Genomic DNA, 43,878 nt, shown 5'->3' on the forward strand with positions numbered 1-43,878 from the left:
TCATGAACCAGCGCAAGAAGGCCGTCGACTCGGCGATCAAGTCCGATCTGCGCACCGTGGCGAACGAGATGGAAACGTACTACACCGACGCTCAGGCGTACGTGGGTGTCACGACCACCGGCTCCGTAGCCACACTCACCGGCGCTTCACCCGCCGTTACCGTGCAGCTCTCGACTGGCAACAGCGTGACGGGAACGGTCTCGGGCGAGGCGTACTGCCTCGTTGGGTCCGCGGCTTCCGGCAAGGCGACGCAGGCTTGGGTCTACAAGAGTGCTGCGGGCGGTCTCCAGCCGAAGTCCGTGACCACCTGCGTCTGATTCGCGCTCGTCCATCTCCCTTCGATCTGAGACAGAGGTCATCATGATTGCTCGCATCCACAAGTCCATGAACGAGAAGGACAAGGGCTTCACGCTCATCGAGCTCCTCGTCGTCATCATCATCATCGGTATCCTCGCCGCGATCGCGATCCCGGTGTTCATGAACCAGCGCAAGAAGGCCGTCGACTCGGCGATCAAGTCCGATCTGCGCACCGTGGCGAACGAGATGGAAACGGCCTATACAGATGCTCAGGCATACCCGGCCGTTACCGGTGCCTCCGGCACCACGACCCTCACGCCAGCAACGGGAACTGCCACTACGGTCAAGATCAGCACCGGAAATACAGTCACCGGCACCGTGAGCGGCGAGAGCTACTGCCTCGTGGGCTCAGCGGACGGCGGCAAGGCGACCCAGGCTTGGGTCTACAAGAGCGGCTCCGGCGGACTCCAGGCCAAGGGCGTCGTCGACTGCACGTGACATCAGCTCGTGAGTAGCGTCTGTGGGGGGTGGGTGCGGAGCACCTTCCCCCCACAGGCAGTTTCTTCAGACCTATGTTGAGGAGCCACCGGTGAGTCCAGCTTCACGGGGCGTCGACGTCACCCCAGGTGGCGCGAGCGCCCGAGCGCACGATGACGGCTTCTCCCTCATCGAGGTCGTCGTCGCCCTCTTCCTCATCGGCATCGTTGCCGCCGGGGCTCTTCTCTTCTTCGTGCGCGGAGCGCAGAACACCTCCCACCTCCAGCGCACGCAGGCCGCATCGACGGTCGCGACGCAAGGCATGGAGCTCGCGCGGTCCATAGACCCGCGGCCTGCCTCCGCCGCAGCCACGAGCGGCCTCCTCATCGGACGGTCGAAGGCTGACGTCGATGCCATCTGGGCGGCAGCTGACCCTCAGGACACGGCACAGACCAATGCCGCCTGGGATCTTGTGACCCCGCAGGCAGGCCACACGAACGACGCACTCAAGCAGGTCCGTCAGACAACGGTGTCCGGAATGGACTTCGACGTCGTGACGCTCGTGGGCACCTGCTACCGACCCGCGGCGGCGAGTGCCGGCAACCAGTCCTGCACAGCGACGAACCTCGGTGGTGGCGTGCTCATGTACCGCACCACTGTCGTCGTGACGTGGGACGCCGGTACGTCGGACCAGTGCGACTCAGGCACGTGCACGTACCGGCTCAGCGCGCTCATCGACCCGACTGCCGACGCGAGCTGGAACCTCTCCACGAAGCCCGTCGCGTACGACGATGCGGCTACCTACACCGCAGGCGGTGCCATCTCGATGATCGAGGTTCTCGCCAACGACGTCATCACGACCGTGACGAGCAACCCGACGACGATCCTCACCGCGCCTCCGTACGGAGCCGCCGCGGTGATCACGAGCGGCACCAAGATGGGCGCGATCAACTACACCCCGCCCACGAACTACTCAGGCCCGGTCGAGTTCACGTACAAGCTGCGTGACGCCCAGGGACGCAACTCCAACGAGGCGATCGTCAGCCTCATGATCCTGCCGAGGGCGACCAACGACACGGCCACCGTCGCGAAGGGCGCGGCGGTGACGATCCCGGTGGCCGCAAACGACATCGGAACTGGAATCGTCCCGAAGATCACGGCACCGCCGAACGGCTCCTACGGCACGGCGACCGTCATCGGTAGCGACATCCGTTTCGTTGCGAGCGCCTCCGCCCCGACGGGCACCGCGACCTTCACGTACATCGTGACGGACGCCGTTGCGCAGGAGAGCACAGAGGCGACCGTCTCGGTGTCCGTGACCGCACCGGTGCTCCCGGCAGCAGACGTCGTGGTCGACGTCCCCGCCACTCTGAGTCCAGGAGCGACGCGTCTGAAGATCCAGGAGGCAGCCGGCGTTCCGACCACCTACAAGGTCCACGTCATGTCGGGGGCGAACGTGAGTCAGGCGCCCGGGACGACTGCGGGTATCGGGCAGCTCGCGGGCAGCGGCACGACCTCGGTGACCTACCGGCCCGTGGCCAACACTGTCGGGTTCTACACGCTGACGTTCCAGATCGAGGACGCCGCAGGTGGTCGCTCAGCGACGAAGACCGCGACGATCCGAGTCACCCCGGTTGCGAACCCCTATGAGCTCAGTTCCCAAATCTCGTCGAACTCTGCTCAGACGATCAACGTTGTCAGTGGCAACGTCCCGAGCGCGAGCGCTTCGGGGGTCACCTATGCAGTGACTGGTGTACCGGTCTGCTCACTGGGGTGGGGAGCGTCGGTCTCTCAGAACGCTGCAGTGGCCGTCGGGTCCGACACGACCGCCGGTGCTTTCCAGTTCACGAAGCCTCGGTGGTCCGGCGGAGACAGAAACGCTGAGTGCACCTTCTCCTACACGGTCACGATGACGTTCGGTGCGCAGACCTTCGCGACACCCGCGGCCACCGTCACTGTCCCGGTGCGACGATGATGCGCCTTCGACGTACTCGCCGGGACCAGGAGCGCGACGATACGGGCATGACTCTCGTCGAGCTCATCGTCGCGATGGGGATCTTCACGGTCGTCATCGCCGTGTTCATGGCCGGGATCGTGGTCATGACGAAGAACACGGCACGAGCACAAGCCGTTGCGGACGCCGGCGACGAGGTGCGGCGAGTCTTCCAGCGTCTTGACAGAGAGGTCCGCTACGCCTCGGCGATCAACCGGCCGGGCACCGGCTCGAGCGGCGCATACTACGTGGAGTACCTCGTGAGCGCGGTCGAGGCCGGCAAGCAGCCGATGTGCACGCAGTGGCGCTACGTCCCAGCCACGGGGACGATCGAGCGCCGGACCTGGGCGAACGTCACGTCAGGTGCGTCCCCGTCCGCGTGGTCCACCCTCGCCAACCGGGTTCGCAACGACCTGGCGACACAGAAGCCCTTCGAGTTCACGCCAGCCGGTTCGATCAATGCGAGCCAACAGCTGCGAGTCTTCCTCGACGTGGGGCCCGGTGCCGGTGGTCCCGACGCCCGGAAGGGCGCGCAGCTCGACTCCCAGTTCGTGGCACGGAACACAGACACCTCGACAACGACGAATGCCGATATCGACAACAATGGCGCGAGCGATACGCCCGTGTGCCAGCAATCAGGAACGGGACGCCCGTGAGAGCACTCCGGTTGGACGAGACGAAGCGCACCGACGACGAGGAGGGCATGGCCCTCATGACGGCAGTCCTGCTCATCATGGTCCTCGGGGCGCTCAGCGTCCTCATGCTCGGGGTGGTCGTCGCCCAGGTGCAGCCGACGATGTTCGCGGCGAAGAACAGCCGGACCATCGTGGCTGCTGAAGCCGGGATCGACGCGGCGCTCAGCCAGATGCGTTCAGCGACGTCGGTCGACGCCATCAGCCACCAGGTCCTCGGCGACCCGCGCAAGCTGCCGTGCACCGTACAGGGCGCGGTGAACGGCGTGTCGAGCGACTACTCGTACAAGGTCCAGGTCACCTATTTCGACGAGGACCCCAAGGGCCAGAGCGCCGCATGGCGCGCCGCTAACGTGATCCCGTGTGGAGCGACGGGCCTCACGATCGCTCCGGGCTTCGCCGTCATCTCTTCGGAAGGGCTCGACTCAGGAGTTCCCGGCCTCGCGAGCACGGCGGGAGACCGCGCGCTCGAGACCATCTACACGTTCCAGGTCATCAACAACAACATCGAGGGTGGAGCGATCTACTCGTACGGTGTCGGCGCATGCCTCCAGGCTGACGGCCAGGCGGCCGGCTCGACGATCACCTACGTCTCCGCGGAGCAGTGCCGCACCGACGACCCCCGACGTCTGTGGAGCTGGAAGGACGACTACGGGATCCACCTCGCGGTGACCGATCTCGCCGGAGCAACTCCGCTCTGCATCACGGGTCGCCCTTCCAGCGGCTCGGTCAACGCCACTCTCCAGCCGTGCACCGGTGCGAGCAACCAGCTCTTCTCCTGGCACGGTGGCGCACAGTTCAAGGTCCAGAACGCTGGGAACACGAACTATTCGAGCTTCTGCCTCGGCACGGGCGCGTCGACCAACGCCGACCCTCTCGGGCGCAAGCTCATGGTCGGCGCGTGCGGGAGCAACGCAGCGTGGTCCTCATTCGACCCGGACGCCAGGGTCGGCGCTGCCAAGGCGTCCGCGGCGACGAACCAGATCGTCAACTTCCTCGAGTTCGGACGCTGCTTCGATGTCACTGATGAGCAGGTCGGCAAGGAGTTCATGATCGTCTATCCGTGCAAGCAAGACCCGAGCTCAGGGGGTGGCAACCTCGCCTGGAACCACATGTGGTTCTACAACGAACCGATGGACAAGAAGGGCTCTCGCGGTCCCCAGAACATCTACGTCCTGCAGAACAAGAACAGCTCGCAGAAGTACTGCCTGAAGACCTCTCGGACCGCGAGCACCGCAGCCACCCCTGCCTACGTCACCTTGAGCAGCAGCTGTTCGGGGACGGACTTCGCGTGGACACGCAACGCGGACACGGGGACCTACGCCACGAGCTGGACGCTCGTCGACAGCTACGGCCGTTGCGCCTCGATCGGTCCGAAGTGGGGCAACTGGTCTACGATCATCGTCGCGGAGTGCACGGGCGAACCCGCTCAGAAGTGGAACGCGCCGCCCACCGCCCAGACTGCATCACTCGACGACTATCGAGAGCTGGTCAACTAGCCGTGCGAGAGAGCGACCCGACGCTGTGGTGGGCCGCCCTCGGTGCAGTCGCGTTGCTCGGGCTTCTCGTCGGCTCCTTCCTCAATGTCGTGATCTGGCGCGTCCCTCGCGGTGAATCGGTCGTCCGTCCACCCAGCGCATGCCCGGGGTGCGGGCAGGCGATCTCAGCACGGGACAACATCCCGGTCTTGTCCTGGGTGCTGCTCCGAGGTCGCTGCCGCGGCTGCGCGGAACCGATCTCGCTGCGGTACCCGCTCGTCGAGGCAGGTACCGCCGCGCTCTTCGTTGGTGTGGCGCTTCGGTTCGACCTCACCGGGTCCCTGCCGGCGTTCCTCTACCTAGCAGCGATCTGCGTCGCCCTCCTCCTCATCGACATCGATGTCCGTCGCCTCCCGGACGCCATCGTCCTGCCCGCCTACGTCGTGCTTCCTGTGCTGCTGATGCTCGCAGCGTGGGTCGGCGAGGACTGGGGCTCGCTCCTCCGCGCGGGTATCGGGGGAGCAGGGCTCTACGCCTTCTACTTCGTCGCGATGGCCATGTATCCCGGCGGGATGGGATTCGGCGACGTCAAGCTCGCCGGAGTTCTCGGCATGGCGCTCGGTTGGGTCGGCTGGGGGGCGCTCGTCGTCGGCGCGTTCGGTGCATTCCTGCTCGGTGGTGTGTTCTCCATCGTTCTCCTCGTCCTGCGTCGGGCTGACCGGAAGAGCGGTATTCCTTTCGGCCCCTGGATGATCGTCGGTACCGCACTGGGTATCGGCTGCGGCGAGGCGCTCTGGTCGGCCTACCTCGGCCTCATGTGAGCTTCGCCAGATAATCCACCCTCGGCAACGTTAAAGGGATGGCGCGCGGTGCCGATAAACCACCGAACGAGCATTCCGCCGAGAGGGGACCAGTGTGGCCAAGCATCGACCTGTAGGGCTCGACATCGGCACGACAGCCGTCCGAGCCGCCGAGATCGACTTCGGTTCCGGCAAGTCCGGCGGCACGCTGGTCGCCTATGACGAGGTTCTCCTCCCGTTGGGCGCGATCCGTGACGGTGAGGTCGCCGATCAGGGCGCGGTCTCGTCCGCTCTCAAGGAGCTGTGGGCGAAGGGGAAGTTCCGGACGAAGGACGTCATCCTCGGTATCGGCAACCAGCGCGTGGCCGTGCGTGAGCTCTCCCTCCCCTGGATGCCGATGCCCCAGCTTCGAGCCTCCTTGCCTTACCAGGTGCAGGACATGCTGCCGATGTCGACCGACGACGCGCTCCTCGACTTCTACCCGACGGACGAGTACGACGGAGACGCGGGCCGCACACTCGACGGCCTGCTCGTGGCCGCCGCCCGCGACACCGTCGCGGCCAACGTCCTCGCGGTCGAGGCGGCCGGGCTCCACCCGGTCATGGTCGATCTCAACGCGTTCGCGCTCCTGCGCGGCATGACACGTGGGCCGCTCGGCCGACAGACTGCCGCGCTCGTCGACATCGGTGCGCGGATCACGAACGTCGTCATCGTCGCGAACGGAGTCCCTCGGTTCGTGCGTGCCCTCCCGTCGGGTGGACAGGATGCGACCGATGCTGTCGCTCGCGCACTCGGGATCTCGAACTCGGACGCCGAGACGCTCAAACGCGAGCTCGGAGTCGGCATGACGTCCAAGCCTGAGCACGCTGACGGTGCGGAGGCACTCGCGCACGTGTCCCAGAACCTCGTCGAAGCAGTACGCAACACCTTCTCGTTCTTCACCGGTTCGCAGGGCGGGACGCCGATCGACGTCGTTGCTCTCACAGGTGGCGGCGCGCACCTGCCCGGACTCGGTCAGTTCCTCGCCAGCGCCAGCCGCCTGAGCGTGACGCTCGGCGACCCCGTCGGTGGCCTGCAGGTCGCCAAGGGCATCGGTGGCCGTGACCGCTTCGTCGGCCACGAGTCCCGCATGGCGCTTCCCATCGGACTCGCACATGGAGTTGCAGCATGACATCGGTACTCGCGAAGGCCTCGCCCAAGCCGCGGAGCAGTGGCGGGAACCTGGGCGCTCCCGAGCGACCCCAGGTCGACCTTCTGCCCCCGGAGGTCCGGGCAGGACGCGGCCTCCAGCGCATCAAGCGCTGGCTCGCCCTGTCGCTCGTTCTGGCAGTGGTCGTCGCCGGGCTCGGCTACGGCTGGGCGCACCTGACGGACCAGGCCGCGAACGATCACCTCGCGCAGGCGCAGGACGATGCAGCGGGTCTCGCGCGGGAGAAGGCCAAGTACGCCGAGGTCCCGGTCGTCCTCTCTGCTATCGAGGACGTCACACTCGCACGCACATTCGGACTGTCCACGGAGGTCGCCTGGACGCCATACGTCAGTGCGATCGCCGCTGTCCTCCCTGCCGGGGTGAGCATCGACTCGTTCGCCGTCACCCAGGGCTCACCGCTCTCTCCAGCTCTCATGGCCGGTGACCCCCTGAGCGACGCTGGCCTCGGATCCATCGTCTTCTCGGCCCGGTCGTTGACGATCCCGGACGCATCGGCGTGGCTCGCAGCGCTGGACTCGATCCCCGGGTTCATGGACCCTACGCTTCAGAGCGCCTCGATCACCGACGAGGAGGGGACCGTGTACTACTCGGTCACCTCGACGATCCAGATCGACGTCTCGGCGCTCACCCACCGATTCCTGGAAGGGGAATGACATGGGATCGACCAAAGCAAGCACCTGGATCGCCGGCACCGCCGTCCTCGCGATCCTCATCCTCGTCGCGGCCTGGTTCCTCCTCATCTCGCCTGTGCGTGCGACCGCCCTTGAGACCTCCGAGACCGCGGAGTCCCAGGACGAACGCAACGCGCTAGAGCAGGTTCGGATCGACGGTCTGGCGAAGCAGTTCGCCGAGCTCGACTCCTACAAGGCGACCCTCGCCTCGTTGCGGCAGCAGATTCCGGTCACGCCGAACCACGGCGAGTTCCAGAGCGAGCTGGCGACCATTGCCGCCGCGCACAGCGTGACGATCGCGTCCCTCACGGTCAACGCGTCGAGCGAGATCGTCGTGGCCGGTGCCGAACCGGCAGCAGCACCGGCCGGGACCGAGGCTGCTGAGGGCGAGGATGCCGCGGCTCCGGCCGCACCGAGCAACCTCTTCACCGGCTTCTACCAGATTCCCGCGGACATCGAGGTCGTAGGCACGTACCAGAACGTGCTCGCGTTCGTGTCGGACCTCCAGACGGTCAATACCCGACTCTTCCTCGTCACTGGTCTCTCCGGAACCGGCCTGAAGGAGGGCGAGGGCTCCGGTGGGTTGCCGCCGACAGCGGCCGGCGACCTCAACCTCGTCATCAACGGGCAGATGTACGTGGTGCTTGACCCGAACGCCGCGCCGTCGACCGACGATCCTGCTGCCGAGACGCCGCTGCCGGTGCCCGCTCCGGAGAAGAACCCGTTGATCCTGACCCCGTGACGGAGGTCTCCATGATCGGGTCTTGCTGACAGGCCCCACCTCGACGACGCCGGGCGCCCGCACTGCGGGCACCCGGCATCGTCGTCTGGCGGACATGGGAAGATGACAGCATGCTTCGTTGGTTGACGTCAGGTGAGTCGCACGGCCCCGCTCTCGTGGGGATCATCGAGGGTGTTCCCGCCGGTGTCGAGGTGGTGACCTCGGACATCCAGGCCGCTCTTGCTCGCCGGCGCCTCGGCTATGGCCGTGGTGCGCGGATGAAGTTCGAGCAGGACGAGGTGCGGATCCTCGCGGGCTTGCGCCACGGTGTCAGCCAGGGTGGTCCGATGGCGATCGAGATCGGGAACACGGAGTGGCCCAAGTGGGTGGACGTCATGGCGTCCGACCCGGTCGACCCGGCTCTGCTCAACCGGGCGCGCAACGCCCCCCTCACGCGCCCTCGTCCGGGGCACGCGGACCTCGTCGGTATGCGTAAGTACGCGTTCGACGACGCCCGCCCTGTGCTCGAGCGTGCCTCGGCCCGCGAGACGGCGACGCGTGTCGCTCTCGGCACGGTCGCCGCGAAGTTCCTCGAGCAGGCGCTCGGTGTCCGCCTCGTGTCGCACGTGACGAGCATCGGCCCGGTCTTCGCGCCGGACGACGCCGCTGTGCCGACGCCCGACGACACCGCCTACCTCGACGCGGACCCGGTGCGCTGCTTCGACAAGGCGACCTCCGAGCTCATGGTCGAGGAGATCGACCTGTGCCACAAGGACGCGGACACGCTCGGGGGAGTGGTCGAGGTCCTCGTCTACGGCCTCCCGTCCGGTCTTGGCAGCTACGTGCACGGTGACCGTCGGCTCGACGCCAAGCTCGCTGCGGCGCTCATGGGGATCCAGGCGATCAAGGGCGTCGAGGTCGGCGACGGCTTCCGCACCGCTGCCCGCCGCGGCTCCCAGGCGCACGACGAGATCGAGCGCGACGAGGATGGCCGCATCCGCCGCCTGAGCAACCGTGCGGGCGGTATCGAGGGCGGCATGACGAACGGCGAGGTCGTCCGGGTGCGTGCCGCGATGAAGCCCATCTCGACCGTCCCCAAGGCGCTCGCGACGGTCGACGTCTCCACCGGCGAGGTTGCCAAGGCTCAGCACCAGCGCTCCGACGTGTGCGCGGTCCCGCCGGCCGCCGTCGTCGCCGAGGCGATGGTCGCGCTGACCATCATGGACGTCGTCCTCGAGAAGTTCGGCGGCGACTCTGTCGAGGAGGTTCGCCGCAACGCGCAGGCGTACCTCGAGTCGATCCCCGAGCTGCTGCGGTGAGCGATCGCGCAGCGGCGCCCCAGGGGCCGCGGGTCGTCCTGGTCGGGCCCCCCGGGTCGGGGAAGTCCACGACGGGCCGCGCAGTGGCCGACCGTCTCGGGATCGACTGGCGGGACACCGACGCCGACGTCGAGACGACCGCCGGCAAACCCATCTCCGACATCTTCGTCGACGACGGCGAGCCGCACTTCCGCACGCTCGAGCGCGAGGCGGTCACCACCGCGCTGGCCGTCCACCACGGCGTGCTCGCCCTCGGTGGAGGCGCGGTCCTCGACCCCCTGACCGAGGCCGCGCTGGGTGCCTACACCGCCGCAGGAGGTACCGTCGTCTTCCTCGACGTGACCCTCGCGCACGTCGCCTCGCGCGTCGGCTTCAACCAGTCGCGGCCGCTCCTGCTCGGCAACCCACGGGCGAAGTGGCAGAGCCTCATGGAGGCCCGCCGGCCCGTGTACGAGCGCGTCGCGAGCGTCCGCGTCCAGACGGACGGCAAGACACCGGCACAGGTCGCCCTGGAGATCCTCCACGTCCTCGCACCCGCGACGACGACAGACACGACGAAGGACGACGCATGACCGACACACCCTCCGTCGTGCGGGTCACCGCCGAGCGCACCTACGACGTCGTCATCGGACGCCAGCTCCTCGGAGAGCTCCCCGGCCTCCTCGGCACCGGGGTGCGCAAGGTGCTCATCGTCCACACCGAGGCGCTCGAGGCGTCTGCGACCGCCGTGCGCGAGGACCTCCTCGCCCAGGGCTACGAGGCGCTCCTCGCGGTCATCCCGGACGCCGAGGGCGCGAAGTCGGTCGACGTCGTGGCGTTCTGCTGGCAGATCCTGGGGCAGTCCGACTTCACGCGCAGCGACGCGATCGTCTCGATCGGCGGCGGCGCGACCACCGACGTCGCGGGCTTCGTCGCAGCGACATGGCTGCGCGGCATCAAGGTCGTCCACATCCCGACGACGCTGCTCGCGATGGTCGACGCAGCGGTCGGAGGCAAGACCGGCATCAACACCGCCGAGGGCAAGAACCTCGTCGGGGCCTTCTACAGCCCGAGCGGGGTCCTGTGCGACCTCGTCGCGCTCGAGACCCTCCCGCGCTGGGACTTCGTCGCCGGCCTCGCCGAGATCATCAAGACCGGGTTCATCGCCGACCCCGTCATCCTCGACCTCGTGGAGGCGAACGCGGAGGCCCTCACGGCCTGGCCGACCGCCGACGAGCACCTCTGGGGCGTCGTGCGCGAGCTCGTCGAGCGCAGCGTCGCCGTCAAGGGCCGCGTCGTCAGCGAGGACCTCAAGGAAGCCTCGTTGCGCGAGATCCTCAACTACGGGCACACGCTCGCGCACGCGATCGAGCAGGTCGAGCGCTTCGCGTGGCGCCACGGCGCGGCGGTCTCGGTCGGCATGGTCTTCGCCGCCGAGCTCGCGCGGCTCGCTGGCCGTCTGGACGACGAGGTGGTTGACCGCCACCGGTCGATCCTCGCGTCCGTCGGCCTCCCGCTCACCTACCGCGGAGACCGCTGGGAGCAGCTCCTCGCGGTCATGCGCCGTGACAAGAAGTCCCGCGGCGACCTCCTGCGCTTCGTCGTGCTCGAGGGGGTCGGCAAGCCCGCGCGCCTCGAAGGCCCCGACCCGACGCTCCTCGCGGCGGCGTACGCCGAGATCAGCGCCGAGGCCCCGACCAGCCGCGCCGTCCTCCTGTAGACCACCCGGACGGGACGTGGGTGTCCTGACCCACAACAGCTAGGCTCGCCGCATGACTCGTGTGCTCGTCCTCAACGGACCCAACCTCGGCCGGCTCGGTGTCCGCGAGCCGGACGTCTACGGCGCCCTGTCCTACGCGGATCTCGTCGCGGCCGGTGCCCGGTGGGGGAGCGAGCTCGGCCTCGACGTCGACGTCCGCCAGACGGACGACGAGGCGCAGATGGTCGGTTGGATCCACGAAGCCGTGGACACCCGCAGCGACGTGGTCCTCAACCCGGCCGCGTTCACGCACTACTCCTACGCCCTCCGTGACGCCGTTGCCCAGGTGACGAAGAGCGGGCTCCGCCTCGTCGAGGTGCACATCTCCAACCCGTACGCGCGCGAGGAGTTCCGCCACACCTCCGTCGTCGGGGGAGTAGCCACCGGGACCATCGCAGGTTTCGGCTTCGAGTCGTACCACCTCGCGCTCCGCGCGCTCGTGGCGTGAGGGCTGGCGCTGCACGGACTGAGCGACGGGCTGGACGCACACTCCTGATGCTCGCTACCACAGCGGCCGCCACCCTCGTGTTCACGGCCTGCGGACCCGTCAACGCGGGTGACCCGGCAGCGCTCGAGTACCAGGCCTGGGTCGACGACGTCGAGGGAGTCGAGTCGGCGGACGTCAACGGGATGAGCCCGTGGCCGTTTCAGGGTGAGGTCTATGCGACGGTGAGGCTCGAGGAGCTCCTGGGCGCTCCGGAGGTCGTCGAGATCCTCGAGGAGCTCCGGACCTTCACGTTCGACGAGTCCACGAACGCCACCCTCGAGGTGGACGTCGTCTACGTCGCCGGTGACGCCGAGCTGACGATGGCCGGGTCGTGGGACAGCGATCCCGAGACGTGGGCAGCGCTCGTCACAGACCCTGCGCTGCGCGAGACCGCGACAGTCGTCGTCACCACCCTCGTCGACGACGACGCATCGCTCGTCGCCGTCACCCGCGGCGACGCCGTGGAGGGGGCTGCGATGCTCGATGCCGCGGTCGAGCGGCACCTCGGGGTGACGGTCGCCGACCACCGGGTGCGGGACGCTGCCTCGACGAGCGACCTCGAGGGGGAGCGCACCGGGCCTGCGCGCGAGGTGTACGAGCGGATCGCTGCCGAGTTCTCGATCACGGGCGGGCAGGTTCGGGAAGGGGAGGTCTGGATCGGGCTCCCCGCGCTGGCTCCTGTCGTCAGGGCTGAAGTCGTCTCCCGGATCACGGCGTTGTCGGTGCCCGGCGTCGTGGTCGAGGTGCACGACCCCCGCTAGCCCTGATCGGCTTCCGTCAGGATGATCGACTACGACACACCCGGTAGAAATAGTGTGCCAAGCGCGGTCTGTCGCTTCCACGCCAAAACGCCAGCCCGGACTACATGGATCGATCAACAACAAGCCACAAGCCTTGATCTGTGCACAACAAGGCTCTAGTCTTGATGTATGTTCGTCCTGACGATCGACCAGCAGAAGAGCACCAGCCGCGGTGATCTCGTCCCGCAGCTGCTCGACCGCCTACGCATCCACACACCCCGTCTGCCCGGCTTGGTCCTCCCGTTCGAGCGCACGGTGGGCGACGAGGTCCAGGGCGTCCTCGACGACGCGGCCTCCACCCTCGCCGTCGTGCTCGACGTCGTCCGTGCGGGGGGATGGCGGACGGGTCTCGGCATCGGGGGAGTCCGGCTCCCGTTGCCGGCGCACAGCCGTGAAGCCGCAGGCCCGGCCTTCATCCACGCGCGTGCCGCCGTCGACCGCGCCAAGAGCCGAACGACCGCCGTCCCCGTCGCGGTCGAAGGGCCTGACGCTGCACGAGCGGCCGAGGTCGAGGCCATCCTCCGACTCCTGGGCGCCGTGGTCGAGCGCAGGACCTCGCTCGGCTGGCAGGTGGTGGACCTCCTGCGCCCCGCGCCATCGAGCCCGGGGTCCGGCCCCACGCAGAAGGAGATTGCCCGTACCCTCGGCATCAGCGAACAAGCAGTGAGCCAGCGGGTGCGCTCAACACTCTGGGCCGAGGAACAGGCAGCGTGGCCGCTGGCCGCGCGCCTGCTACGAGAGGCGGACGTGTGAATCCAGGCATGGTCTTCGTGGTGGCGACGGTGGCGCTGCTCCTCAGCGTCGGCGGTGGTTGGTACGTGACACGGGGGGTCCTCACGCTCGCAGCGCGCAGCGTGGCGGCCGAGACACCGACACCCGATCCCGAGACCGCGCCAGGCGTGCCGCCCGAGCCGCCTGTCGGTCCGACGAGCCCACGCGCGGTCGCTGCGCTGCGCGGCGGGACGTGGATCGGCTTCCTCGAGCGCTTCGCCGTCACCGGGCTCGTCCTCGTCGGAGACGGGACGGGTGTGGCCCTCGTCGTCGCCATCAAGGGCCTCGGCCGCTACCCCGAGCTGCGGGAGAACCCCGAAGCGTCCGAGCGGTTCGTCATCGGCACCCTCGCGTCGCTCGTCTGGTCCGCCGGCCTCGGGCTCCTCGGCCGCGCGGCGCTGGGCTGGTGGGCCTGACCCACCAGACCGGGGGAGCGTGGCTGGCGGGTTAGACTGGTCTCCGCTCTCGTACGGCCCCGCTGGTGCGCGCTCGTCGCCCACCCTCGTCGCGACCAGCCGGTGAGCCGACTGAACCTTGCAAACTCGACAGGAAGATCGAACGTGGCTACCACCAACGACATCAAGAACGGCACAGTGCTCCGGATCGATGGTCAGCTCTGGACCGTCACCGAGTTCCAGCACGTCAAGCCCGGCAAGGGTGGCGCGTTCGTCCGCACCAAGATGAAGAACGTCACCTCCGGCAAGATCGTGGACCGCACCTTCAACGCGGGCCTGAAGATCGAGACTGCGACAGTCGACAAGAGCGACATGCAGTACCTGTACAAGGACGGCACGGACTACGTCTTCATGGACTCGTCCACGTACGACCAGATCAACATCCCCGAGGTCACCGTCGGGGACGCCGCGAACTTCCTGCTCGAGAACCAGAACGTCGTCGTCGCGACGAACGACGGCACGGTGCTCTACATCGAGCTTCCCGCGTCGGTCGTCCTCGAGATCACGTACACGGAGCCCGGCCTGCAGGGTGACCGCTCGACCGGTGGCACCAAGCCCGCCACCCTCGAGACCGGCCACGAGATCCAGGTCCCGCTCTTCCTCGAGCAGGGGACGAAGGTCAAGGTCGACACCCGCGACTCGAGCTACCTCGGCCGAGTGAACGACTGACGTGGGAGCTCGCACCAAGGCGCGCAAGCGCGCCCTCGACGTCCTCTTCGAGGCAGAACAGCGTCACATCGACGCCGAGACGCTCCTCGCAGACCGGATCGTCGAGCCGGGGACCGAGTCCTCGCTGCCGCAGTACGCCGTCGAGATCGTCGAGGGCGTCCTCGACAACATCAACCGCATCGACGAGCTGCTCGAGACCTACTCCCACGGGTGGACGCTCGAGCGGATGCCTGCTGTGGACCGCGCCCTGCTGAGGATCGGCACGTGGGAGATCCTCTTCAACGACGAGGTCCCCGACGCGGTCGCGATCGACGAGGCCGTCGAGCTCTCACGGTCGTTGTCGACGGACGACTCACCGTCGTTCGTCAACGGCATGCTCGGCCGGATCGTCGAGCTGAAGCCGACCATCCTCGCCTGAGCGCACGATCGCACAGTGGTCCGCGAGTATGACGAAGGGCCAGACCGACTCGGTCTGGCCCTTCGTCATACCCGCGACGGCCTGGCGGCGAAGGCGCTCAGCGCACCGGTAGGTGCGCGGCCGGCCGGCCGAGCATGTTGCCCTGCGCCTGCGTCACACCCAGCTCGACGAGCGCGTGCAGCTCGTCGACGCGCTCGACGCCTTCGGCGACGATCTCGAGGCCGTGCGCGGTCGCCAGCGTGACGATCGCCTGGAGCACGGCGCGTCCGGCGACGCTCCCGATGTCGCGGACGAACGACTGGTCGATCTTGAGGATGTCGATCGGCAGCGACGCGAGTCGGGCGAGCGAGTTGTACCCGGTACCGAAGTCGTCGAGAGCGATCTTGGCACCCCGCTCCCGGAGCTGGGCGAGGATGCTCGCGGTCTGCAGCGAGTCGTGGAGGAGGGCGCTCTCGGTGATCTCGATCGTCAGGCGCTCCCAGGGCCGCTCGCCCCAGGCGTCCGTGAGGTCGACGAGGAACGACGGCTCCGCGAGCTGGCGTGCGCTGATGTTCACGGCGACGGGCAGCTCGAACCGCTCGGTCGCGTCGAACGCCTGGCGGAACGTCATGTTGCCGATGTTGACGATGAGGCCGGAGTCCTCGGCATAGTCGATCCAGTCGGCCGGCGCCCGCAGCTTCCCGTCGTGCTCCCAGCGGGCGAGAGCCTCGAGCCCCAGCACGTGGAGCGTCGTCGTGTCGACGATGGGCTGGAAGTGCACGCAGAAGTGCTCCTGGTCGACGGCGACGTCGATCTCGCGGCGCAGTCGTGCCTCGGCGGCGACTCGGGACTCGAGCTTGTGGTCGAAGAACACGACCCCCGACTTCTTGCGCTTCGCCTCGAGCATCGCCGTGTCGGCGCAGCGCAGCAGGGCGTCGGGCTCGATCGGCGTCCCGGGGTCCCAGCTGGTCACGCCGACGCTGATCCGAGGGATGGATCGGGTGGTCGTCGCGGCCTGGAACTCGTCCCTGATGCGTTGCGCGAGGGCGACGAGGGTCTCCTCGGAGATCGCCCGCTCGACCACGACGACGAACTCGTCGCCTCCGATGCGCGCGACGAAGACGTCGCTGCCGACGGTCTTGCGCAGGTGGGAGGCGGCTAGCACGAGCAGGTGGTCTCCCCACGCGTGACCGTACTGGTCGTTCGCACGCTTGAAGCCGTCGAGGTCGGCGTAGAAGAGTCCCACCCGTGTGCGCTCGACGTTGGCGCGCTCGAGCGCGTTGATGAGGTGGTCCTCGAGGGCGTTGCGGTTCGGCAGCCCGGTGAGACCGTCGGTGAAGGCAGCGCGGCTGAGCCGGTCTGCGAGGGCGTGGCGTTCGGCCGCGGAGGAGACGATGTTCGCGAGGGCGAGGAGGAACTTGCGCTCGGTGGGGTCGGCGATGCTCCGTGCCGGGGCGAGCTCTGTGACGAAGCGACCGCGAGAGAGGGTGCGGATGCTGCCGCGCACCGTCGGGTCGTCGAGGATCGTGCGGGCCTCGTCCTCGGCTCGGCGCAGGAGCGCGTGGGGGTCCTTGACGTACCACGCGAGGTTGCTGATGCGTGCCTGCGCGTCGCGCATCGTGCCCTGGAGCTCGACGTTGAGCTGACCGTGGCGGATGCGGCGCAGCGCGAGCGTCTCGAGGGAGACGATGAGCGGGATGAGCCACGCGCTGGTCAGCGCGGAGCGGACGGCCGGGTCGGGGAGGACGAACGAGAGGACGAGGAGGGTGACCGCGAGGGCGCCGGCCGCGAGGAGGGCGTTGCGGGTCCTCTTGCGTGGGCTGTTGAGGATCGTCAGGACGAGGTAGACGCCGACGATCGCTGCGGGGACGAGCAGCGTCGCGGTGTTGAGGGCGACCTGGTAGGCGTCGGTGCGTGGTTCGCTGCGGGGCGTGACGATGCCGGCGGCGAGGAGCACGATGTGGCCGAGGAAGAAGGCGCTGGCCGTGACGAGGTACCAGCGGTACGGTCGCCCGTCGGCGAAGGACTGCGCCACGGGGAGCGCGAGCAGGAGTGCTGCTGCGAGCGCGGTGGTGGCGACGACGGTGAGGATGTGGTGGATCGTGCCGGCGGGGGTCGCGGCTGCGAGCGCGTCGGTGAGGAAGACGATGGTGAGGGCGATGGACCACAGGAGGGTCCATCGTGCTCGTGGTCGTTGTTCGTCGGTGCGCCAGACGGTATGGAGGACGCAAAGGCCGGCTACGAGACCGGCGGCGACGCATTGCGCCATGACGGTCCATATCGCTGTGGAGGCGTACATGAGTCCTTTATCGGCAGTCGGTGGGTGATCTTGAGTGGTGGGGTGGGCGATGGTCGTACGGGTAGTAACTTACGGGTGCGTAGGTTAGTGTTCGAGGGTGATCTCGACCGATGAGCAGCGACCGTGGTTGGCTTCCTATGCGCCGGATGTCGCGGCTGACGTGGTGGTGCCGGACGAACCGTTGACGGCTGCGCTGGAGCGTGCTGCGGTGGCGCACCCGGAGCGTGTGGCGTTGGACTTCATGGGTCGGACGACGACGTATGCGGAGCTGGCCGAGGAGGTGCGGCGGGCGGCGTCTGCGTTGGTGGGGCTGGGTGTTGTCCCGGGGGACCGGGTGGCTGTGGCGCTCCCGAACTGTGCGGCGCACGTGGTGGTGTTCTATGCCGTCCTGCGGATCGGCGCTGTGGTCGTGGAGCACAACCCGTTGTACACCGAGTCTGAGCTGGCGCACCAGCTGGCGGACTCGGGGGCTGTCGTGGCGGTGTGCTGGGAGCAGACGGCTGGTGCGGTGGCGAGGGTGCAGGACCGGACGGCGGTGCGGGCTGTCGTGGCGGTGGACCTGACGCGTGACCTGCCGCGTCTGAAGCGTCTGGCGCTGGGTCTGCCGATCCCGAAGGCGAGGTCGTTGCGGTCGGCGATGCGGGCGTCGGTGCCTGCGGGGGTGCTGCGGTGGGAGTCGTTGGTGGGGGCTGCGTCGGTGCTGTCGGTGGATCATCCGTCGCCGTCGGGGGAGGACCTGGCGCTGCTGCAGTACACGGGTGGGACGACCGGGACGCCGAAGGGTGCGATGCTCTCGCACCGCAACCTCGTGGCGAACGCGGTGCAGGGGGCTGAGTGGACGGGGGCCGCGCGTGCGGCGGCGGCGGGTGAACCGGGGGAGGTCGTGTACGGGGTGCTCCCGTTCTTCCACGCGTTCGGTCTGACGCTGTGCTTGTCCTATACGGTGCGGATCGCGGCGACCCTGGTGCTGTTCCCGAAGTTCGACGTGGAGTCGGTTCTCGCGGCGCAGAGGCGGCGGCCGGGGACGTTCTTGCCTGCGGTGCCGCCGATGCTCGACCGTCTGGCGGCGGCGGCGAAGGAGTCCGGTGCGGACCTGTCGTCGTTCCGGTATGCGATCTGTGGTGCGATGCCGTTGTCTGCGCGGACGGCGGCGGCGTGGGAAGAGGTGACGGGTGGTCTCGCGATCGAGGGGTACGGCATGACGGAGACGTCGCCGGTCGCGCTGGGCAACCCGGTGTCGGACGCTCGTCGTCCGGGGAGCCTGGGGGTCCCGTTCCCGTCGACGTGGATCCGGGTGACGGATCAGGACGACCCGTCGACGGTGGTCGCGGCTGGTGGTCGCGGTGAGCTGCAGGTGAGCGGTCCACAGGTGTTCTCCGGGTACTGGCAGCGTCCGGAGGAGAGCGCGGAGTGCCTGCTCGAGGCGGACGGTCGGACGTGGGTGCGCACGGGTGACGTCGTGGTCGTGGACGAGGACGGTTATGCCACGGTGGTGGACCGTATCAAGGAGATGATCATCACGGGAGGCTTCAAGGTCTTCCCGTCGCAGGTGGAGGAGTGGTTGCGCCAGATGCCGGGTGTCGAGGACGTCGCGGTCGTCGGTGTTCCGAGCGGTGACATGGGGGAGAAGGTCGTGGCGGCGGTCGTCCTCGCGGAGGGGACGCGCACGCTCGACCTCGAGGCGGTGCGGTCCTGGTGCGAGCAGCACCTGGCGCGCTATGCGCTGCCGCGTCAGCTCGTGGTGCTCGAGGATCTTCCGCGGTCGCAGATAGGCAAGGTCTTGCGTCGCGTGGTCCGGGACCAGATCCTCGCGACCGCCTGACGCGGCGGCGGGGCGTCCACGACGCGGTCACCCGACGGTCTCCTGGGGAGCGACACGGTACGATCGCTGCATCCTGCAAGACATCCTTTAAGAGCCGTCCTGAGAGGCGGAGAAGGAGGTCGCCAGATGACTTCTGGCCCCGGCACGCCTTCGCACGACCACAGCTTGTCCGACACCTCCAGCGTGTCCCTTCCCCCCGAGTCGACCGAGGTCCTCGGGGCGACGGAGATCTCCCGGGCGCTGACACGCATCGCGCACGAGATCCTCGAGCGCAACAAGGGCGGGTCCGACGTGATCCTCCTGGGGATACCCACCCGCGGCGTCCCGCTCGCGCAGCGCCTCGCTCACCGGCTCGCCGACGTCGAGCCTGGCCTCGACGTGGGTGCGCTCGTCGGGACGCTCGACGTGACGATGCACCGAGACGACCTGCACCGCCAGCCGCCGCGGGCGATCGGGAGCACCGACCTGCCTGACGGTGGGATCGACGACAAGGTCGTCGTCCTCGTGGACGACGTCCTGTTCTCCGGACGCACCATCCGCGCGGCCCTCGACGCGTTGAGCGACATCGGCCGCCCCCGCGCCGTCCAGCTCGCCGCGCTCGTGGACCGCGGTCACCGAGAGCTGCCGATCCGCCCTGACTACGTCGGCAAGAACCTTCCCACGTCGCTCAGCGAGCGGGTGAGTGTCCGCCTCGCGGAGATCGACGGCGAGGATGCCGTCCTCATCGGCCAGCACCCTGCACCGACCGACCGCGAGCGCGCGGAGGGGGACCGGTGAAGCACCTCCTGACGACGAAGGACCTGTCACGCGAGGACGCGATCCGCATCCTCGACACGGCGGCGCAGATGGCTGCGACGCAGTCGCGGGAGATCAAGAAGCTGCCGACCCTGAGGGGCCGGACGGTCGTGAACCTCTTCTTCGAGGACTCCACGCGGACGCGCATCTCGTTCGAGACTGCGGCCAAGCGGTTGTCGGCGGACGTCATCAACTTCTCGGCGAAGGGGTCGAGCGTCTCGAAGGGGGAGTCGCTCAAGGACACGGCGCTCACGCTGCAGGCGATGGGGGCGGACGCGGTCGTCATCCGCCATCAGGCGTCGGGTGCGCCGCACACGCTGGCGAACGCAGGCTGGGTCGAGGCCGCGGTGATCAACGCGGGGGACGGGATGCACCAGCACCCTACGCAGGCGCTGCTCGACGCGTACACGATGCGTCGGCACCTCATGCCGCGTGTGGGGCGCGAGCCGGGTGGGCCGGGGCCGAGCGCGGGCACGGGGCTCGACCTGGCGGGCCTGCGGGTGGCTGTGGTCGGTGACGTCCTGCACTCCCGGGTCGCGCGCTCCAACGTCCAGCTCCTGCACACCCTCGGTGCGCACGTGACGCTCGTCGCGCCGCCCACGCTCGTGCCGGTCGGTGTCGAGGCGTGGCCGTGCGACGTGTCCTTCCATCTCGACGAGGTGCTCGCCGACGTCCAGCCGGACGCCGTGATGATGCTCCGGGTGCAGCGTGAGCGCATGAGCTCGTCGGGTGGCGGGTTCTTCCCCAGCCCGCTCGAGTACACGCGCAACTACGGCCTCGACGCCGAGCGGCTGCGGCTGCTCCCCGAGCACGCGATCGTCATGCACCCGGGCCCGATGAACCGCGGGCTCGAGATCTCGGCCGAGGCCGCCGACTCGCCCCGTGCGGTCATCGTGGAGCAGGTGGCCAACGGGGTCGCCGTCCGGATGGCCGTGCTCTACCTCCTGCTCGCAGGGGACGTCTCCCAGAACAGCTCCCACGAGAGGGCAGAACGATGACCCACGCCAGCGCACCGGTCCCGGCGCACGCACCGACGACCTACCTCCTGCGCGACGTCGCGCCCCTCGGCGGCGATCGCGTCGACCTGCTCCTCGCGGACGGGATCATCGCCGAGATCGTGCCGTCCGGGACGGCTGTCCCCGCCGACGGCACGGTCGTCGTCGAGGCAGGGCACCTCGTCGCCCTCCCCGGGCTCGTGGACCTCCACACGCACCTGCGCGAGCCCGGTCGCGAGGACGCGGAGACCATCCGGTCCGGCACCCGTGCCGCCGCCGTCGGTGGCTTCACCGCCGTGCACGCGATGGCGAACACCACCCCGGTGCAGGACACCGCGGGTGTCGTCGAGCAGGTCTGGCGCCTGGGCACCGACGCCGGGTGGACGGACGTCCACCCGGTCGGCGCCGTGAGCGTCGGACTCGAGGGCACCCACCTCGCCGAGCTCGGCGCCATGGCCCACTCGGCTGCGCAGGTGCGTGTCTTCTCGGACGACGGCAAGTGCGTCGCCGACCCCATCCTCATGCGCCGCGCGCTCGAGTACGTCAAGGCGTTCGACGGCGTCATCGCCCAGCACTCCCAGGAGCCCCGCCTCACCGAGGGCGCCCAGATGAACGAGGGGGTCGTCTCCGCAGAGATCGGCCTCGCCGGGTGGCCCGCGGTCGCCGAGGAGGCGATCATCGCCCGCGACGTCCTCCTCGCCGAGCACGTCGGCTCCCGGCTCCACGTGTGCCACCTGTCGACCGCCGGGTCGGTCGCCCTCATCCGGTGGGCGAAGTCGCGCGGCATCCGCGTCACCGCCGAGGTGACCCCCCACCACCTCGGCCTCACCGACGAGCTCGCGCGCGACTACGACCCGCTGTTCAAGGTCAACCCGCCGTTGCGCACCGCCGCCGACGTCGAAGCCGTCCGAGAGGGCCTCGCCGACGGCACCATCGACATCGTCGCGACCGACCACGCCCCGCACACCCGCGAGGACAAGGACTGCGAGTGGGCCGCCGCCGCGTTCGGCATGACGGGCCTCGAGACGGCGCTGAGCGTCGTGCAGCAGACGATGGTCGACACCGGCCGCATGACCTGGGCAGACGTCGCCCGGGTCCTGTCGACGGCCCCCGCACAGATCGGCCGCATCACCGACGGCCCCCGCCCACAGGGACGACCCCTCGCGGTCGGAGAGCCGGCGAACGTCGTCCTCGTCGACCCGGCCGTGCGCCGCGTCGTGCGCCCCGCCGAACAAGCGACCGCGAGCGCGAACTCGCCCTTCGGCGGGTACGAGCTGCCGGGTCAGGTCATGGCGACGTTCCTGCGTGGCCGTGCCACCGTCCTCGACGGTGCACCGGTCGAGCCGGCCTCGGCGGGCGGTGCCCGATGAACATGCCCTTCCCCGTGGCCGTCGGCCTGTGGATCGTGCTCGGTCTGGCGATCCTCCTCGTCATGTGGCGTGGGTGGCGCAGCGCGCGCGCCCGCGGAGCGAGCGTCGTGGGCACCCTGCCGCAGGCGCCCGCCGAGCTCGGTGGGGCACGGACGGAACCGATCGTCGGGACGTACGTCTCGAGCACGACGGCGGGGGACTGGCTCGGCCGGGTCGCCGCACGCGACCTCGGTGTGCGCTCCGCCGCGACGGTCCAGGTCTTCGACGCCGGTGTGCGCATCGAGCGGCGCGGCGCCACGGACGTGTTCGTCCCCGCAGCCTCCCTCCGTGGTGTGCGCCGGACGCCCGGCATGGCCGGGAAGTACGTCGGCGGTGAGGGCATCGTCGTCATCGAGTGGTCCGCGACCGCGCCCGACGGCAGCCCGGCCCCCCTCGACACCGGCATCCGCACCCAGCACAAGGCCGACCGTGCCCTCCTCGTCGCGGCCGTCGACGCCGTGGCCGCGAGCGCGGCCGGTGCATCCACCCTGCACGGTGCCTCCGATTCCCCTGACTCGCAGAACGACCCGAAGGAGCCCCAGTGAGCACGCAGCTGCACGCGACCAAGCCGTCCGGAGAGGTCGTCTCCGACGCGGCCCTCCTCGTCCTCGAGGACGGGCGCACGTTCCCGGGTCGTGCCTACGGTGCAACCGGGACCACCACGGGCGAGATCGTCTTCAACACCGGCATGACCGGGTACCAGGAGACGCTCACCGACCCGTCGTACCACCGGCAGATCGTCGTCATGACGGCCCCGCACATCGGGAACACCGGTGTGAACCTCGCGGACCCCGAGTCGGCGAAGATCTGGGTGACGGGCTTCGTCGTGCGCGACCCTGCCCGTCGGCCGTCGAACTGGCGCTCCGAGGGGTCGCTCCAGGACGAGCTCGTGCACCAGGGCGTCGTCGGGATCTCCGACATCGACACGCGTGCCCTGACGCGTCACCTGCGCGACCGCGGTGTCATGCGTGGGTCCATCGTCTCCGGTGACGACCTGCTCGTGAACGGGTACCCGCGGTCGATCGAGGACCTCGTGGCGCAGGTGCGCTCAGCGCCCTCGATGGCCGGCGCGGACCTCGCGGGCGAGGTGAGCACCGACGCCGCGTACGTGATCGAGCCGCTCGGTGACTTCGCCGGGCAGGCGCCGCTCAAGACCGTCGTCGCCGTGGACCTCGGCATCAAGTCGATGACCCCGCAGCGCCTCGCCGAGCGAGGGATCCGCGTGCACGTCGTGCCGTCGTCCTCGACGATCGAGAACATCCTCGCGCTGGCGCCCGACGGTGTGTTCTTCTCCAACGGCCCCGGCGACCCGGGCGCCGCGACGCACGAGGTCGAGCTCCTGCGCGCGGTCCTCGACCGCGGGGTGCCGTACTTCGGCATCTGCTTCGGCAACCAGATCCTCGGGCGTGCGCTCGGCTTCGGCACGTACAAGCTCGCGTTCGGCCACCGCGGCATCAACCAGCCGGTCATGGACGTCGCGACCCGGCGGGTCGAGATCACGTCGCACAACCACGGCTTCGCGGTCGACGCGCCCATCGGTGCCGAGACCCTCGCCCCGCACGACCCCGAGCGGTACGGGCGCGTCGTCGTGTCCCACATCGGGCTCAACGACGACGTCGTCGAGGGGCTCGAGTGCCTCGACATCCCGGCGTTCTCCGTCCAGTACCACCCAGAGGCTGCCGCCGGCCCGCACGACGCCGCGTACCTCTTCGACCGTTTCCTCGACCTCATGACCTCGGGCGCACGCACGGCATCGGGCCTCTCGGCCGCGACCCCCGCCGGCGCGTCGTCCGCAAAGGAGAACTGACGTGCCTCGCAGACAAGACATCACCTCCGTCCTCGTCATCGGGTCCGGCCCGATCGTCATCGGCCAGGCGTGCGAGTTCGACTACTCGGGCACCCAGGCGTGCCGCGTGCTCAAGGAGGAGGGCCTGCGGGTCATCCTCGTGAACTCCAACCCGGCGACGATCATGACGGACCCCGAGTTCGCCGACGCGACCTACATCGAGCCGATCACGACCGAGGTGCTCACGACGATCATCGCGAAGGAGCGTCCCGACGCCGTCCTCGCGACCCTCGGCGGGCAGACCGCCCTCAACGCCGCGATCGCCCTCGACGAGGCCGGTGTCTTCGAGGAGTACGACGTCGAGCTCATCGGGGCGAACATCGCCTCGATCCAGAAGGGCGAGGACCGCCAGCAGTTCAAGGACGTCGTCGAGAAGTGCGGCGGCGAGTCCGCCCGCTCGGTCATCGTCCATCACGTCGACGACGCCCTCGCCGCCGCCGACGACCTCGGCTACCCGATGGTCGTGCGCCCCTCCTTCACGATGGGCGGCCTCGGCTCCGGCATCGCGTACGACGAGGCCGACCTGCGCCGCATCGTCGGCCAGGGCCTGCACTACTCGCCGACCACCGAGGTGCTCCTCGAGGAGTCCATCCTCGGCTGGAAGGAGTACGAGCTCGAGCTCATGCGCGACAAGCACGACAACGTCGTCGTCGTGTGCTCGATCGAGAACGTCGACCCCGTCGGCGTCCACACCGGCGACTCGGTGACCGTCGCGCCCGCGCTGACGCTCACGGACCGCGAGTACCAGAACCTGCGCGACATCGGCATCGCCGTCATCCGCGAGGTCGGCGTCGACACGGGTGGCTGCAACATCCAGTACGCCGTGCACCCGGACACCGGCCGCGTCATCGTCATCGAGATGAACCCCCGCGTCTCGCGCTCCTCGGCGCTGGCGTCGAAGGCGACCGGCTTCCCGATCGCGAAGATCGCCGCGAAGCTTGCCGTGGGCTACACGCTCGACGAGATCTCCAACGACATCACCGGTTCCACGCCGGCGTCGTTCGAACCCTCGCTCGACTACGTCGTCGTCAAGGTGCCCCGTTTCGCGTTCGAGAAGTTCCCGGCGGCCGACGACACCTTGACGACCACGATGAAGTCCGTGGGCGAGGCCATGTCCATGGGTCGCAACTTCACCGAGGCCCTCGGTAAGGCGTTGCGTTCCCTGGACAAGACCGGTGCCGAGTTCCACTGGGACGGCGAACCGGTCGCGGGGGACGCGCTCGACGCCCTCCTCGTCGAGATCGCCCGTCCTACCGAGCGTCGCCTCGTCCAGACCCAGCAGGCCCTGCGTGCAGGGGCGACCCTCGAGCAGGTGTTCGAGGCCACGAAGATCGACCCGTGGTATCTCGACCAGATCCAGCTCATCAACGAGATCGCCGCCGAGGTCGCAGGCGCCGACGCGCTCACGCACGACGTGCTCCAGCGCGCCAAGCGCCACGGGCTCTCCGACGTCCAGATCGCCAAGCTCCGCGGCATCACCGGCGCCCACGGCGCCGGCGAGGCGACCGTCCGCGAGGTCCGCAAGGCCCTCGGCGTGCGCCCTGTCTTCAAGACGGTCGACACGTGTGCCGCGGAGTTCGAGGCCGAGACCCCGTACCACTACTCCACCTACGACTCCGAGACCGAGGTGCGCCCCCGCGAGCGCGAGGCCGTCCTCATCCTCGGTTCCGGGCCCAACCGCATCGGGCAGGGCATCGAGTTCGACTACTCGTGCGTGCACGCGGCCCTCGCACTCAAGGGCGACTACGAGACCGTCATGGTCAACTGCAACCCCGAGACCGTCTCGACCGACTACGACACCGCCGACCGCCTGTACTTCGAGCCGTTGACCTTCGAGGACGTCCTCGAGGTCTACGAGGCCGAGCTCGCCGCCGGGCCGATCAAGGGCATCATCGTCCAGCTCGGCGGGCAGACCCCGCTGAGCCTCGCCCAGCGCCTCGCCGACGCGGGCCTGCCGATCCTCGGCACCTCGCCCGAGGCGATCAACGCCGCGGAGGACCGGGCCGAGTTCGGTCGCGTCCTGGCCGAGGCGAACCTCCCGGCGCCGGCCTTCGGCACGGCGACCACCCTGCTCGCCGCCACGGAGATCGCTGCAGGCATCGGCTACCCGGTCCTCGTGCGCCCGTCCTACGTGCTGGGCGGGCGCGGCATGGAGATCGTCTACAGCGAGGAGCAGCTCACCGGCTACGTCGAGCGTGCGCTCGGCGAGGTCGCCCTCGCCGGCGGGCACCTCGCCCCGATCCTCATCGACCGCTTCCTCGACGACGCGATGGAGATCGACGTCGACGCGCTCTACGACGGGACCGAGATGTTCCTCGGGGGAGTCATGGAGCACATCGAGGAGGCCGGCATCCACTCCGGCGACTCCGCGTGCGTCCTGCCCCCCGTGTCGCTGAGCGAGGGTGAGATCGAGCGCATCCGCCGCTCCACCGAGGCGATCGCCAAGGGCGTCGGTGTCCGCGGCCTGCTCAACGTGCAGTTCGCCCTCGTCTCGGACATCCTCTACGTGCTCGAGGCCAACCCGCGCGCGTCGCGCACCGTGCCGTTCGTGTCCAAGGCGACCGGCGTCCCGCTCGCCAAGGCGGCGGCGCTCGTCATGGTCGGGCACACCATCGCCGACCTGCGGTCCTCCGGCGTCCTCCCGACGGAGGGCGACGGAGGATCGATCGACCTCGATGCCCCCATCGCGGTCAAGGAGGCCGTGCTGCCGTTCAAGCGGTTCCGCACCGCCGACGGCGTCGCCGTCGACACGGTTCTCGGTCCGGAGATGCGCTCGACCGGCGAGGTCATGGGCTTCGACGTCGACTTCCCGACGGCCTTCGCCAAGTCCCAGGCTGCCGCCTTCGGCGGGCTGCCCACCTCGGGCTCGGTGTTCGTCTCGGTCGCCGACCGGGACAAGCGCCAGATCGTCTTCCCGGTCAAGCGTCTCGCGGAGCTCGGCTTCGAGATCCTCGCCACGGCCGGGACCGCGAACGTGCTGCGCCGCAACGGGATCGCCTCGACCATCGTCCGCAAGTACTCCTCCGGGCGCGGTGCGGACGGCGAGCCGACCATCGTCGACCTCATCACCGACGGCCAGGTCGACATGGTCGTCAACACGCCCTCCGGCCAGGGTGCGCGCGCCGACGGCTACGAGATCCGGGCAGCGACCACGGCAGCGGACAAGCCGATCGTCACGACCGTCGCCCAGCTCGCTGCAGCCGTCCAGGGCATCGAGGCCGTCCTCGCCGGGCCCTTCGACGTGCGCAGCCTCCAGGAGTACGTCCGGGCAGGTGAAGGCCAGTGACGGTCCAGGCTGACGCTCCGGCCGAGACCGTCCCCGCGCCCTTCGGGGCGCGGCTCGCGCGCGCCATGCTCGCGCACGGCCCGCTCTGCGTCGGCATCGACCCGCACCCCGGCCTGCTCGCGGCCTGGGGGCTGTCCGACGACGCCGGGGGCGTGCGGGACTTCTCCCTGACGGTCATCGACGCGCTCGGCGGTCAGGTCGCAGCGCTCAAGCCGCAGTCCGCCCTGTTCGAGCGGCACGGATCGGCGGGCATCGCTGTCCTCGAGGAGGTGATCGCGGTCGCCCGCTCCGCCCGGACATTGACTGTCGTCGATGCCAAGAGGGGGGACATCGGGTCGACGATGACCGCCTACGCCGAGGCCTACCTGCGCGACGGCTCGCCGCTCGCCGGCGACGCGCTCACCGTGTCGCCGTACCTCGGCTTCGGCTCGCTCGCTCCCGCGGTCGACATGGCCCTCGCCAACGGTCGCGGGCTCTTCGTCCTGTGCCTCACGTCCAACCCCGAGGGTGCGCAGCTCCAGCACGCGCGCGACGGAGAACGGTCCGTCGCCGCTCGCGTCGCACTCGGAGCGGGCGAGGCGAACGCGGCGGCCAGGGAGCAAGGCACCCTGGGCTCGATCGGTCTCGTCGTCGGTGCCACCATCGGAGACGGAGCCCACACCGCGGGCGTCGACCTCACGGCCGTCAACGGACCGCTGCTCGCCCCGGGCGTCGGCGCACAGGGTGCCGGCGGGCCGGAGCTGGCCGCCGTCTTCGGCGACGCCCGCGCCGCCGTCCTCGCCTCGTCGTCCCGCGGGGTGCTCGGCGCCGGACCCGACGCGCGCGCCCTCCTGGCTGCTGCCCGACGGTCCGCGGACGAGGCCGGAGCGGCCCTGCGCGGCTAGAGCGACGACCCGGCACGCCCGCCGAGAGACGGCCAGGAGCGCACCTCCTGACCGTTCCCGTTGCCGACCAGCCGGATCGTGGCTAGTTTCGCAAGTATGTTTCCGCTCGTCCGAAGAAGGTGACCGGAGTGGCCCTACCTGAACTGACCCCCGAGCAGCGCTCAGCAGCGCTGGAGAAAGCGGCGATCGCTCGCCGAGCCCGTGCGGAAGTCAAGAACCGTCTGAAGTACTCTTCAGGTGCACTCTCCGACGTCGTCAAGCAGGGCCAGACCGACGACATCATCGGCAAGCTCAAGGTCGTCTCCCTGCTCGAGTCCCTCCCCGGAGTCGGGAAGGTCAAGGCCCGGGCGATCATGGCGGAGATCGGCATCGCCGAGAGTCGTCGAGTGCGCGGACTGGGCCCGCACCAAGCGGCTGCCCTCATCGAAAGGTTTGGCTGATCATCGCTGTCCCGTCGCAACCGCACCGCCCTGTCGTCCCCGGTCAGCCCTCGCAGGCGGCCCGGCTCACGGTCCTCGCCGGACCGACGGCCGTCGGCAAGGGAACCGTCTCGGCCGACATCCGCACCCGCTACCCGCAGGTGTGGCTGTCGGTGTCGGCCACGACACGTGACCCCCGGCCCGGGGAGATCGACGGGGTGCACTACCACTTCGTCGGTCCCGCGCGGTTCCAGGAGATGATCGAGCGGGGAGAGCTCCTCGAGTGGGCGGTCGTCCACGGGCACAACAGCTACGGGACGCCGCGCGCTGCGGTCGAGGAAAAGCTCGCTGCCGGGGTTCCCGCGCTTCTCGAGATCGATCTGCAAGGGGCACGCCAGGTCCGGGCGACGATGCCCGACGCCCGGTTCGTCTTCCTCGCTCCGCCCAGCTGGGAAGAGCTCGAGCGCCGCCTCGTCGGGCGCGGGACCGAGGGCGCAGAAGAGCGTGAGCGTCGCCTCGCCACGGCGCGGGTCGAGCTCGCAGCAGAGCCGGAGTTCGACCACGTGATCGTCAACGACGACGTCCAGCGGGCGACGGACGAGATCATGTCCGTCATGGGTCTGCGTCCCGCCCCCGCCGCCACAGGGGTCTGAGCGACGACACGAGGCACCTCCGAGGCCTGGCAGAGGGCTCGGACGCAGTAGACTGGTCGACTGATCCCGCAATCCCCGTGCCTGGACATGCCTCGTGCATGGTCACGCACCTGCACGTTCGGAGTTCATCTGTGTCTGGAACCGTTGCCGCACCCGTCGGAATCACCGACCCGCCCATCGACGACCTGCTCACCCGCGCAGACTCCAAGTACGCCCTCGTGGTGTTCTCGGCCAAGCGCGCCCGCCAGATCAACGCCTACTACTCCCAGCTGCACGAGGGCCTGCTCGAGTTCGTCGGCCCCCTCGTCGAGACGCGCCTGCAGGAGAAGCCCCTCTCCATCGCGATGCGCGAGATCAACGCCGGCCTCCTGAACATCGAGGCGACCGACGGCCCCTCGCGCGACATCAACGCGGCCTGACACACAGCCCCACCAGTCCGCGAAGCGCGACGAGAGAGCAGCCCATGCGCATCATCCTCGGCGTGAGCGGCGGCATCGCGGCCTACAAGTCGGTGCTCCTGCTGCGGATGCTCACCGAAGCCGGCCACCGCGTGCGCGTGGTCCCGACGGAGGCCGCGCTGCGCTTCGTCGGCGCCCCGACCTGGGAGGCGCTCTCAGGTGAACCGGTCACGTCCCGCGTCTTCGAGGACGTCGAGCACGTGCCCCACGTCTCCCTCGGACAGGGGGCCGACCTCGTCGTGGTCGCCCCGGCGACCGCCGACCTCCTCGCACGGATGGCAGGAGGCCGGTCGGACGACCTCCTCACAGCCACGCTCCTCACAGCCCGGTGCCCGGTGCTCGTCGCCCCGGCGATGCACACCGAGATGTGGACCCACCCCGCCACGGAGGCGAACGTCCGTCTCCTGCGAGAGCGCGGGGTTCACGTCCTCGATCCCGCGTCGGGGCGCCTGACCGGCAAGGACACCGGTCCCGGACGGCTTCCCGAGCCGGACGAGATCGCCGCTGCAGCGATGGCCCTCGTCGCCCCGGAGGCGAAGGACGCGAGAGTGCGCGAGAGCGACGACCGTGCGCTCGACCTCCTCGGTCGCACGGTCGTCGTCTCGGCCGGCGGGACGCGCGAGCCGATCGACCCGGTGCGCTTCCTCGGCAACCGCAGCACCGGACTGCAGGGATACGCCCTCGCGGAGGCGGCCTGCGCGCGCGGCGCGACGGTCGTCCTGGTCGCAGCGAACACGTCGCTCGCCGACCCCCACGGGGTCGAGGTCGTCCACGTCGAGACGACCGAGCAGCTGCGCTCCGCGGTGCGCAGCGCTGCGGGTGACGCCGACGTGGTCATCATGGCGGCGGCGGTCGCCGACTTCCGGCCGTCGTCGACCGTCGGGCACAAGATCAAGAAGAGCCCCGACGGAGTCGTGGCGCCCATCGAGCTCGTCGCGAACCCTGACATCCTCGCCGAGCTCGCGGCCGAACGGCTCATGCCCGGCCAGGTCGTCGTCGGCTTCGCTGCCGAGACCGGCGACGGTGACGGTGACGTGCTCGAGCACGGCCGTGCCAAGGCCCGCCGCAAGGGGGCCGACCTCCTCGTGGTCAACCAGGTCGGCGACGGCCGTGGCTTCGGAACGCCTGACAACGACGTGACCGTGCTCGGCGCGGACGGGTCCACCCTGGCGGCTGCGGCAGGCTCGAAGGCGCAGGTCGCAGACGTCGTGCTCGACTGCGTCCACACCTTCCTCGCACCGCGCTGACGCGGTTCCACCGGACGATCCGTCGCCCTGACCGCCCGCCGACCACCGGACAGGACGCCGCACGGGACGCCGTATCCTTGCCCCATGACTGATTCCCTGCGCCTCTTCACGTCGGAGTCCGTGACCGAGGGACACCCCGACAAGGTCTGCGACCAGATCTCCGACTCGATCCTCGACGCGCTGCTGGAACAGGATCCCGCGTCCCGCGTCGCGGTCGAGACGCTCGTGACGACAGGGCTCGTCCACGTGGCCGGAGAGGTGTCCACCGAGGCGTACGTCGAGATCCCGGCGATCGTGCGCCAGGTCGTCAAGACGATCGGCTACACATCGTCAGCCATCGGTTTCGACGGCGACTCGTGCGGAGTGTCGGTGTCGATCGGCCAGCAGTCCCCGGACATCGCGCAGGGCGTCGACAAGGCGCTCGAGCAGCGGATCGACTCGGGCGACCTCGACCCTCTCGACATGCAGGGAGCAGGCGACCAGGGCCTCATGTTCGGGTACGCCACCGACGAGACGGCGACGCTGCTGCCGCTGCCGATCTTCGCGGCCCACCGCCTCGCCGAGATGCTCGCACAGGTGCGCAAGGACGGTTCGGTGCCGGGCCTGCGTCCCGACGGCAAGACCCAGGTGACCATCGCCTACGACGGCGACCGTGCTGTCGGGGTCGACACCGTCGTCGTCTCGAGCCAGCACGACCCGGACGTCCGCCAGGACGACCTCGCCGCAGCAGTCGCCGAGCTCGTCGTCGCGCCCGTCCTCGGCGCCCTCGATCTGCCGAGCGCCGACCACCGGCTCATCGTCAACCCGACCGGCACGTTCGTCGTCGGCGGTCCGAAGGGCGACGCCGGCCTGACCGGACGCAAGATCATCGTCGACACCTACGGCGGCATGGCTCGTCACGGCGGCGGGGCGTTCTCCGGCAAGGACCCGTCCAAGGTCGACCGGTCCGCGGCCTACGCGACGCGCTGGGTCGCGAAGAACGTCGTCGCTGCCGGGCTGGCCCGTCGCTGCGAGGTGCAGGTCGCCTACGCGATCGGCAAGGCGCACCCTGTGGGCCTCTACGTCGAGACCTTCGGTACAGAGACCGCGCCTCTGGCGCGTATCACCGCGGCGATCAAAGCCGTGTTCGACCTGCGCCCCGGCGCGATCGTCCGTGACCTCGACCTCCTGCGCCCCATCTATGCCCAGACGGCCGCGTACGGGCACTTCGGACGGGAGCTGCCCGACTTCACGTGGGAGCGCACCGACCGCGTCGCGGACCTGCTCTCCGCCGTCTGATGGACCCTTCGGCGCATCCTGAGCAGCTCACGCTGCCCGGGATGGCGGCGCCGGCGACCGGTGGACGTCCGGCGGCAGCCCGTCGGTCGGAGACGGGCGTCCCGCTCGCGGAGGTCCTGCCGATCGCGCGGGTGTGTGTCGACGTGTCGCCGCCGCACCTCGACCGGCTCTTCGACTACACGGTGCCCGAGGCGATGTCCGCGGACGTGCGCCCCGGTGTCCGGGTCAAGGTCCGGTTCGCCGGCCAGGACGTCGACGGGTACGTCATCGAGCGCGTGGCGAGCACGGACCATGACGGTGCGCTCCTGGCACTGCGTCGTGTCGTCTCGTCGGAGGCGGTCCTCTCGCCCGAGGTGGCCCGGCTCGCGAGGCTGGTCGCCGACTACTACGCGGGGTCGATGACCGACGTGCTTCGCCTCGCGATCCCGCCCCGGCTCGCCCGGGTCGAGACCGAGGACGGTCCGGTGCGCGGTACGACCGGTCCGCCACCCGCGTCCGGGGAGAGCGACGACGGCCGGTCGCCGTGGAGCGACATCCGGGGCGGGGAGGCGCTGCTGTCCCGCCTCGCCGCGGGCGAGTCGCCCCGTGCCGTGTGGACCGCGCTGCCCGGGACCGGTCCGGTCGGTGGTTGGCCGCTCGCTCTGGCCGAGGTGGTCCGTGCTACGGCGCGCAGCGGTCGCGGAGTCGTCGTCGCCCTACCCGACGCCCACGACGTCGATCGTCTCGCGCGCGCTCTGGTGGCACTCGGCCTCGAGGAGCAGACCGGTCAGCCGGCGACGTCGACGGACGACGGACCGGACCGGTTCGTCCGCCTGACCGCCGACATGGGCCCGACCCCCCGGTACCGCAGCTTCCTCGCTGCGCTGCGCGGAGACGTCCGCATCGTCGTCGGCACCCGCGCTGCGGCGTTCGCCCCCGTCGCGGACCTGGGGCTCGTCGTGTGCTGGGACGACATCGACGCGATGCACCAGGAACGCCGCGCGCCCTACCCGCACGTGCGCGAGGTCCTCGCCCTGCGGTCGGAGCAGACCGGGTGCGGCTTCCTCATCGGCTCGGTGAGCCGCTCCATCCACGCGCAGGCCCTCGTCGTCAGCGGCTGGGCGCGCGAGCTCGTCGCGGACCGTGCGACCGTCCGCGCACGGACCCCGCGCGTCCAGGCACTCACGTCCGTCGAGGTTGCACGGGAAGGACCCGGGGGAGCTGCGCGCCTGCCGAACGCAGCCTGGCAGGCCATCACAGCAGGGCTCAAGGACGGACCCGTCCTCGTCCAGGTCCCGCGGGCGGGCTACCTGCCCGTCGTGGCCTGCGTGCGCTGCCGCACAGCCGCGCGATGCACCGTGTGCGTCGGTCCGCTCGCTCTCTCTGGTGCCCACGCAGTACCCCAGTGCTCCTGGTGCGGTGCGCTGGCGGGCGGCTGGCGCTGTCCCGAGTGCTCGGCCACGGGACTGCGCTCGGTCCGCGTCGGCAGCGACCGCACGGCCGAGGAGCTCGGCAAAGCGTTCCCCGGGGTGACGGTCAGGGTGAGCGGGGCGCGATCGGCATCCGGCGTGATCGCCCAGGTGCCTGACACGCCCGCGCTCGTCGTGTGCACCCCCGGGGCGGAGCCGGTCGCACCCTCGGGCTACACGGTGGCCGCCTTGCTCGATGCCGCTGTCTCCACGAGCCACGTCGGTCTCTATACCGATCAGGAGGCCCTCCACCGATGGTTGACGGCGGCAGCGCTGGTCCGACCGTCGGACGCAGGGGGACGGGTCCTGCTCGTCGGCGACGCGGCACCGACGCCCACGAACGCGCTCGTGCGCTGGGACCCGGCCGGGCTCGCGCAGCGTGAGCTCGACGAACGGGTCGAGCTCTCCCTGCCACCGGCGATGCGGATCGCCTCCGTGACCGGTGACCGGCACGCGGTGGCGATGTTCGTGTCTCGTGTCGCCCTCCCCGAGGGCGGGTCGGTCCTCGGGCCGGTCGAGGTGGCGCAGACGGAGCAGGTACCACCTCAACCGGCACGCCGTCCGGCGGGCGGGGCGCCGCAGCGGCCCACCGGGCGAGGGAGCGCAGCGCGGACGGCGGGCACGCTCGAGGCTCCCGTCCGTGCGATCGTCCGCGTCCCGTCCGGACGTGGACGGGATCTCGCCCGCGCCTTGTCCTCAGCGTTGGCGACCGCCAGCGCCAAGCGCGAGACCGGGCTCATCTCGGTCATGCTCGACCCCAAGGAGATGGTGTGACAGCAGGAGACGGTGTGGCAGACGAGATGACCGGACCGGTCGACGCGGTGCTTCTCGACCTCGGGAACGTCCTCGTCGGATGGGACCCGTACGCCGCGTTCGAGGGCGCGCTCACCCGAGCGGAGGTCGACGTCTTCTTCGCCGAGATCGACTTCCTCGAGCGCAACCGACAAGCCGACGCGGGCACGCCGTGGGACGAGCTGCGAGCGCTCGTGGCCGTCTCCCACCCGCATCATGCTGCCTCGCTCGGCCGGTATGTCGAGAGGTTCTCGTCCACGCTCACGGGTCCCGTCCCCGGGACGAGCGAGATCGTCGACGAGCTTCTGGGCCTCGAGGTGCCGGTCTACGGCCTGACCAACTGGTCGGCCGAGTCGTTCCATCTCGCTGCGCCCGCGGCACCGGCGATCGGGCGACTGAGGGGTGTGGTCGTCTCGGGGGAGGTGGGGCTCGCGAAGCCGGACCCGGAGATCTTCGAGCTCGCGGCGCGGCGCTTCGGTCTGGACCCTGTGCGGACCGTGTTCGTCGACGATTCGGCGGCGAACGTCCGGGCGGCTGATGCTCTGGGGTTCCGTACCGTCCACTTCACGGATGCGCAGTCGTTGCGTTGCCGGCTCGTCGACCTGGGCGTCCTTCCTCAGGGGTGAGGACGAAGGCTGATCGGCAGGCTTCTAGACTGGGGCCATGCGTCTGCTCTTCGCCGGGACACCGGCCGTAGCTGTTCCTGCCCTGGAGGCACTGCTCGCCTCGCGCCACGAGGTGGTCGCCGTGCTCACTCGCGCGGACGCCCGTTCCGGGCGTGGACGCAGGCTGGCGCCGTCGCCCGTCCGTGAGCGGGCCGAAGAGGCCGGTATCCCGGTGCTCACCGAGCGGCCGCGCAGCGAGGGTTTCGTGGAGCGGCTCGCGGAGCTGGAGATCGACTGTGCCCCGGTCGTCGCGTACGGCGAGATCCTTCCGGCGGGCGTGCTCGCGATCCCGGCCCACGGCTGGGTGAACCTCCACTTCTCGCTCCTGCCCGCGTGGCGCGGCGCGGCTCCCGTGCAGCGCGCGATCATGGCGGGGGACGAGGTCACGGGCGCGAGCACGTTCCGGATCGAGGAGGGGCTCGACACGGGTCCGGTCTTCGGTGTGGCGACCGAGACGGTCCGTCGGCGCGACACGGCGGGGATGCTCCTGGAGCGGCTCTCGCACTCCGGTGCGGGGCTGCTCGTGGCGTCGCTCGACGCGATCGAGGACGGTCACGCGATCCCCGTCCCGCAGGATGCTCAGGGCGTGAGCGTCGCGCCCAAGCTCACTGTCGAGGATGCGCGTGTCGTGTGGTCGCACCCGGCGCACGTCGTCGACCGGCGGGTGCGCGGATGCACGCCCGCGCCGGGCGCGTGGAGCGAGCTGCCAGACGGGTCGCGGCTGGGGATCGGCCCTGTGGCGCTGCTGGCGGACGACGACCAGGCGGACGTCGTCCTGGAGCCCGGGCAGCTGCTCGTGGCGAAGAAGCGTGTGCTTGTGGGAACAGGATCGCGACCGGTCGCCCTGGGCGACGTCACACCGGCGGGCAAGAAGCCCATGCCGGCCAGCGACTGGGCGCGCGGCGCCCGGCTGGACGAGACAGTGCGCCTCGGCGCGGAAGGTACCTCATGAGCCCCGAGCAGCGTGACCCGAGCGACGCCCGTCGCACCGACCGGACGGGTGCACGCGGCCCGGACCGGCGGGACGCGCAGGGTCGTGAGCGCGGAGCTGCACGGGTGCGCGGGGACGGGCGCCGGGGTGCGCTGAACCCGAGCGAACGGCGCAGCGGCACCGATCCGGCACGCACCGTCGCGTTCGACGTCCTGCGGGAGGTTGCCGACTCGGACGCCTACGCCAACCTCGTCCTCCCGCCGATGCTGCGGTCGCGGGGACTGGCAGGCAGGGATGCCGCGTTCGCCACGGAGCTCACCTACGGCACGCTGCGCATGCGTGGGCGGTACGACGCCGTTCTCGCACTCTGCGTGGACAGGCCGCTGGACCGTATCGACGGCCCTGTGCTCGACGTCCTGCGCCTCGGGGCGCACCAGGTGCTCGGCATGCGTGTCCCTGTTCATGCTGCGGTGAGCGAGACCGTCGGTCTCGCACGTGCTCGCGTCGGGGCCGGCAGCGCCCAGCTCGTCAATGCTGTGCTGCGCAAGGTGGCGCGGACGGAGCTGGAAGAGTGGTTGGAGCTCATCGAGGCGCAGGAGACCGACGAGGTCGCACGGATGTCCGTCGTCGACAGCCACCCGCAGTGGATCACGCGCGCCCTGCGGGACGCTCTCGCCGGAGCGGGGCGCCCGGTCGACGAGCTCGGTTCTCTGCTCGAGGCGGACAACGCCGCTCCGCGAGTCACTCTCGTCGCTCGCCCGGGACTCATCTCCCAGGAGGACCTCGTGGCCCAGTCCGAGTCGCGGGCCGGGCAGTACGCGCCGACAGCGGTCGTCCTGCAGGGGAGCGACCCGGGAGGCGTCCCCGCAGTCCGGGACGGTCTCGCCGGCGTCCAGGACGAAGGGAGCCAGCTCGTCACCCTCGCGTTCGCCGCGGCGCCGATGGAGGGCGCGGACGAGCGGTGGCTGGACATGTGCGCAGGTCCCGGCGGGAAGGCCGCGCTGCTCGCCGCCCTCGCGAGCAGCCGTGGTGCGCGCATCGTCGCCAACGAGATCCAGCCCCACCGCGCCGATCTCGTCGAGCGTTCGCTCGCGGCCGTCCCCGCCCGGAGCGTCGAGCACGTCCAGGTGTGGGACGGTCGCGACATCGGCACGCAAGAGCCCGCGTCGTACGACCGCGTGCTCGTCGATGCGCCCTGCACGGGTCTCGGTGCGCTGCGTCGTCGTCCCGAGTCACGGTGGCGGCGCACACCGGCCGACGTCCCGGTGCTGGCCACGTTGCAGCGCGAGCTCTTGGTCTCCGCGCTCGAGGCGGTGCGTCCAGGTGGGATCGTCGGCTACGTGACGTGCTCACCTCACCTCGCCGAGACGCGCGCCGTCGTCACGGACGTCTTGCGGGCCCTGCCGACCGGGAGCGTCGAGATCGTGGACGCGCGCGCGGTCGTCACGGAGATCGCCGGCACGGACATGCCGCTGGCCGACCGACCCGACGTCCAGCTCTGGCCGCACCTGCACGGGACCGATGCGATGCACCTCACGCTCCTGCGTCGAGCCGTGCAGGGCGAGTCGACCGTGCAGAACTAGGCTGTGGCCATGGGCGCCCTCATCTCACCGAGCATCTTGTCCGCCGACTTCACGAACCTCGAGCGCGACCTCCATCGGATCGCCGGAGCCGACTGGGCGCACGTCGACGTCATGGACAACCACTTCGTGCCCAACCTCACCCTCGGGCTCCCCGTCGTCGAGCGGATCGTCCAGGTGTCACCGATCCCGGTGGACGTGCACCTCATGATCGCCGACCCGGACCGGTGGGCCCCGGGCTTCGCCGAGGCGGGGGCACAGTCGGTCACGTTCCATGCCGAGGCCGCTGCAGCACCGGTCCGTCTTGCTCGCGAGCTGCGGTCCCACGGTGCCCGCGCCGGGCTCGCGCTCAAGCCGGCGACGGGTCTCGACGGGTTCGTCGATCTCCTCGGCGAGATCGACATGCTTCTCGTCATGACGGTCGAGCCGGGGTTCGGGGGCCAGTCCTTCATCGAGGGAACGCTCGCCAAGATCCGTCGCGCACGTCGAGCGATCAGCGACGCGGACCTCGACGTCTGGGTCCAGGTCGACGGCGGCGTCTCGCGCGAGACGATCGAGAGGGCCGCGGACGCCGGCGCCAACGTGTTCGTCGCAGGGTCCGCAGTCTTCGGTGCGGAGGACATCCCGGCCGAGATCGCCGCGCTGCGCGACCTGGCGTCGACCCACGTGCACCCGGTGCGGTCTCGCTGAACGACCGACCCGCGTCGTCGCTGCGCGGGTCGGTCGTCGTGACGGGGGCTCGCGCGGTGTTCGCCCGTCGGGAACACGTCCGGCTGGGACCGCGCGGCGTGGCATAGTTGGTTGCAGAACATTTCACGTGCTCTGGGGTCGGTGCAATTCCGAGCCGGCGGTATAGTCCGCGACCCGCAATCGATGCGGTTGACCTGGTGAGATTCCAGGACCGACGGTCAAAGTCCGGATGGGAAGAGACTCGTGACGCTGCGTGCGGTCACCCGCGCGCAGCGAGGTGTGCGGTGCCCTCGTGGTGCCCGCCGCCGCATACCCCGGAGCGCTGGGCGCGACGGGACGGAGCGGGATGAGCACGGACAGGCTGACGGTCGAGGCGGCGATGCGTCGTGCTCTCGACCTCGCGTCCCGCGGACCCGTCCACGGACCCAACCCGCAGGTGGGCTGTGTGCTCCTCGCTCCGGGGGGGACCGACGAGCGCGTCGTCCTCGCCGAGGGCTGGCACCGAGGTGCCGGGACCGCGCACGCCGAGGCGGACGCACTCGCTCGCGCCGCTGCGCGGGGCGTCGACGTGCGCGGGGCGACTGCCGTCGTCTCGCTGGAGCCGTGCAACCACGTCGGCCGGACCGGCCCGTGCTCCGTCGCCCTCCTCGCGGCCGGGGTCGTCGAGGTCCTCCACGCCGTCGACGACCCCACCCCCGCCGCTGCCGGTGGTGCCGAGCACCTGCGCGCCCGCGGTGTCGTCGTCCGGGGTGGTCTCCTCCAGGAGGAGGGCGAGGAGCTCCTCCGGGTGTGGTTGACGTCGGCCCGGCGCGGGACGCCGTACGTCACCCTCAAGACGGCGACCAGCCTCGACGGCTGCGTCGCCGCGGCGGACGGCTCGAGCCGGTGGATCACCGGCAGCGCGGCACGGGAGCACGCGCACGGGGTGCGCGCCGAGGTCGACGCGGTCGCGGTGGGCACCGGCACGCTCGTCGCCGACGACCCGGCGCTCACGGCCCGCACCCGCGACGGTGCACCGGCCGCGCACCAGCCGCTCCGCGTCGTCGTGGGTGAGCGGGACGTGCCCCCGGGCGCGCGCATCCTCGGGCCCGGGGGAGAGGTCGTCCACGTCCGCAGCCACGACGTCCACGCGGTCCTCGACGAGCTCGGTGCGCGCGGCGTCCGGCACCTGCTCGTCGAAGGCGGCCCCGTGCTGGCTACGGCCTTCCTGCGCGCAGGGGCTGTCGACGAGCTGCACTCGTACGTCGCCCCGGTGCTCGTCGGCAACGGCCGCCGCGCGGTCACCGACCTCGGCGGACGCTCGATCGACGACGCCCTGCGCTTCCGCACGGTCCGCACCCAGCAGCTGGGGGAGGACGTCTTCGTCGTCTCCCGGACGCGTCCCCCTGCAGCGGTCGCCGACCGCGCGAAGGAGTTGTGATGTTCACAGGAATCGTCGAAGAGATCGGTACGGTCACCGACATCGCCTTTCCCGGAGGTGACTCGGAGGACGCCGTGGTCACGATCGCCGGACCGCTCGCGACCTCGGACGTGGCGCTCGGTGACTCGATCTCCGTCAACGGTGTGTGTCTCACGGTGTCCGCCCTGCCACCCGGCGGGACCTTCGTGGCGGACGTCATGCCAGAGTCGCTGCGTCGCACGGCTCTCGGGGCCCTTGTCCCCGGGTCCCGCGTGAACCTCGAGCGCGCTGTGCGTGCCGACACCCGCCTGGGCGGACACATCGTCCAGGGGCACGTCGACGCGGTCGGGACGCTCCGGTCGCGCACGCCCGGTCCCCGCTGGGACGACCTCGAGATCGACGCCCCGCGCGAGATCACGCGGTACATCGTCGAGAAGGGCTCCATCACCGTGAGCGGTGTCTCGCTCACGGTGACGACCGTCCGGGACGACGGCTTCGGCGTCTCGCTCATCCCGACGACCCTCGAGGCGACGATCCTCGGCGACCTGAGCCCGGGCGACGAGGTCAACCTCGAGGTCGACGTCATCGCGAAGTACGTGGAACGACTGCTAGGAGCACGCGCATGAGCGCTGGAGCGAACGACACCACCACCGCACGCCCCACCCCGGGCGACGGCACCGCGGCCGGCGACCGACCCGTCAGGACGACGACCGCGACGATCGAGCAGGCGCTCGACGCGCTCCGCGCCGGTCGTCCCGTCCTCGTCGCGGACTCGCCCGACCGCGAGAACGAGGCCGACGTGATCTTCGCGGCCTCGAACGTGTCGACCGCCTGGGTCGCGTGGACCATCCGCCACTCGTCCGGCTACCTCTGCGCTCCCATGCCCGCGGCGAGGGCCGACGCTCTCGAGCTGCCGCTCATGGTCCCGCACAGCCAGGACCCACGACGGACTGCGTACACCGTCACCGTCGACGCGGCGACCGGCGTCACGACGGGCATCTCTGCATCCGACAGGGCGCGGACGCTCGCCGTCCTCGCCGACCCCGCGTCGGGCGCGGTCGACCTCATCCGGCCGGGCCACGTCCTGCCGCTGCGGGCGGTCGCAGGCGGTGTCCTGCACCGTGCCGGGCACACTGAGGCGGCCGTCGACCTCGTCCGGCTCGCCGGTCTCGGGGACGTCGCAGGGATCGCCGAGCTCGTCAACGACGACGGCACCATGATGCGCATGGACGACTCGTCGGCCCTCGCGGCACGAGAGGGCCTGCTCCTCATCACCATCGGCGACCTCATCGCGTGGCGCAGGCTCCACGACCCGGTCGTGGCCAGCGAGGACGCCGCGCCCGAGTCAGCTCGGGTCCAGGCCACCGCGGTGGCCGACCTGCCCACCGCGCACGGCATGTTCCGCGTGCACGGGTACCGTGACGTCAAGACGGGCGCCGAGCACGTCGCCCTCGTCCCGCGGTCCGTGACCACGCCGGCCGAGGTACCCGTTGTGCGCGTGCACTCCGAGTGCCTCACCGGTGACGCGTTCGGCTCGTTGCGCTGCGACTGCGGCCCGCAGCTCCAGGCCTCTCTCGCGACCGTCGCCGCCGAGGGCGGCGCGGTCGTGTACCTCCGCGGGCACGAAGGGCGAGGGATCGGGCTCCTGGCGAAGATCGGCGCCTACGCGCTCCAGGACCAGGGCCGCGACACCGTCGAGGCGAACATCGAGCTCGGCTGGCCGGTGGACCGGCGCGAGTACGGCGCCGCCGCAGCGATCCTCGCCGACCTCGACCTCCGCCGGATCCGCCTGCTCACCAACAACCCCACCAAGGCGACCGGTCTCACCGCCAGCGGCATCGACGTGACCCGGACCGTCCGCATCGAGGTCGGGCACACCGCGGAGAACCACCAGTACCTCGTGACGAAGAAGGTCTCCATGGGACACCTCCTGGAGAGCATCAGCGTGGACGTGCCGGCACCGCCGGCGGTCCAGACAGTCGAGCAGACCGACCCCACCGAGGAGGACCCGCGATGAGCGGAGCAGGAGCACCCACGATCACCGTCGACGGAACCGGTCTGCGCGTGACGCTGATCGCCGCACAGTGGCACACCGAGATCATGGACGGCCTCGTCGGTGGCGCACGGCGCGCGCTTGCCGCGGCGAACGTCGCGCACGTCAAGGAGATCCGTGTCCCCGGCTCCTTCGAGCTGCCCGTCGCCGCGCAGCGAGCGGCGGAGGCCGGGGCCGACGCCGTCATCGCACTCGGCGTGATCGTCCGCGGCGGCACGCCCCACTTCGACTACGTCTGCCAGGCCGCGACGATGGGCCTCACCGAGGTCGCCGTCCGCACCGGCGTCCCCGTCGGCTTCGGTGTCCTCACGGTCGACGACGAGCAGCAGGCGCTCGACCGGGCAGGCCTGCCCGGCTCCCGGGAAGACAAGGGCGCCGAGGCCGTCGAGGCGGCGATCGCGACCGTCCTCGCCCTCCGCGCGCTGTGACGCCGATCCGCGTCGATCACCGGTCGGACGACCGTCGGATGGACAGGCCGCTGGCGTCTAGGCTTGCCTCGTGAAGACGTTCGAGGAGCTGTTCGCAGAGCTCACCACCAAGTCCATCGACCGACCGGCCGGCTCCGGCACCGTGGCCCAGCTCGACGCCGGGGTGCATGCCATCGGCAAGAAGATCGTCGAAGAGGCCGCCGAGGTCTGGATGGCGGCGGAGTTCCAGAGCGACGACGAGACGTCGGAGGAGATCTCCCAGCTCCTCTACCACCTGCAGGTCCTCATGGTCGCCAAGGGCCTCACGCTCGACGACATCTACAAGCACCTCTGAGCGTCCCGGACGCCCACAGCCCCACACCCCTCACTGATCGAGAGAACACCGTGCTCCGCATCGCCGTCCCCAACAAGGGGTCACTGTCCGAACCCGCGTCCGAGATGCTCCGGGAGGCGGGCTACCGGCAACGGCGCGACACCCGTGAGCTCGTGCTCTCCGACCCGGACAACGACGTCGAGTTCTTCTTCCTGCGCCCGCGCGACGTCGCGGTGTACGTCGGGGCCGGGACGGTCGACGCCGGGATCACCGGACGCGACCTCATGCTCGACTCCGGCGCGTCCGCGGAGGAGCACCTGTCGCTCGGCTTCGCGCGCTCGACCTTCCGGTTCGCGGCGCCGACCGGGTCGATCACCGACATCTCCCAGATCGAGGGACGCCGCGTCGCGACGTCGTACTCCGTCCTCGTGGCGGCGTATCTCGCGGCGCACGACATCACGCCTGCTGCGATCGTGCACCTCGACGGCGCGGTGGAGAGCTCGGTGAAGCTCGGTGTCGCCGAGGTCATCGCGGACGTCGTCGAGACCGGGACCACGCTGCGCGCCGCCGGCCTCGAGATCTTCGGCGACCCGATCCTCCGGTCTGAGGCCGTGCTCATCCGTGGCAAGGGCGCGGAGACCAAGCCAGGGCTGGACACGCTCGCCCGTCGCATCCAGGGAGTCCTCACGGCGCGCGAGTACGTGCTCATGGACTACGACGTCCCCGTGGAGCTCGTCGACGCGGCGGTCGCGATCACTCCGGGCCTCGAGTCCCCGACCGTGTCGCCGCTGCACGACCGCGACTGGGCAGCCGTCCGGGCGATGGTGCGACGCGACGAGACGAACAAGGTCATGGACGCCCTGTACGACGTCGGGGCACGTGCGATCCTGGTCACCTCGATCCACGCCTGCCGGATCTAGCCCAGAGGACATCGGAGGTCGCAGACATGGCGACACCCGGGGACGAGCTGTACCGGCCGTTCCGCCCGCGTTTCGTGCGCTACGTGTCGACGGTCTCGATCGTCCTGGCCGGTGCGGGCCTCGTCACGATCCTCGTCGTGGCACCTGGCACCGGCGGGCAGGGGTACGCGCCGTCCAGCGCGACCGGGATGGTCGTCGTCGTCCTCGCAGGGATCGTCTTCCTGTGGCGTCAGGGCACCGTCCGGGCCGACGTCGATGCCGAGACGATCACCGTCCGGAACCTGCTCGTCGTG

Annotated in this window: 43 protein-coding genes, 1 pseudogene and 1 riboswitch; of the genes and pseudogenes, 43 read left to right on the forward strand and 1 reads right to left on the reverse strand. The window is 70.1% G+C overall.

Annotated features, from left to right (window positions below; translation table 11 throughout):
• The 18 genes from ABKW26_RS17710 to nusB form a co-directional block, all read left to right on the forward strand.
• The coding region (locus ABKW26_RS17710; RefSeq protein WP_348595380.1) for a hypothetical protein at window positions 1-317 on the forward strand (317 nt) is incomplete at its 5' end.
• Window positions 318-360: 43 nt separating this feature from the next.
• Window positions 361-795 carry a prepilin-type N-terminal cleavage/methylation domain-containing protein gene (locus ABKW26_RS17715; RefSeq protein ID WP_348595381.1) on the forward strand — a complete coding sequence of 145 codons (435 nt, stop codon included), beginning with the start codon at window positions 361-363 and terminating at the stop codon, window positions 793-795.
• A 91-nt stretch (window positions 796-886) separates the two neighbouring features.
• Window positions 887-2,749, forward strand: a complete 1,863-nt coding sequence (locus ABKW26_RS17720; RefSeq protein ID WP_348595383.1) for an Ig-like domain-containing protein — start codon at window positions 887-889, stop codon at window positions 2,747-2,749.
• The gene (locus tag ABKW26_RS17725) at window positions 2,749-3,423 is read left to right on the forward strand and encodes a type II secretion system protein (protein ID WP_348595433.1); all 675 of its coding nucleotides are present in this window, start codon (window positions 2,749-2,751) and stop codon (window positions 3,421-3,423) included. Before ABKW26_RS17720 ends, ABKW26_RS17725 begins: the two co-directional genes overlap by 1 nt.
• A gap of 11 nt (window positions 3,424-3,434) precedes the next feature.
• Window positions 3,435-4,958, forward strand: a complete 1,524-nt coding sequence (locus tag ABKW26_RS17730; protein WP_348595384.1) for an RICIN domain-containing protein — start codon at window positions 3,435-3,437, stop codon at window positions 4,956-4,958.
• A 2-nt stretch (window positions 4,959-4,960) separates the two neighbouring features.
• On the forward strand, window positions 4,961-5,758 hold the full coding sequence (locus ABKW26_RS17735; protein WP_348595385.1) for a prepilin peptidase: 798 nt from the start codon (window positions 4,961-4,963) through the stop codon (window positions 5,756-5,758).
• Window positions 5,759-5,852: 94 nt separating this feature from the next.
• Window positions 5,853-6,908: a type IV pilus assembly protein PilM gene (pilM, locus tag ABKW26_RS17740; protein ID WP_348595386.1), complete on the forward strand. Its 1,056-nt coding sequence runs from the start codon at window positions 5,853-5,855 to the stop codon at window positions 6,906-6,908.
• A complete protein-coding gene (locus tag ABKW26_RS17745) occupies window positions 6,905-7,600 on the forward strand; it encodes a fimbrial assembly protein (protein WP_348595387.1) in 696 nt (231 codons plus the stop codon). Before pilM ends, ABKW26_RS17745 begins: the two co-directional genes overlap by 4 nt.
• Window position 7,601: 1 nt before the next feature.
• Window positions 7,602-8,360, forward strand: a complete 759-nt coding sequence (locus ABKW26_RS17750) for a hypothetical protein (protein ID WP_348595388.1) — start codon at window positions 7,602-7,604, stop codon at window positions 8,358-8,360.
• Between the two features lie 110 nt (window positions 8,361-8,470).
• Window positions 8,471-9,658 (forward strand): chorismate synthase, encoded by a 1,188-nt coding sequence (gene aroC / locus ABKW26_RS17755; protein WP_348595389.1) that lies wholly within the window; start codon window positions 8,471-8,473, stop codon window positions 9,656-9,658.
• On the forward strand, window positions 9,655-10,230 hold the full coding sequence (locus ABKW26_RS17760) for a shikimate kinase (protein WP_348595390.1): 576 nt from the start codon (window positions 9,655-9,657) through the stop codon (window positions 10,228-10,230). Before aroC ends, ABKW26_RS17760 begins: the two co-directional genes overlap by 4 nt.
• Entirely contained in the window at window positions 10,227-11,357 is a 1,131-nt protein-coding gene (gene aroB / locus ABKW26_RS17765) for a 3-dehydroquinate synthase (RefSeq protein WP_348595392.1), read from the forward strand. Before ABKW26_RS17760 ends, aroB begins: the two co-directional genes overlap by 4 nt.
• 52 nt (window positions 11,358-11,409) lie before the next feature.
• On the forward strand, window positions 11,410-11,844 hold the full coding sequence (gene aroQ / locus ABKW26_RS17770) for a type II 3-dehydroquinate dehydratase (RefSeq protein WP_348595393.1): 435 nt from the start codon (window positions 11,410-11,412) through the stop codon (window positions 11,842-11,844).
• A 47-nt stretch (window positions 11,845-11,891) separates the two neighbouring features.
• Window positions 11,892-12,644: a hypothetical protein gene (locus tag ABKW26_RS17775; protein WP_348595394.1), complete on the forward strand. Its 753-nt coding sequence runs from the start codon at window positions 11,892-11,894 to the stop codon at window positions 12,642-12,644.
• Between the two features lie 168 nt (window positions 12,645-12,812).
• A complete protein-coding gene (locus ABKW26_RS17780; protein WP_348595395.1) occupies window positions 12,813-13,436 on the forward strand; it encodes a hypothetical protein in 624 nt (207 codons plus the stop codon).
• An 8-nt stretch (window positions 13,437-13,444) separates the two neighbouring features.
• Window positions 13,445-13,870 (forward strand): hypothetical protein, encoded by a 426-nt coding sequence (locus tag ABKW26_RS17785; protein ID WP_348595396.1) that lies wholly within the window; start codon window positions 13,445-13,447, stop codon window positions 13,868-13,870.
• Window positions 13,871-14,014: 144 nt separating this feature from the next.
• Window positions 14,015-14,578 (forward strand): elongation factor P, encoded by a 564-nt coding sequence (gene efp, locus ABKW26_RS17790; protein WP_348595397.1) that lies wholly within the window; start codon window positions 14,015-14,017, stop codon window positions 14,576-14,578.
• A gap of 1 nt (window position 14,579) precedes the next feature.
• A complete protein-coding gene (gene nusB / locus ABKW26_RS17795) occupies window positions 14,580-14,996 on the forward strand; it encodes a transcription antitermination factor NusB (protein ID WP_348595398.1) in 417 nt (138 codons plus the stop codon).
• 97 nt (window positions 14,997-15,093) lie between these two features.
• On the opposite strand, the gene ABKW26_RS17800 is transcribed toward nusB, so the two are convergent.
• Window positions 15,094-17,274, reverse strand: coding sequence for an EAL domain-containing protein (locus ABKW26_RS17800; protein ID WP_348595399.1), 2,181 nt, complete (start codon window positions 17,272-17,274; stop codon window positions 15,094-15,096).
• Between the two features lie 97 nt (window positions 17,275-17,371).
• Between ABKW26_RS17800 and ABKW26_RS17805 the strand changes: the two genes are divergently transcribed.
• The 25 genes and pseudogenes from ABKW26_RS17805 to ABKW26_RS17925 all read left to right on the forward strand — a co-directional run.
• Complete coding sequence (locus tag ABKW26_RS17805) at window positions 17,372-19,096, forward strand: AMP-binding protein (protein WP_348595401.1); 1,725 nt, start codon at window positions 17,372-17,374, stop codon at window positions 19,094-19,096.
• A 183-nt stretch (window positions 19,097-19,279) separates the two neighbouring features.
• The gene (gene pyrR, locus ABKW26_RS17810; RefSeq protein WP_348595403.1) at window positions 19,280-19,873 is read left to right on the forward strand and encodes a bifunctional pyr operon transcriptional regulator/uracil phosphoribosyltransferase PyrR; all 594 of its coding nucleotides are present in this window, start codon (window positions 19,280-19,282) and stop codon (window positions 19,871-19,873) included.
• Window positions 19,870-20,889 (forward strand): aspartate carbamoyltransferase catalytic subunit, encoded by a 1,020-nt coding sequence (locus ABKW26_RS17815; protein ID WP_348595404.1) that lies wholly within the window; start codon window positions 19,870-19,872, stop codon window positions 20,887-20,889. Before pyrR ends, ABKW26_RS17815 begins: the two co-directional genes overlap by 4 nt.
• Window positions 20,886-22,256, forward strand: coding sequence for a dihydroorotase (locus ABKW26_RS17820; protein WP_348595406.1), 1,371 nt, complete (start codon window positions 20,886-20,888; stop codon window positions 22,254-22,256). Before ABKW26_RS17815 ends, ABKW26_RS17820 begins: the two co-directional genes overlap by 4 nt.
• Complete coding sequence (locus tag ABKW26_RS17825; RefSeq protein ID WP_348595407.1) at window positions 22,253-22,840, forward strand: hypothetical protein; 588 nt, start codon at window positions 22,253-22,255, stop codon at window positions 22,838-22,840. The genes ABKW26_RS17820 and ABKW26_RS17825 overlap by 4 nt, the downstream gene beginning before the upstream one ends.
• The gene (carA, locus tag ABKW26_RS17830; RefSeq protein ID WP_348595408.1) at window positions 22,837-24,102 is read left to right on the forward strand and encodes a glutamine-hydrolyzing carbamoyl-phosphate synthase small subunit; all 1,266 of its coding nucleotides are present in this window, start codon (window positions 22,837-22,839) and stop codon (window positions 24,100-24,102) included. The genes ABKW26_RS17825 and carA overlap by 4 nt, the downstream gene beginning before the upstream one ends.
• A 1-nt stretch (window position 24,103) precedes the next feature.
• Window positions 24,104-27,427 (forward strand): carbamoyl-phosphate synthase large subunit, encoded by a 3,324-nt coding sequence (carB, locus tag ABKW26_RS17835; RefSeq protein ID WP_348595410.1) that lies wholly within the window; start codon window positions 24,104-24,106, stop codon window positions 27,425-27,427.
• A complete protein-coding gene (gene pyrF / locus ABKW26_RS17840; RefSeq protein ID WP_348595411.1) occupies window positions 27,424-28,311 on the forward strand; it encodes an orotidine-5'-phosphate decarboxylase in 888 nt (295 codons plus the stop codon). Before carB ends, pyrF begins: the two co-directional genes overlap by 4 nt.
• A gap of 128 nt (window positions 28,312-28,439) precedes the next feature.
• Complete coding sequence (gene mihF / locus ABKW26_RS17845; RefSeq protein ID WP_348595412.1) at window positions 28,440-28,751, forward strand: integration host factor, actinobacterial type; 312 nt, start codon at window positions 28,440-28,442, stop codon at window positions 28,749-28,751.
• A 2-nt stretch (window positions 28,752-28,753) separates the two neighbouring features.
• Complete coding sequence (gmk, locus tag ABKW26_RS17850) at window positions 28,754-29,383, forward strand: guanylate kinase (protein ID WP_348595434.1); 630 nt, start codon at window positions 28,754-28,756, stop codon at window positions 29,381-29,383.
• 131 nt (window positions 29,384-29,514) lie between these two features.
• On the forward strand, window positions 29,515-29,802 hold the full coding sequence (gene rpoZ / locus ABKW26_RS17855) for a DNA-directed RNA polymerase subunit omega (protein ID WP_348595413.1): 288 nt from the start codon (window positions 29,515-29,517) through the stop codon (window positions 29,800-29,802).
• A gap of 44 nt (window positions 29,803-29,846) precedes the next feature.
• Window positions 29,847-31,088 (forward strand): bifunctional phosphopantothenoylcysteine decarboxylase/phosphopantothenate--cysteine ligase CoaBC, encoded by a 1,242-nt coding sequence (coaBC, locus tag ABKW26_RS17860; RefSeq protein ID WP_348595415.1) that lies wholly within the window; start codon window positions 29,847-29,849, stop codon window positions 31,086-31,088.
• A gap of 84 nt (window positions 31,089-31,172) precedes the next feature.
• Window positions 31,173-32,366: a methionine adenosyltransferase gene (gene metK / locus ABKW26_RS17865; protein ID WP_348595416.1), complete on the forward strand. Its 1,194-nt coding sequence runs from the start codon at window positions 31,173-31,175 to the stop codon at window positions 32,364-32,366.
• Window positions 32,367-32,407: 41 nt separating this feature from the next.
• A complete protein-coding gene (locus ABKW26_RS17870) occupies window positions 32,408-34,588 on the forward strand; it encodes a primosomal protein N' (protein ID WP_348595417.1) in 2,181 nt (726 codons plus the stop codon).
• Window positions 34,585-35,232 carry an HAD family phosphatase gene (locus ABKW26_RS17875; RefSeq protein WP_348595419.1) on the forward strand — a complete coding sequence of 216 codons (648 nt, stop codon included), beginning with the start codon at window positions 34,585-34,587 and terminating at the stop codon, window positions 35,230-35,232. Before ABKW26_RS17870 ends, ABKW26_RS17875 begins: the two co-directional genes overlap by 4 nt.
• 37 nt (window positions 35,233-35,269) lie before the next feature.
• On the forward strand, window positions 35,270-36,223 hold the full coding sequence (locus tag ABKW26_RS17880; protein ID WP_348595420.1) for a methionyl-tRNA formyltransferase: 954 nt from the start codon (window positions 35,270-35,272) through the stop codon (window positions 36,221-36,223).
• Window positions 36,220-37,785, forward strand: coding sequence for a transcription antitermination factor NusB (locus ABKW26_RS17885; protein ID WP_348595422.1), 1,566 nt, complete (start codon window positions 36,220-36,222; stop codon window positions 37,783-37,785). Before ABKW26_RS17880 ends, ABKW26_RS17885 begins: the two co-directional genes overlap by 4 nt.
• Window positions 37,786-37,794: 9 nt before the next feature.
• Window positions 37,795-38,472 carry a ribulose-phosphate 3-epimerase gene (gene rpe / locus ABKW26_RS17890; protein WP_348595423.1) on the forward strand — a complete coding sequence of 226 codons (678 nt, stop codon included), beginning with the start codon at window positions 37,795-37,797 and terminating at the stop codon, window positions 38,470-38,472.
• A gap of 123 nt (window positions 38,473-38,595) precedes the next feature.
• Window positions 38,596-38,719: riboswitch (FMN riboswitch) on the forward strand.
• A gap of 99 nt (window positions 38,720-38,818) precedes the next feature.
• Window positions 38,819-39,892 carry a bifunctional diaminohydroxyphosphoribosylaminopyrimidine deaminase/5-amino-6-(5-phosphoribosylamino)uracil reductase RibD gene (gene ribD / locus ABKW26_RS17895; RefSeq protein WP_348595424.1) on the forward strand — a complete coding sequence of 358 codons (1,074 nt, stop codon included), beginning with the start codon at window positions 38,819-38,821 and terminating at the stop codon, window positions 39,890-39,892.
• A complete protein-coding gene (locus ABKW26_RS17900; protein WP_348595426.1) occupies window positions 39,892-40,497 on the forward strand; it encodes a riboflavin synthase in 606 nt (201 codons plus the stop codon). Before ribD ends, ABKW26_RS17900 begins: the two co-directional genes overlap by 1 nt.
• A complete protein-coding gene (gene ribA / locus ABKW26_RS17905) occupies window positions 40,494-41,888 on the forward strand; it encodes a GTP cyclohydrolase II (RefSeq protein ID WP_348595427.1) in 1,395 nt (464 codons plus the stop codon). The genes ABKW26_RS17900 and ribA overlap by 4 nt, the downstream gene beginning before the upstream one ends.
• Complete coding sequence (gene ribH, locus ABKW26_RS17910) at window positions 41,885-42,352, forward strand: 6,7-dimethyl-8-ribityllumazine synthase (RefSeq protein ID WP_348595429.1); 468 nt, start codon at window positions 41,885-41,887, stop codon at window positions 42,350-42,352. The genes ribA and ribH overlap by 4 nt, the downstream gene beginning before the upstream one ends.
• Window positions 42,353-42,422: 70 nt before the next feature.
• A complete protein-coding gene (locus tag ABKW26_RS17915) occupies window positions 42,423-42,686 on the forward strand; it encodes a phosphoribosyl-ATP diphosphatase (protein ID WP_348595431.1) in 264 nt (87 codons plus the stop codon).
• Window positions 42,687-42,736: 50 nt separating this feature from the next.
• Window positions 42,737-43,585 carry an ATP phosphoribosyltransferase gene (gene hisG, locus ABKW26_RS17920; protein ID WP_348595432.1) on the forward strand — a complete coding sequence of 283 codons (849 nt, stop codon included), beginning with the start codon at window positions 42,737-42,739 and terminating at the stop codon, window positions 43,583-43,585.
• A 26-nt stretch (window positions 43,586-43,611) separates the two neighbouring features.
• Window positions 43,612-43,878, forward strand: a pseudogene (locus ABKW26_RS17925) (hypothetical protein); the annotation flags it as partial.

Origin of the sequence: Sanguibacter sp. 25GB23B1, from assembly GCF_040012415.1 — a bacterium.
In the GTDB taxonomy this organism is placed as follows: Bacteria; Actinomycetota; Actinomycetes; order Actinomycetales; family Cellulomonadaceae; genus Sanguibacter.

What these genes read in the sequence shown, in the direction of transcription:
- ABKW26_RS17715 (WP_348595381.1), top strand. Translation starts at nt 361, where the DNA reads ATGATTGCTCGCATCCACAAGTCCATGAACGAGAAGGACAAGGGCTTC.
- ABKW26_RS17725 (WP_348595433.1), top strand. Translation starts at nt 2,749, where the DNA reads ATGCGCCTTCGACGTACTCGCCGGGACCAGGAGCGCGACGATACGGGC.
- ABKW26_RS17745 (WP_348595387.1), top strand. Translation starts at nt 6,905, where the DNA reads ATGACATCGGTACTCGCGAAGGCCTCGCCCAAGCCGCGGAGCAGTGGC.
- ABKW26_RS17750 (WP_348595388.1), top strand. Translation starts at nt 7,602, where the DNA reads ATGGGATCGACCAAAGCAAGCACCTGGATCGCCGGCACCGCCGTCCTC.
- aroC (WP_348595389.1), top strand. Translation starts at nt 8,471, where the DNA reads ATGCTTCGTTGGTTGACGTCAGGTGAGTCGCACGGCCCCGCTCTCGTG.
- aroB (WP_348595392.1), top strand. Translation starts at nt 10,227, where the DNA reads ATGACCGACACACCCTCCGTCGTGCGGGTCACCGCCGAGCGCACCTAC.
- aroQ (WP_348595393.1), top strand. Translation starts at nt 11,410, where the DNA reads ATGACTCGTGTGCTCGTCCTCAACGGACCCAACCTCGGCCGGCTCGGT.
- ABKW26_RS17775 (WP_348595394.1), top strand. Translation starts at nt 11,892, where the DNA reads ATGCTCGCTACCACAGCGGCCGCCACCCTCGTGTTCACGGCCTGCGGA.
- ABKW26_RS17780 (WP_348595395.1), top strand. Translation starts at nt 12,813, where the DNA reads ATGTTCGTCCTGACGATCGACCAGCAGAAGAGCACCAGCCGCGGTGAT.
- ABKW26_RS17785 (WP_348595396.1), top strand. Translation starts at nt 13,445, where the DNA reads ATGGTCTTCGTGGTGGCGACGGTGGCGCTGCTCCTCAGCGTCGGCGGT.
- ABKW26_RS17800 (WP_348595399.1), bottom strand. Translation starts at nt 17,274, where the DNA reads ATGTACGCCTCCACAGCGATATGGACCGTCATGGCGCAATGCGTCGCC.
- ABKW26_RS17820 (WP_348595406.1), top strand. Translation starts at nt 20,886, where the DNA reads ATGACCCACGCCAGCGCACCGGTCCCGGCGCACGCACCGACGACCTAC.
- ABKW26_RS17825 (WP_348595407.1), top strand. Translation starts at nt 22,253, where the DNA reads ATGAACATGCCCTTCCCCGTGGCCGTCGGCCTGTGGATCGTGCTCGGT.
- coaBC (WP_348595415.1), top strand. Translation starts at nt 29,847, where the DNA reads ATGCGCATCATCCTCGGCGTGAGCGGCGGCATCGCGGCCTACAAGTCG.
- metK (WP_348595416.1), top strand. Translation starts at nt 31,173, where the DNA reads ATGACTGATTCCCTGCGCCTCTTCACGTCGGAGTCCGTGACCGAGGGA.
- ABKW26_RS17870 (WP_348595417.1), top strand. Translation starts at nt 32,408, where the DNA reads ATGGCGGCGCCGGCGACCGGTGGACGTCCGGCGGCAGCCCGTCGGTCG.
- ABKW26_RS17880 (WP_348595420.1), top strand. Translation starts at nt 35,270, where the DNA reads ATGCGTCTGCTCTTCGCCGGGACACCGGCCGTAGCTGTTCCTGCCCTG.
- ABKW26_RS17885 (WP_348595422.1), top strand. Translation starts at nt 36,220, where the DNA reads ATGAGCCCCGAGCAGCGTGACCCGAGCGACGCCCGTCGCACCGACCGG.
- rpe (WP_348595423.1), top strand. Translation starts at nt 37,795, where the DNA reads ATGGGCGCCCTCATCTCACCGAGCATCTTGTCCGCCGACTTCACGAAC.
- ribD (WP_348595424.1), top strand. Translation starts at nt 38,819, where the DNA reads ATGAGCACGGACAGGCTGACGGTCGAGGCGGCGATGCGTCGTGCTCTC.
- ABKW26_RS17900 (WP_348595426.1), top strand. Translation starts at nt 39,892, where the DNA reads ATGTTCACAGGAATCGTCGAAGAGATCGGTACGGTCACCGACATCGCC.
- ribA (WP_348595427.1), top strand. Translation starts at nt 40,494, where the DNA reads ATGAGCGCTGGAGCGAACGACACCACCACCGCACGCCCCACCCCGGGC.
- ribH (WP_348595429.1), top strand. Translation starts at nt 41,885, where the DNA reads ATGAGCGGAGCAGGAGCACCCACGATCACCGTCGACGGAACCGGTCTG.